Source organism: Elusimicrobiaceae bacterium (genome assembly GCA_017528825.1).
GTDB lineage: Bacteria > Elusimicrobiota > Elusimicrobia > Elusimicrobiales > Elusimicrobiaceae > Avelusimicrobium.
Genome location: JAFXOI010000031.1, coordinates 57672 through 112181, shown reverse-complemented (window position 1 = coordinate 112181; position 54510 = coordinate 57672). Strand labels below are relative to the sequence as shown.

At 45.7% G+C, this 54510-nt stretch carries 47 protein-coding genes and 1 pseudogene (1 of these 48 cut by a window edge); 7 read left to right on the top strand and 41 right to left on the bottom strand.

Annotation, left to right across the window (positions count from 1 at the left end):
• Positions 1 to 706: hypothetical protein (locus IKN49_06035; protein MBR3632597.1), on the top strand; the 706-nt coding region annotated here is incomplete at its 5' end.
• A gap of 17 nt (positions 707 to 723) precedes the next feature.
• On the opposite strand, the gene IKN49_06030 is transcribed toward IKN49_06035, so the two are convergent.
• Entirely contained in the window at positions 724 to 1356 is a 633-nt protein-coding gene (locus IKN49_06030; protein MBR3632596.1) for a redox-sensing transcriptional repressor Rex, read from the bottom strand.
• Positions 1357 to 1535: 179 nt separating this feature from the next.
• Between IKN49_06030 and adhE the strand changes: the two genes are divergently transcribed.
• From adhE to IKN49_06015, 3 genes are all read left to right on the top strand, one after another.
• On the top strand, positions 1536 to 4181 hold the full coding sequence (adhE, locus tag IKN49_06025) for a bifunctional acetaldehyde-CoA/alcohol dehydrogenase (GenBank protein MBR3632595.1): 2646 nt from the start codon (positions 1536 to 1538) through the stop codon (positions 4179 to 4181).
• A 117-nt stretch (positions 4182 to 4298) separates the two neighbouring features.
• The gene (locus tag IKN49_06020; protein MBR3632594.1) at positions 4299 to 4982 is read left to right on the top strand and encodes a hypothetical protein; all 684 of its coding nucleotides are present in this window, start codon (positions 4299 to 4301) and stop codon (positions 4980 to 4982) included.
• A 36-nt stretch (positions 4983 to 5018) separates the two neighbouring features.
• Positions 5019 to 5294, top strand: coding sequence for a hypothetical protein (locus tag IKN49_06015; GenBank protein MBR3632593.1), 276 nt, complete (start codon positions 5019 to 5021; stop codon positions 5292 to 5294).
• A 68-nt stretch (positions 5295 to 5362) separates the two neighbouring features.
• Here IKN49_06015 and IKN49_06010 read toward each other — a convergent pair whose 3' ends face one another.
• The 4 genes from IKN49_06010 to gltA are packed head-to-tail and all read right to left on the bottom strand — an operon-like array spanning position 5363 to position 10008.
• Positions 5363 to 6379 (bottom strand): adenylosuccinate synthetase, encoded by a 1017-nt coding sequence (locus tag IKN49_06010; protein ID MBR3632592.1) that lies wholly within the window; start codon positions 6377 to 6379, stop codon positions 5363 to 5365.
• Positions 6372 to 7760 (bottom strand): adenylosuccinate lyase, encoded by a 1389-nt coding sequence (purB, locus tag IKN49_06005; protein ID MBR3632591.1) that lies wholly within the window; start codon positions 7758 to 7760, stop codon positions 6372 to 6374. The genes IKN49_06010 and purB overlap by 8 nt, the downstream gene beginning before the upstream one ends.
• A 3-nt stretch (positions 7761 to 7763) precedes the next feature.
• On the bottom strand, positions 7764 to 8618 hold the full coding sequence (locus IKN49_06000) for a sulfide/dihydroorotate dehydrogenase-like FAD/NAD-binding protein (protein MBR3632590.1): 855 nt from the start codon (positions 8616 to 8618) through the stop codon (positions 7764 to 7766).
• 1 nt (position 8619) lies between these two features.
• Positions 8620 to 10008: an NADPH-dependent glutamate synthase gene (gene gltA / locus IKN49_05995; GenBank protein MBR3632589.1), complete on the bottom strand. Its 1389-nt coding sequence runs from the start codon at positions 10006 to 10008 to the stop codon at positions 8620 to 8622.
• Positions 10009 to 10129: 121 nt separating this feature from the next.
• Here gltA and IKN49_05990 point away from each other — a divergent pair, with 121 nt between their 5' ends.
• Entirely contained in the window at positions 10130 to 10498 is a 369-nt protein-coding gene (locus IKN49_05990) for a YtxH domain-containing protein (GenBank protein MBR3632588.1), read from the top strand.
• A gap of 609 nt (positions 10499 to 11107) precedes the next feature.
• Here the strand turns inward: IKN49_05990 and IKN49_05985 are convergent.
• The 3 genes and pseudogenes from IKN49_05985 to lipA all read right to left on the bottom strand — a co-directional run bounded on the left by IKN49_05985 (position 11108) and on the right by lipA (position 13275).
• Positions 11108 to 11194: pseudogene (locus tag IKN49_05985) on the bottom strand (prepilin-type N-terminal cleavage/methylation domain-containing protein).
• Positions 11195 to 12047: 853 nt separating this feature from the next.
• Entirely contained in the window at positions 12048 to 12386 is a 339-nt protein-coding gene (locus tag IKN49_05980; protein ID MBR3632587.1) for a hypothetical protein, read from the bottom strand.
• A complete protein-coding gene (gene lipA, locus IKN49_05975) occupies positions 12367 to 13275 on the bottom strand; it encodes a lipoyl synthase (protein ID MBR3632586.1) in 909 nt (302 codons plus the stop codon). The genes IKN49_05980 and lipA overlap by 20 nt, the downstream gene beginning before the upstream one ends.
• Positions 13276 to 13301: 26 nt before the next feature.
• Between lipA and IKN49_05970 the strand changes: the two genes are divergently transcribed.
• A complete protein-coding gene (locus IKN49_05970) occupies positions 13302 to 15383 on the top strand; it encodes a SpoIID/LytB domain-containing protein (protein ID MBR3632585.1) in 2082 nt (693 codons plus the stop codon).
• A 63-nt stretch (positions 15384 to 15446) separates the two neighbouring features.
• On the opposite strand, the gene IKN49_05965 is transcribed toward IKN49_05970, so the two are convergent.
• The 13 genes from IKN49_05965 to IKN49_05905 form a co-directional block, all read right to left on the bottom strand.
• Positions 15447 to 17216, bottom strand: coding sequence for a hypothetical protein (locus IKN49_05965; GenBank protein ID MBR3632584.1), 1770 nt, complete (start codon positions 17214 to 17216; stop codon positions 15447 to 15449).
• A 19-nt stretch (positions 17217 to 17235) separates the two neighbouring features.
• The gene (locus IKN49_05960; protein ID MBR3632583.1) at positions 17236 to 18264 is read right to left on the bottom strand and encodes a hypothetical protein; all 1029 of its coding nucleotides are present in this window, start codon (positions 18262 to 18264) and stop codon (positions 17236 to 17238) included.
• A gap of 129 nt (positions 18265 to 18393) precedes the next feature.
• Entirely contained in the window at positions 18394 to 18825 is a 432-nt protein-coding gene (locus IKN49_05955; protein MBR3632582.1) for a hypothetical protein, read from the bottom strand.
• The gene (locus tag IKN49_05950; protein MBR3632581.1) at positions 18822 to 19901 is read right to left on the bottom strand and encodes a D-alanine--D-alanine ligase; all 1080 of its coding nucleotides are present in this window, start codon (positions 19899 to 19901) and stop codon (positions 18822 to 18824) included. Before IKN49_05950 ends, IKN49_05955 begins: the two co-directional genes overlap by 4 nt.
• Before the next feature lie 29 nt (positions 19902 to 19930).
• Positions 19931 to 21529: a hypothetical protein gene (locus tag IKN49_05945; GenBank protein ID MBR3632580.1), complete on the bottom strand. Its 1599-nt coding sequence runs from the start codon at positions 21527 to 21529 to the stop codon at positions 19931 to 19933.
• A gap of 56 nt (positions 21530 to 21585) precedes the next feature.
• Positions 21586 to 22854 (bottom strand): bifunctional folylpolyglutamate synthase/dihydrofolate synthase, encoded by a 1269-nt coding sequence (locus IKN49_05940; GenBank protein MBR3632579.1) that lies wholly within the window; start codon positions 22852 to 22854, stop codon positions 21586 to 21588.
• Entirely contained in the window at positions 22844 to 24115 is a 1272-nt protein-coding gene (gene murA, locus IKN49_05935) for a UDP-N-acetylglucosamine 1-carboxyvinyltransferase (protein MBR3632578.1), read from the bottom strand. Before murA ends, IKN49_05940 begins: the two co-directional genes overlap by 11 nt.
• Positions 24116 to 24127: 12 nt before the next feature.
• The gene (gene prmC / locus IKN49_05930; GenBank protein MBR3632577.1) at positions 24128 to 24970 is read right to left on the bottom strand and encodes a peptide chain release factor N(5)-glutamine methyltransferase; all 843 of its coding nucleotides are present in this window, start codon (positions 24968 to 24970) and stop codon (positions 24128 to 24130) included.
• Positions 24967 to 25941: a glycosyltransferase family 9 protein gene (locus IKN49_05925; protein ID MBR3632576.1), complete on the bottom strand. Its 975-nt coding sequence runs from the start codon at positions 25939 to 25941 to the stop codon at positions 24967 to 24969. Before IKN49_05925 ends, prmC begins: the two co-directional genes overlap by 4 nt.
• 17 nt (positions 25942 to 25958) lie before the next feature.
• Positions 25959 to 27017, bottom strand: a complete 1059-nt coding sequence (gene prfA, locus IKN49_05920; GenBank protein ID MBR3632575.1) for a peptide chain release factor 1 — start codon at positions 27015 to 27017, stop codon at positions 25959 to 25961.
• Positions 27018 to 27088: 71 nt separating this feature from the next.
• Positions 27089 to 27445 (bottom strand): 50S ribosomal protein L31, encoded by a 357-nt coding sequence (gene rpmE / locus IKN49_05915; GenBank protein ID MBR3632574.1) that lies wholly within the window; start codon positions 27443 to 27445, stop codon positions 27089 to 27091.
• Between the two features lie 107 nt (positions 27446 to 27552).
• The gene (locus IKN49_05910) at positions 27553 to 28923 is read right to left on the bottom strand and encodes an MATE family efflux transporter (GenBank protein ID MBR3632573.1); all 1371 of its coding nucleotides are present in this window, start codon (positions 28921 to 28923) and stop codon (positions 27553 to 27555) included.
• A 64-nt stretch (positions 28924 to 28987) separates the two neighbouring features.
• Complete coding sequence (locus IKN49_05905; protein MBR3632572.1) at positions 28988 to 29191, bottom strand: cold-shock protein; 204 nt, start codon at positions 29189 to 29191, stop codon at positions 28988 to 28990.
• Positions 29192 to 29314: 123 nt separating this feature from the next.
• On the opposite strand from IKN49_05905, the gene ftcD reads away from it, so the two are divergent.
• Positions 29315 to 30289: a glutamate formimidoyltransferase gene (gene ftcD / locus IKN49_05900; GenBank protein ID MBR3632571.1), complete on the top strand. Its 975-nt coding sequence runs from the start codon at positions 29315 to 29317 to the stop codon at positions 30287 to 30289.
• Here ftcD and rsmA read toward each other — a convergent pair.
• The 20 genes from rsmA to IKN49_05800 form a co-directional block, all read right to left on the bottom strand.
• Positions 30273 to 31034 carry a ribosomal RNA small subunit methyltransferase A gene (gene rsmA, locus IKN49_05895; protein ID MBR3632570.1) on the bottom strand — a complete coding sequence of 254 codons (762 nt, stop codon included), beginning with the start codon at positions 31032 to 31034 and terminating at the stop codon, positions 30273 to 30275. The two genes, ftcD and rsmA, sit on opposite strands and share 17 nt — an antisense overlap.
• Positions 31031 to 32713 carry a tetratricopeptide repeat protein gene (locus IKN49_05890; GenBank protein ID MBR3632569.1) on the bottom strand — a complete coding sequence of 561 codons (1683 nt, stop codon included), beginning with the start codon at positions 32711 to 32713 and terminating at the stop codon, positions 31031 to 31033. Before IKN49_05890 ends, rsmA begins: the two co-directional genes overlap by 4 nt.
• A 165-nt stretch (positions 32714 to 32878) precedes the next feature.
• A complete protein-coding gene (locus IKN49_05885) occupies positions 32879 to 36886 on the bottom strand; it encodes a hypothetical protein (protein ID MBR3632568.1) in 4008 nt (1335 codons plus the stop codon).
• 167 nt (positions 36887 to 37053) lie between these two features.
• Positions 37054 to 38517, bottom strand: a complete 1464-nt coding sequence (locus tag IKN49_05880) for a hypothetical protein (GenBank protein ID MBR3632567.1) — start codon at positions 38515 to 38517, stop codon at positions 37054 to 37056.
• A gap of 9 nt (positions 38518 to 38526) precedes the next feature.
• Positions 38527 to 38838 carry a hypothetical protein gene (locus tag IKN49_05875; protein MBR3632566.1) on the bottom strand — a complete coding sequence of 104 codons (312 nt, stop codon included), beginning with the start codon at positions 38836 to 38838 and terminating at the stop codon, positions 38527 to 38529.
• Between the two features lie 12 nt (positions 38839 to 38850).
• Positions 38851 to 40458 carry a hypothetical protein gene (locus tag IKN49_05870; GenBank protein MBR3632565.1) on the bottom strand — a complete coding sequence of 536 codons (1608 nt, stop codon included), beginning with the start codon at positions 40456 to 40458 and terminating at the stop codon, positions 38851 to 38853.
• A 10-nt stretch (positions 40459 to 40468) separates the two neighbouring features.
• Positions 40469 to 41905, bottom strand: coding sequence for a hypothetical protein (locus IKN49_05865; GenBank protein ID MBR3632564.1), 1437 nt, complete (start codon positions 41903 to 41905; stop codon positions 40469 to 40471).
• Positions 41906 to 41933: 28 nt separating this feature from the next.
• Positions 41934 to 43571 carry a hypothetical protein gene (locus IKN49_05860; protein ID MBR3632563.1) on the bottom strand — a complete coding sequence of 546 codons (1638 nt, stop codon included), beginning with the start codon at positions 43569 to 43571 and terminating at the stop codon, positions 41934 to 41936.
• A gap of 186 nt (positions 43572 to 43757) precedes the next feature.
• Positions 43758 to 44288 carry a hypothetical protein gene (locus IKN49_05855; protein MBR3632562.1) on the bottom strand — a complete coding sequence of 177 codons (531 nt, stop codon included), beginning with the start codon at positions 44286 to 44288 and terminating at the stop codon, positions 43758 to 43760.
• On the bottom strand, positions 44285 to 45409 hold the full coding sequence (locus IKN49_05850) for a hypothetical protein (GenBank protein MBR3632561.1): 1125 nt from the start codon (positions 45407 to 45409) through the stop codon (positions 44285 to 44287). The genes IKN49_05855 and IKN49_05850 overlap by 4 nt, the downstream gene beginning before the upstream one ends.
• On the bottom strand, positions 45406 to 45585 hold the full coding sequence (locus IKN49_05845; GenBank protein ID MBR3632560.1) for a hypothetical protein: 180 nt from the start codon (positions 45583 to 45585) through the stop codon (positions 45406 to 45408). The genes IKN49_05850 and IKN49_05845 overlap by 4 nt, the downstream gene beginning before the upstream one ends.
• Positions 45586 to 45594: 9 nt before the next feature.
• The gene (locus IKN49_05840) at positions 45595 to 46281 is read right to left on the bottom strand and encodes a response regulator transcription factor (GenBank protein MBR3632559.1); all 687 of its coding nucleotides are present in this window, start codon (positions 46279 to 46281) and stop codon (positions 45595 to 45597) included.
• 32 nt (positions 46282 to 46313) lie between these two features.
• A complete protein-coding gene (locus IKN49_05835) occupies positions 46314 to 47435 on the bottom strand; it encodes a hybrid sensor histidine kinase/response regulator (protein MBR3632558.1) in 1122 nt (373 codons plus the stop codon).
• Positions 47428 to 49317, bottom strand: a complete 1890-nt coding sequence (locus IKN49_05830) for a hypothetical protein (GenBank protein ID MBR3632557.1) — start codon at positions 49315 to 49317, stop codon at positions 47428 to 47430. Before IKN49_05830 ends, IKN49_05835 begins: the two co-directional genes overlap by 8 nt.
• Positions 49318 to 49385: 68 nt before the next feature.
• Positions 49386 to 50342, bottom strand: a complete 957-nt coding sequence (locus IKN49_05825) for a hypothetical protein (GenBank protein MBR3632556.1) — start codon at positions 50340 to 50342, stop codon at positions 49386 to 49388.
• A gap of 11 nt (positions 50343 to 50353) precedes the next feature.
• Positions 50354 to 50626 carry a hypothetical protein gene (locus IKN49_05820; GenBank protein MBR3632555.1) on the bottom strand — a complete coding sequence of 91 codons (273 nt, stop codon included), beginning with the start codon at positions 50624 to 50626 and terminating at the stop codon, positions 50354 to 50356.
• A 35-nt stretch (positions 50627 to 50661) separates the two neighbouring features.
• Positions 50662 to 51774 carry a hypothetical protein gene (locus IKN49_05815; protein MBR3632554.1) on the bottom strand — a complete coding sequence of 371 codons (1113 nt, stop codon included), beginning with the start codon at positions 51772 to 51774 and terminating at the stop codon, positions 50662 to 50664.
• A 12-nt stretch (positions 51775 to 51786) separates the two neighbouring features.
• Positions 51787 to 53172: a hypothetical protein gene (locus IKN49_05810; protein ID MBR3632553.1), complete on the bottom strand. Its 1386-nt coding sequence runs from the start codon at positions 53170 to 53172 to the stop codon at positions 51787 to 51789.
• Between the two features lie 10 nt (positions 53173 to 53182).
• Positions 53183 to 54067: a type II secretion system F family protein gene (locus tag IKN49_05805; protein MBR3632552.1), complete on the bottom strand. Its 885-nt coding sequence runs from the start codon at positions 54065 to 54067 to the stop codon at positions 53183 to 53185.
• Positions 54068 to 54069: 2 nt separating this feature from the next.
• On the bottom strand, positions 54070 to 54510 hold the end of the coding sequence (locus tag IKN49_05800) for a type II secretion system F family protein (protein ID MBR3632551.1). It continues 1185 nt past the right edge of the window; the window shows 441 of its 1626 coding nt (coding positions 1186-1626); its start codon lies beyond the right edge, outside the window; the stop codon is at positions 54070 to 54072.

Below are 54510 nucleotides of genomic sequence, written 5' to 3'. Positions count from 1 at the left end.
TATGAATAATGCAGATTTAACCTTTGCTTTAGTAACACCTAATAATACGGCCGACCCCAATGTCATCCGGGTTACGAATAGTAAGTTGCCTAATGTACGACTGGCTAGTTATTTAGATGATAACCCGAAATTTGCCGGGCAGTTACATTGTGAGGCCAAAACCGGAGATGAACGGGCGGAAAGACTTTGCGGAAAGCTACTCATGGGCCAAGATTTAACTTCCGCAGATGGCTATACCGGATACCTGTTGGACCAAGAGATTGATAAAGCTACGTGTGATAATGCCAGCCGCTCTTGGAGCACCAGTAGAACAAAATGTTATAAGACTACTGAAGAGCGCTGTACAGATTTAGGAATGGGAGTAATCTCTGGACAGGAAAATCAATGTGGATATGAAAATCTAACTGGAAAAACCATAGGCGCAGAAGGCATACTGATTTGTTCTCAGGGATGGGCCTGCGGAGGAAGTGTTGTCAAAGATGGAGCATCCTGTGTTCCTACTGACCATCATGGTTGTGTAAATGTAATTGTTGAAAATGGAGGAAGTTGTGTAGCTAATGTTTTTGCTGGTTGTGAATTAGCCCGTATTAAAGATGGAGGAAAATGTATAGCCAATTATCCTTCTTTAGCTTGCAATGCTGCATCTTACTCCGGCACCGGTTGTTGTGAGGGAGAGTATTGTCCATCGGATGCACCAAAATGCTAAAATGCTGCAAACGATAGTTACTGCAATTTAGAACACAGTTCGGCTAGCCCGGCGGCAATGTCTTCTTGTTGCACCACCACGCCGGGCGGCACCACCAGTTGCACCGGGGCAAAATTCCAAATCGCTTTAATACCGCAGGCCACCAGCGTATCGGTAATCCCTTGTGCGGCGGTACTGGGCACGGTTAGTACCGCTATTTTAAGTCCTTTCTCTTCAATAAGTGTTTTAAGTTGGGTCGTATGATAAACAGGCACGCCGTGTATTTCCGTGCCTACCCGTTTGGCATTGGTATCAAAAGCAGCTACAATTTCCAGCCCGTGTTGTTTCAGTCCGTCAAACCCCAGCAAAGCTCCCCCCAAGTGTCCGGCCCCTACTAAAAATGCTTTGCTTAAATTATTCCACCCCAAAAATTTTTCAATGGCCTTAATCGTCCCTTGTACCAAAAATCCGGCCCGCCGCTTACTGGGAGCTTGTACCGCTTGTAAATCCTTTTTTACCACAATCACTGGCAAATGAGTCTGCCCCGATAATTCAGTAGAAGAAGCCATTTCGCGTCCATATGTGTGCCATTGCTTTAAAATACGCAAGTATTGCGGCAAGCGGCGAATGGTTTGAACGCTCACCGTTTTCCGTCTGAAAAAAATGCCCATAGATGCCTCTCTACAACTAGATATTTTGATATCTAATATCATATTTATTTCTGTTTTATTTGTCAACTAATTATTTTTTAATCAGACGAAATATTGACACAATCAAAGAAAATATATAAGATATAGATATAAAAATATCTAAAATAGATTTTTTACTACATTTAACAAAGGAGTGTTATATGGCAGAAAAGAAAAAACCAACCCCGGCCGTTGCTACCGCAGCGGAACTGGCCCACTTGGACCAAATTGTAGAAAAAGTGAAAAAGGCCCAACGCCTCTACGCTACTTACAGCCAAGAACAAGTGGATAAGATTTTCCGTGCGGCCGCTATCGCTGCGAATATGCAACGCATTCCATTGGCTCAAATTGCCGTGGAAGAAACCAAGATGGGCGTTATGGAAGATAAGGTAATCAAAAACCAGTTTGCCTCTGAATATATTTACAATCAATACAAAGATACCAAAACCTGTGGGGTATTATCGGATGATGATTCTTTTGGCTACCGCCAAGTGGCAGAGCCGATTGGACTGATTGCCGGGGTTATTCCCACCACTAACCCGACTTCTACCGCTATTTTCAAAAGCTTGCTCGCTTTAAAAACCCGTAACGGTATTATTTTCTCTCCGCATCCGCGCGCCAAAAACTGCACGATTGCCGCGGCTAAAATTGTGTTAGATGCCGCCGTAGCAGCCGGAGCCCCAAAAGACATTATTGGCTGGATTGACAATCCCACCATGCCGCTTTCTAATGCACTCATGCATCACAAAGACATTAGCTTAATTTTGGCCACCGGTGGCCCAGGTATGGTAAAAGCGGCCTATTCTTCCGGTAAACCGGCTATTGGTGTAGGTGCCGGAAATACTCCGGTAGTGATTGATGCCACCGCCGATATTAAAATGGCCGTTAGCTCCATTATTATGAGTAAGACCTTTGATAACGGCACTATCTGCGCCAGCGAACAATCCGTCGTCGTAGAAGATCCTGTATACGAAGAAGTGAAAAAAGAATTTATCGCACGCGGTTGCCATTTTGTTACCGGAAAAGACCGCAAAAAATTGGGTGATACTATCGTTAAAGACGGCAAATTAAACTCCGCCATTGCCGGTCAAAGTGCCGAGAAAATTGCCCAAATGGCCGGTATTAAAGTGCCCGCTAATACCAAGATTTTAATTGCAGAAGCTACCAAGATATCTGATGAAGAGCCCTTTGCGCGTGAAAAACTCTCTCCTGTATTAGCCTTCTATCGTGCCAAAGATTTTGCCCAAGCCGTACAACTGGCAAAGGACTTAATCTTATACGGTGGTGCAGGACACACGTCTGTGTTATACACCAATGAATCAAACGAAGAACACATTGACTTATTTAAAGATATGCCCACCGCGCGTACCTTAATCAATATGCCTTCTTCTCAAGGTGCTATCGGCGATGTGTACAACTTTAAGTTGGCCCCCTCGCTCACATTGGGTTGCGGCTCTTGGGGCGGTAACTCGGTCAGTGAAAATATCGGAGTGAAACATCTTATGAACGTAAAATCCGTCGCGGAACGCCGCGAAAATATGTACTGGTACAAAGTACCGCAAAAGATTTATTTCAAACGCGGTGCCTTACAACAGGCCCTGGCTGAACTGGCCGATAAGCAACGCGCCTACATCATTACCGATAAAACCATGGAACAGCTAGGCCACGTGCGCACTGTAACGAACGTATTAGAAGAACTAGGCATTAAGTTCCGCGTATTTTCCAATGTATTACCCGATCCGAACATTGCCAACGTAACCGATGCCTTAAATATTGCCAATTTCTGGCAACCGGATGTAATTATCGGTTTAGGCGGCGGCTCTGCTATGGACGAAGCCAAAATGGTTTGGTTGATGTATGAAAACCCCAACACCAGCTTTGAAGATATCGCCATGCGCTTTATGGATATCCGCAAACGTATTTATGCCGCTCCTCCCTTGGGTAAAAAGGCCACGATGGTCGCTATCCCGACCACTTCCGGCACCGGTTCTGAAGTAACTCCGTTTACGATTATTACAGACGAAAAAACCGGCACCAAATACGCCATTACGGACTACGCTTTAACTCCGGATATGGCCATTATTGACCCGGAATTTGTGTTACACATGCCCAAATCGCTCACGGCTTTTTCAGGGTTAGATGTATTAACACACGCGATCGAAGCGTATACCTCTATCTTCTCCACCAACTTTACGGAAGGGCAAGCTTTAGAGGCCATGCGCTTGGTGTTCAAATACTTGAAAAATTCTTACGATAAAGGTGCGCAAGACATCAATGCCCGCGAAAAAATGCATTATGCCGCCACGATTGCCGGTATGGCATTTGCCAATGCCTTCTTGGGATTAAATCACTCCATGGCACATAAATTAGGAGCTATGTATCACGTACCACACGGGTTAGCCAATGCTATGTTACTGACCTATGTCATTGATTACAACGCTACGGACAAACCCACCAAACAGGGGCTGTTCCCGCAATATCGCTATCCGTTTGTCAAAGGTCGTTATGCCAAGATTATTGACTACTTATTGCCGCAACATAATTTAGGCGACGATAAAGATGTCAAAGTGCAGAAACTCATTGACATGATACAAGAACTCAAAGATCAACTTAATATTCCTAAATCTATTAAGGAATATGGTATTCCGGAAAAAGAGTTCTTGGATAACTTGGATAAACTGTCCGTCTTAGCGTTTGACGACCAATGCACCGGAGCCAATGCCCGCTATCCGCTGGTGAGCGAAATTAAAGAAATCTTCCTCAAAGCGTATTACGGCGAACCCGTCAAACACAAAAAGAATAAATAAGCAATATTCTTATTCTAAACAGCCCCTGAACTTTCAGGGGCTGTTTTTTAGAAGGAAAAACGAAACAAATCTATTTCCTTTTGCTATAATGAAATTATCTAAACATAGGAGTCTATTATGAAAACCATATGGATCACTTTACTCGCTATAGCCGTTACTACGCCCGCATGGGCCGCCTCGAATTGTGTTTCACGGGTGGATAAAAATCTGAATAAAACAACCCAGGAAAAAATTAATTACTGCTTGGAAGAAGACCAAACACCCGAAGCTCCCGCCGATACTACGGAGATAGTATGGTCTGAAACGTACTCGGTACAATTTCCTAAACAAAAACAAAATGCCAAGGAAAAAGAAGCTCCGCAAACTCAAATCAAAACGGTTCCCAACGATACTCCGGTGTCCAAGGAATATTTAGACCGCAAAACCTATCCGCCGTTCCGCAATGACACGATGCCGCGCATGTCAGCCGAACAAGCCCATGAAACGGCGATGGAGGCTTTGCAACAAAACGCTGCCGATAAAACGGATAAACAACAAAAACCGGCCAAACGAAACAAAAATGCCGGCAAACCGAAACGCCAGGTAAAAGCGGATAACGCTGTTTCCGCAAAAGTAGCCCCTGCGGAAAAACCTGCCGCCGCTCCTTCGGCACAAGTGCAAGAAGCGCAGGCTTTGCAAAATGATCCGCTGGCTACTAATCCGACCGATAACGGTGCCGTGCCGGCTGACTTTTTGGACGATGGCGTAATGGGTCCTTCGGATTTTGGCTATAACGCTACGGATCCCGCTTTTCAACAATAAAGTTGACATTTAACTACAGGAAACATACAATAAACTATGACTATGTTACATTCTCTTTTTATTAAACCTTTTCAAGCAAAGGGATTTTTGTGGGGCAGTATAGATGTGGTAGTAAAACTGCTGACCATAGTGGTATGGACCTATTTGTTGTATATTTTAGGTTCTTTGATGTGGCAGTCTATTCAATTAGATTATAACCGCTTTACACAGTTATGGTGGTTCTCTTATTGTTTCTTGATGTTCTTTGGAGCCTCACTGCTGGCGTACATTTTGCTTTTTGTGCGCGAGTATAACGAAACAGAAGAAGAATAAGAATAAACCATTTTCAAAACCCCTGCCATTTGGCAGGGGTTTTTTCTGTATAAAAATCGTCTTGCGTACTACAAGACCAAGGTGTCTTCCATATCCGGCCCGGTGGAAATAAGGGCGATTTTCGGATGTGGATACACTTCCTTGGAAAGGGCTTTAAGGCTTTCCAAAAATTCCTGGGCTTGAGGCGTGAAATCCGCATAACTTTTAATATGGTCATTTCCTTCAAACATATCAATATGCGTAATGGCAATTTTAGTTGCATTGTTAATCATAATCGCACGCGCCGCCGAAGCTTTTTCAAACTCACCCACACGGCGTAAGCGTTTGCTCACACTGCCGATTTCATGCCCCTTGGTATGATAAATTTCCAAGTCTTTTTCATCGGTCATTTCTTTCTCCACCGGTCCCGGCCCGACGCGCGTAACATACGGCTTAAACACCACATACACATCGCGCACGCTCTTAGGTCCTAAACCTGCTTCCCCCAAAAAGGTAGAAGCCGTGGTATCGCGTGAAGTCACAAACGGATATTCACCGTGCAGTAAAGACAATTTGATTCCCTGCGTTCCTTCTAACAAAATATGTTGTCCTTTATCTAAAGCACCGTTCAACAATTCCGGTACGTCTTGGATAAATTCTTTGAGTAACGGCTCATCTTTGGCAAATTTCACGTCGCGCCGTTCAATGCGGTCTTTCACCGCTTGGCCAAGGCCCGTGCCCACACTGCCGATATGTTTCATAAAGTGTCCCGCACCTTGCTCTGCGGCCGTTTGTTCATCGGTAATCAGCACCGCATGCGGGTCAATAATAAGGCGGTCACGCGTGCCTGTTAGTTCTACTTCTTTAAGTAACCATTCCGTTTTGGTGTACGCCCCGGCGCCCAATACCAATTTGGTATGTGGATTTAAAAATCCGGACGGAATGTTTTTCAACGTATATGATTTACCGTCCATTACCACGGTGTGACCGGCATTAGGACCGCCCACCCGCACACAATAATCATAATCGCCTTTATAAGACAAATAGGCCGAAATTTTACCTTTTCCTTCATCTCCGGCTTGACCACCGCATACAATATCAATCATATTCACCTCGCGCTTGTTTTTGGGCAAGGCCGATGTACTGCCCGGCCGTTAAAGCAAGCAATTTTTGTTTTGTAGTTTTAGGTACCTGTAACTTTTGCACAAACTGCTCCAAATCTTCTTGTGTAACCGAGTGGCCGCGTATTAAATCTTTTACCTGCTCATAGGCATTTGGCACACCGGCCGCCCGTAGTAAAATTTGATAGGCCTCCGCCAATACCTCGGGGTGCGCCGCTAACTCCTCACGTGCCGCCGCCGTATCAAAAGTAATTTTAGCAAGGCCTTTGAGTAAACCTTGATAAGCCACTACTCCATGCCCAAACGCTACCGCTATATTGCGTAGCACCGTGGAATCTGACAAATCCCGCTGCAAACGAGAAAGAGGCAATTTCTCACTAAAAAAAGTAAGCAGGGCATTAGCCAACCCCAAATTCCCCTCGGCATTTTCAAAATCAATAGGATTAATTTTTTGTGGCATTGTCGAGGAACCCACTTCCGTAGATACCGCTTTTTGCTTCACCAGTCCACTGGAAATATACTGCCACATATCACGGCTCAGCCCTAGCAAAATAATATGAATGCGCCGTAAGGTATCAAACAATTCCGCATAGCTATCACGCGGATCAATCTGCGTGGAAATGGGCGAGAGAGAAATCTTAGTCTTGCGCCCTTGGTTTAATTTCTTGACCCAAGATTTAGCCGCACCTGTCCAATTCACCGACGGAAATGCCGCCACGTGAGCATTGTACGCTCCCACGGCACCGCCAAATTTGCAAGAAATTTGCTGAGCTTTTAATTGCGCAAGTTGCCGCGCCAAACGATTTTCAAAGACTCTCAATTCCCGTCCGAAAGTAGTGGGAACTGCAGGCTGACCGTGCGTACGCGCCAGCAAAATCGCTCCGGCATATTTGCGCGCCAGTACGGCTAAATTTTTACGTAACATTTCCAGTTGAGGCAATATCACACCCACAGCATCTGACAACAACTGAGCATAAGCCGCACTGTTAATATCTTCGCTAGTCAGGGCAAAATGTACCCACGATGTATAAGTTTGCAAACGATGTGCGGCCAGCTGATCTGCCACAAAATACTCTACTGCTTTCACGTCATGACGTGTGGCCGGCCGACGAGCAGAACCGACTTTTTCAATAGCGTCTAATGTTTGTAAATCTTTCTCCGTTAAATGCGGCAATTTATCCAGTAGCGTCAAGGCCGCTTTTGGGAGCGGAGCAAAAAGATGTAATTCATTTAGAGTCAGCAGCCACGCCACCTCCGCACGCACCCGCGCGGCGGCAAACGCACGTGCCCCGCACACTTGCGCCAACGCTTCCACTTGCTTTTGATAACGCCCGTCCAACGGGCTCAACACGTCATCGTTATTCATAAATTAGTGCAATCCCAATTTACATTGATGATCTTTTTCAAAATTTTCTACCGCTAATTTTTCACGATCTTTATATTCGCCGGTACGACGAATTAGTTCATCAAAATCAATCGTGCGGGCCGGAAACATCGGCCCTTCCACACACGCAAAACGCACTTTTCCCTCTACCGTGACGCGGCACCCGCCGCACATCCCAGTACCGTCCAGCATAATAGGGTTCAAACTAGCATAGGGCTCCACGCCCAATTCCACCATGAGTTTAGAAGTAAATTTCATCATCGGAATCGGTCCAATGACAAAACCGGCTTGAATGTTTTCCCCACCTTGCACACAAGCACGCAAGGCATCGGTTACCATCCCTTTTTGACCATAGCTGCCATCATCGGTACAACAAATAATTTGGTCAGAAGCCGCTTTCATTTCTTCTTCCAAAATTAGCAAACTTTTGGTGCGCGCCCCCAAGATAGAAATTACTTTATTGCCGGCCGCTTTGAGTGCTTTGGCAATCGGATATACTTCGGCAATGCCTACTCCGCCGCCAATGACCGCCACCGCGCCGTATTTCTTCATTTCTACCGGCGTACCCAGCGGCCCTAAAATGTTCAAGAAACGGTCACCCTTTTGTAGTGAATTAAACATAAATGTCGATTTGCCGATAGATTGAATAATGACCGTAATTGTACCCTGTTTTGGGTCCCAATCCACCAAAGTCACCGGCACCCGTTCCCCCCCTTCTCGGCCGCGCAAAATGACAAATTGTCCCGCCTGAGCGGATGCGGCAATCAGCGGCTTATAAATAACAAATTTCATCACCACTTCATTGAGTTGTTCTTTAACTAAAATTTCGTTCTCTTGCATCTTATTTTCCCTCTAAATACGTGTTGATTTTCCGGGCGGCTTCAATCCCGTCTTTCATCGCCAGTAGCACCGTGGCACCACCCCGGATAATATCCCCACCCGCAAACACACCTGGTAAGGAAGTTTCTCCTTTTTCATTTAACGCAATAACCCCACGCTCGGTAACTTTTAAATCCGGTGTAGTTTTAGAAATAGTGGGGTTGGGGCGTTGTCCGATAGCAACGATAACGGTATCAGCCGGCATCACAAAATCAGAACCGGCAATTTCCACCGGTCTTCGACGGCCTTTTTCATCCGGAGCGCCTAGCTCATTGCGAGTAAAGCGCAAACCGGTTACATGATTATTTTCATCTTTTACCACTTCTTTCGGTGTTACTAAATACTCGAAAATGACACCTTCTTCCTGCGCATGTTCCACCTCGGCCACGCGAGCAGGCATTTCCTCACGGCTGCGGCGGTATGCAATCGTAACTGTTTCGGGTTGCAAGCGCATCGCACAGCGCGCGGCATCCATGGCACTATTACCGCCGCCGAGCACAATTACGTGTTTGCCCACCTTAATAGGAGTATCCGTTTTCGGAAATTTATAGGCTTGCATGAGATTAATACGAGTCAAAAATTCATTAGCACTATATACTCCTACGGCATTTTCTCCCGGTATCCCCAACATCATCGGCAGACCGGCCCCCGAGCCGATATACACCGCGTCATATTGCTTGCGCAATTCTTGCAGAGAAATAGTGGCTCCCACTAATACATCCGTCTTAAAAGAAACGCCCATGGCCTGCACGGTTTCGATTTCTTTATTAATTACTTCACGTGGCAAACGGAAAGACGGAATGCCATAACGCAACACCCCGCCATAGGCATGCAAGGCCTCCAGCACCGTCACTTCATGTCCGGCGCGGCGCAGTTCGGCCGCACACGCCAACGAAGACGGCCCAGACCCGATACACACCACTTTTTTCCCGGTAGCCGCGGCAGGAGTAGGCGGTTGCAAAATACCTTGTGCGCGGGCAGTATCGGCCGTGTAACGCTCCAGTCCGCCGATATTGACCGAGCCAAACTTGGCCTTTAGCACACAATGGCCTTCACAATGTTTCTCTTGCGGGCAGACCCGTCCGCAAATAGCGGGCAGCAGGCTGGTCTTCATAATTTCCGAAGCGGCCTGTTGTACATTGCCTGCTTTAATAGCGGCAATAAAATCCGGAATATGCACGCCCACCGGGCAGGCATTTTGGCACGGATGCGTAGGGCAATGCAAACAGCGGTCTGCCTCAGCTTGTGCTTCATCTTGGGTTAAAATGTGAGCTACTTCCTCAAAATTAGTACGGCGTACGGCGGGGTCTTGCTGCGGGCCATTGTGGCGCGGCGTAGATGGATTAGGCATAGTTTTCTCCTAATTAAAAAAGCAAATTGACAGGGCTACTGCCCCTATTATATTTATTATAGTATATTGAAAAGACTAAAAATTGTTATACAATATATTATTATACGAACAGGAGGAACCTATGTGCAATAAATGTGATTCAATAGCTACTTTTATTTTAGGCATCTTAGTAGGAGCCGTCGCCGGTGTATTGTATGCCCCGGCCAAGGGTGAAACCACCCGCCGCAAACTCAAACGCTGGGCCGAAGATACCTATGAAGAAGGCCGCGAAGAAATTGCCGAGCGCGCTAAAGAGCTCAAAGAGAAAGTAATGGAACACAAGGAAGAGTTAAAAGAAAAATTTGCCGCTCATAGTGCCGCGGCCAAAGAACGCGCCGCCGAACTGAAAGAAAAAATGGCTGAAAAAGCCGAAGTCTTGCGCGAAAAAACAGCGGACGGACTGGAAAAAGCCGCCGAAGGATTAGAAAAAGCCGCTAAGAAATTGAGATAAGTTTCGCAGACAAAAAACAACTCTCCAAAAAGAGAGTTGTTTTTTGTGGGTAAAACCCCAACTACGCCAGAGATCTCTTTTACAGAAATATTTACGTTATCATTACTGGCCCAATGTAACACCTACTGTAGCACATTGTTGACTAAGATATCCACTAGCAGGGTATACACTGAAATTGCTTTTGGCATACTGGCAAGCTAGTTGCATTACTTCCGGACATTGCTCTTTGGTAGCACCCGTTAAAGCATTATCGGCAGCAGCAGGACCATACGTAATCGCTGCCAGGCACCAACCTCTTGTTTCTAGTTGAAATTGTAATCCGCATCGGCCTAACCATCCTTTTTCGCCATATCCAGTTAAACTGAATGCACAATATGTAGTGTCGCACCAGGCTTGAGTTTTCATTCCTAAATCCTCATTATAATCATACCAAGTGTTTTGTTGTGATAACAAAGGAGTACTGATGCCCAAAACCCCAGCACCTTTCGTTCCCGACAAACCCGTATATGCGCTCGGCCAACCGTTTTCCATAAGCCACACATCTATCGCTTGTTTATACGTGCCGAATAAGGCAATGGCTTGCGTCATGCGGGAATTTAACACCGCCTTTTTATATTGCGGCAAGGCAATAGCACTTAATACACCGATAATTAAAACAACTACTAATAACTCAATCAAGGTAAAACCTTTTTTCATACTTTTTCTCCTTTGTTCATTTGAGAGGTCATGCTGAGTCGTCTTTGCTCAGCATCTCCTCCGCTTTCTTTAAAATAAGGTGGAGATCCTGAACTACAACCTTTCAGGATGACCTCATTTTATTTACAACAAACAGCCTCCTTTGTGATTTTTTTAAATGATACAAAAAAAAAAAACGATGTCAAGCTTTTTTTATTTTACCGACGACAAAACGGCCAAAAAATAAACAACACATATCTGTCATTCCCGAGTGTTTTTGTCGGGCATCTCAGCCGCTTTGTTGTTTGTAGTCACACCGAGCGTAACCCCGGGACGACGGCACTTATATAGGTCGGGGGCCATCCCGACATAACCAACAATACCATGCCTTTGAGTGTATCTATTTGTAAGAATTTTTGATTTTCTCCGACGGTAAAAAATTTTTCAAAATACCCCTTGACATTTTTCATAACTGGCTTATACTAAGTATACAGCAGTACAGCCTAGGGTGTAGCGTAGCCGGGACTTAGGCCGCTAAAGAGAAGTGAAAAGAAGGGCGTGGAAGGGTGTGTCGGTTCTGTATTTGGGCGTTGGTTAGGACGCGGGTGCGGAAGCGGGGCATCGTTCAAGTAGTGTCGGGTCGGTAAAGGCGGCAGAGGCCGTCAAGTGCCGGGCGGGGCTGGCCCAGAGAGTGGTAGGAAGTAGTTGGGGCGTGAGCGGCGGTTTTGGCGGCGGGTTGATAAGTTGATTCGGCTCGGTGTGCAGAACAGAGTAGCGGCATAAATCGCTGGACCTGTGTAAAGAGGAAAAAATGAACGAAAGGAAATGACCCTCCGATGGATAATCGGGGGGTCTTTTTTTAGGTGTAATGGAACTAATTGAGCAAGCTAGGTTTAGACAGAGAAAGTTCTTCTGCTTCCTCTTTATCATCAGAAACAGCCGGGGTTTGTTCTTCTTGGGCAGTGGATAAAGGTGCTAATTTCTCTTCTTCATAATTATCTACGGCCGGCGCAATATCTTCTTCTCCCGGAACTTCTTCTTGTTGTTGAGGCACAACTGTCGGGTGTGCTGTTTTCTCAGACACCGATTGCTTGCCGGATGCATTACCGTACATCCCAGACGGATTCCACCAATCCGGTGGATTGCCTGCACAAGCGGCTAGCCCCATGGCTAGTACAGCCAATATACTTAGATTAATGTACTGTTTTTTCATAAATCGCTTTTTGTAAACACGCCGCCTGATACAAGGCTCCAGCGTGATAACTACTGCGCACCAACGGTCCGCAAGCAGCCGCTAAAAACCCAATAGACAGCGCATATTCCTCCCATTTTTTATATTCCTCCGGTTCGGCATAACGCAATACCGGGTGATGGTGTTTGGAAGGGGCTAAATATTGCCCGATCGTCAACAAATCCACACCTACTTTACGCAAATCCTGCAAGGTTTGTTTCACTTGTGTTTCCGTTTCGCCAAGCCCCAACATCAAACCAGACTTCGTCAAAATATGCGGGGCCAACTGTTTACTGTAAGACAGCAAATCTAAGGAACGTTTATAATCTGCTCCCACGCGCACGCCGGCGTATAAAGCAGGCACGGTTTCTATATTGTGTGCCAGCACCGTTGGCTGAGCATCCAATACGGTTTTCAAATCGGCTTTTTTACCTTGAAAATCCGGCACTAAAGGTTCTGTTTTTACCTCGGGCGTGGTAGCCGCTATGGCACGTAGCACGTTAGCATAGTGTTCGGCCCCGCCGTCGGGTAAGTCATCTCTGGTAGGGGAAGTTAAAACGGCATATCGTATGTGCCATTGTTCAATGGTGTGGGCAATTTTGTTCGGCTCTTGCGGATCCGGCGGCAAGGGTTTTTGCTTGGAAACCGCACAAAACTTACAACCGCGCGTACAAAAGCCACCCAAAATCATAAATGTGGCATCGCCGCAATTAAGACATTCCCCCCGATTGGGACATTTGGCCTCCACACACACTGTATGCAATGCCTGTGCATCTAAACCTTGTTGGGCTTGCAGTGCAGTTTGCGTGCGTAAAGCGGCTTTATTTCGGCCAACCATTTCTTTAAGCCAAGTGGGCAGGGAGTTTGTCATATTGCTATAATAAATTATAGTAAATTATGCGTAAACTCCTATTTTCTCTTTTACTGGTGGGCAGTGTGCTTTTAGGTGGGTATCCGGTGTCCTTTTGCCACGCCGTCTCCACCGAAGAAAAGCTGGCTGCTGCGGCTAAATTATATTTTGAAGGCCATCCCCAACAGGCCTTGCAAGCCTATATTGATTTATCTAAAGAAACGCAAAATAAAGATTCCTTTTTGAATGCCACCTTTATTGCCTTGGAACAAGGTAATCCCAAACAAGCGGTGGATATTGTCAGTACAGCTTATATGCTGTATCCTCATGATCCGGAAATTACAGAATTTACGGCAGAGGCTTATTTAGCAGACGGACAATATGAAAACGCAGAAAAATTTTTTTCCTTGCTTGATGGGGGCGGAGAAAAATCCGAATTTTTATTAATTCATGTGGCCCGCGCACAGTTGGGTATGGGCGAAACCGAACTGGCCAAACATAATTTACAACGGGCCGCCACCGGAGAGAATCATCTTTCTCTGTCAAATTATTTACTGGGGCAAATTTACGAGAAAGAAAAAAATTGGGCACAAGCTGCAGACGCTTATGGAAAAGCTATTGACTATGACCATCAATTTGCCGAAGCACGCGCTCGCTATGCCGTTTGCTTAGAACGAAACAAAGATTACAACGACGCCTTTCGCCAATACCGCATTTTGCATGCGGCCAGCCCCAAGAATCAATTATACATTACCGCTTTGCAACGATTACGCCCTAAAATTACCAAGAAAGAAAAAGATTTAGAAAGCCGTAAAGAACAAAAAAAACACACGCTTGTTAAGCCGGTCATTTCTTTGGAAGGGAATTTGCAAACAGTGCGAGTGGCACTGGGTACTACAGCGGGTGGACGTCCTTCTCCGCGCACTCAGCTGATTTTTTCCCCTTCTCATCCTTTTACAGTAACTATCAAAAATACCGGTAAGACTTTGGTGATCGGCAAGGGAAAAGAAATATGGCGCGCTGAATTAACGAATGGAAAAGCCGCTTTATTTTCTCCCACCGGAAAACGATATCCGTTCCAAGGCGCGATTATCGTTACTCCTAAATCAGCCGATGCTATGCAAGGGGCCACCATTTTAATTCAAAAAGTGATGAGTGGGGCCGGTATGACGTGGGCCAGCGTAGATGACAAAGAGTACCGCGGCCAACTGGAAATCATTCATGACAAAAAACATAATACGCTACTGCCGATTAATATCGTTAACATTGAAGAGTATTTAATGGGCGTATTGTCTTCCGAAATGCCCGCCGGATTTCCTATGAATGCTTTACGGGCGCAAGCGGTGCTAGCCCGCACGTATGCGTTGAAACATTTAGGCAAACACAAAGCCTACGGCTATGATTTGTGCGACACCCAAAACTGCCAAGTGTACGGAGGAGTCGGGGCCGAAAGCGAAACCGGAAATGCCGCGGTAGAATCCACCATGGGGCAAGTGTTGTTTTATCAAAATACTCCTATAGAGGGCGTCTTTTCTGCCAACTGCGGCGGATTTACGCAAAGCGCCCAAGAAGCCGGCTGGTATCCCACCGCTTACCTCAATCCGGTATCGGACTATCAGGATTTTAATTTTGACACGTTACAACCCTATCAATTCAAAGATTTACTGCAACACCCACATCAGGCGTATAGCCGCTATAATAAACACGTCAGTCCCGCCGCCTACCGCTGGGCACGTGTGATAGAAGAAGCAGATTTGCGACAGCTCATCCAACGCCAGAAAAAAGATATTGGTCGTATTACTGCCATTATCCCGCAAAAACGCGGACGTTCCGGTTATGTTACTCAAGTATTAGTCAAAGGCACCAAAGGCAACATTACCTTAAGCAAAGAAAACGTAATCCGCAACAACTTAGCTCCGGGTATGTTACGCAGCAGTTATTTTATTGTGGTACCCAACTATGAAGGCCGCAAACTTAAAAACTTTGTGTTTTATGGAGGCGGCTGGGGACATGGAGTGGGCTTTTGCCAAACGGGCTCTGCGGGCCGTGCAGAAGCCGGACAAGATTATCAAACCATTTTACAACACTATTTCCCGCTGACAGAGTTAAAAGACATGCGCGAAGAATAACATCCATCTAAAGCAAAACCGCCCACCAGCAACGTGGGCGGTTTTGTATTTGCTTAAGAAGATCTACTCAGCATTCTGCAAGATTTTCTGCATTCTCTTTTCCATTTCCTGCAATATCTGTTCTTTTTGTTTTTTCCGGTCTTCGTCTTTCATTAATGTATTATCCAGTTCGGCCAATTTCAAATTTCCTTCCTCCCAAATCGGACGCATTTGTCTTTTAACATCTTCCGGCATATTTTGAAAATTTTTTTCATACTGTTTATTATAATTGCCGGCAACGGTCGTATTGTATAGATTTTTTGATTGTTGATTAAATTTATCTACCATTTCCATTTCTTTTTGAGCTAATTTTTTTCTAGTCCATCCTTCTTCTTGAGCCTGTTGATATAACTTTTTGCGGCCTTCTAGCAAACCATTTACCAACTGCTGCGCATCCTGCTTTGCTTTATCCCCTAACTGAGAAAACGTATCTACAATTTCCTGCCCCTCTTTTTTCCACGACGTTTCTCGAGCCTTCTGCCCTTCCTCCGTTTGACGGAAAACAGGAGTGTTATCCGGCCCCGATTTTAAAATCTGCTCACGAGTCGGCCCCTCTAACATGGAGGTAACATCTCCTTTGTAACCTCGTTTATTTAACACGTCTTCCAACTCTTTATGCATCTTGTCTTGCAAATCGGCTTCATTAGCTATGGCTTCAGCTTCACTTTGCGGGGTAGTCCAATTAGCCAAACGCAACGTAGCATACTTATCTAAAATCGGACTTACAATACTTGCCACTTCGCCCCCATAGGTCTGCGTAATTTTACTTAAATATTCTGTATTTTCATTTTTCAGTCGATCTTCCATCTTAGACTTGCCGGCACTCTCGTTCAAATCACGTAATTTTTCATTGTATTTATTGTTTAATTCTTGCGCCTTAATCATTTTTTCTTCCTGAGGAAGCGGACTATTTAACAGAGAAGCCATTTCTTGTTGGAAATCGTTCATAATTTCACTGGCCTGTCCAGCCACCGCATCCCCGTAATTGCGGCGCATTTGGCCGACCACTTGCTGTGCTTGAGTGGCTAGTTGCTGGCTGACTTCAGACGTAGCGGCGGCATTTGCCCCAGCCGAAGAAGCGTTTGTTTCATTATCCTGGCCGTTAGAAGGCATATATTTTTCCAAATTTTGTTCCCGCTTACCTTTTGGGGCCATCGCTTCCAGCAAAGCCCGGTCCACGCCATCACGCATATCTTGTATTTTTTGATTCAAAGCCCTTTGTTGACTGATGGTTTGATACGGAGTATAAGCATCTAAAATTTCTTCCCCTGAGCTGGGTTTTGAGGAATCTTTGGCAGACTTACTTCCGGAGTACGAAGTGGGAATCGTTGCTTTCTCCGGCCCGGTAGCGGAATAAGAACGTGTCGGCCGAGTATTGGATGCCAATAAATTTTTTGAGCTATTTGACGCAGTAACGGACGTATTGGAAGAACCCAAAGTAGGTAACTGAGCAGACGTCCTTACAGGTATCTTCTCAACACGTATTGGTTCCACGCGCAAGGTAACGGGCCTGCCGGTGGGCTGAGTATATTGAGCCACAGGTTGTGTCAAGGGTGCAGTATCTTTTTTTTGTTGCGGTCTTGCCGCTATAGCAGAGGCGGTGTCCTCAGGTAACAGCGTAGTAAAATCATAATCCGGCTTTGCGGGAGCGGAGCGTGTGTTTTCTGGCCGTGAGGATACGCTTTGTGGCACCGCAGCTTGGTGTTTTTGCAAAGAAACAATAAAGGCCATCCCGATAACGGCTACTAATACAAATCCCAATAATGTATAAAGTACAAATCGGTCCCTTGACATATGGCTCCTATCTAAAAAACTAAGCCCCTTCCGATTTGGCCATTTGAGCCAATTCTTTATTCCACTGCTCTTGTAAGTCCAGAAGACTGTCTTTGTAATGTGCGTTAAAACGTTCCAATGTGTTTTTCTTCTGACTTAAACGCATATTTTCGCGCAAAGTATTTCCCGCGTCTTCCAGTAAGCGGTTAAAAGGTTTGCGCGCTTGTAGCACAGCCTCTTTTCCATACAGATATTCAATACGGTTTTCCAATTGTTGATGAGTGGTAATCATTTCAGAACGCAGAGCAGTAATCTCATCTTCAGAGGTGATACCTGCGGGATCCGCTGTTTCTTCTGTCACCTGTTGGATTTGCTGTCTTGTGAACAATAAAATTTGAGCCAACTTATCATTGAGTTCTTTTTCGTTAGCGGCACTAGCCATAGCATATTCAAAATCTTCTATCGCTTTGTCCAACACGGGCCGAACTGCCGCAGCTGTTTCAGGTCCATAGTACAATTCCATTCGGTTAGCGAAATCTTCACAACGATGCTGCAGACGTTGAGCCGCGCGGTCCAAGGATTGTTGATCGGGTTTTAAGCGGTTTGCGGTGTCTGTTTGGTCCATCAACTCTTTAACAGATTTTTCCTGATCGGCCAATGCCTGATTTACTTTTTCCTCCAGTTCCGCCGGTGAAGAAGCATCTTGGATGGCTTGTCGGATTTGATTTCTATATTGGTCGGCCAATTGCTCTAAACGAGTACCGTTGCGTTGGGTGTATTTTTCCTGCAAACGATTTTGCAAAGATTGTCGGTTCCGCTCAAAGGACTCTGTCAAAAAATCAAGATCTACTGTTTGTGTGTTTTTGGTCAAATGAGAAACATCAAGCGGAGCTACGATATCTAACGGTTTTTGGCGTTCTTGATCCATTTGGGAAAGCGTTTTCGCTTTTTTCATATATTTCTCAATATTGGCCTGACGATTAAACTTAGAGGAAGACTCATCCTCCGGTTTGACACAGGCACTCAGTAACATACTTACTACACAGCATAATAACATTAGTTTTTTCATAAAACCTCTTCTAATATAGAACTCCTGTTTATATTATGACTAAAATCTGATTTTTGTGCAAGCCGTTTATAACAAGCCACAAATACGGACGAGAAACTTTCAAACAGAATGTGCTACTATTGGAAATACTCAGCGAGACTTAGCGGGAATCAGCAAGAATATAAACACCGTCTTCAATATTTCCAAACTAAAACAAGCCGACACAAATACGTATTTGTACACTTCCAATTCCTGCACGGTAAAAGAGCCGTGCAACGCATACACAAATGCGCCCACCGCCCGTACAATAGGTACAAAAGTAAAATCTAAATTACTAATAAAAGCTAAAAAGGCTTGTAAAAGCGATAGCATCCACACCAGTCTCTCACCTAGCAAAATAAATACCACTTGTCCGGCATACAACACAAAAAATCCCAAATGCAAACGCAACAGAACTGCTCCGTTATGCATATCCCGTGACAGTGCGATCGTGTTCATAATTAGTCCGCACACACACAGAATCCAAATAATTTTAAGCCATATCGGCAAAGCTACAAAACGCTTCCATACTGCGGTTATCATGCTATATGCTCCATAAACAAACTATTTTTGCGCTGATAAACCTGCAAGGCGAGTTCTATCAACTCTGTCAATATATCAACATAGGCTACACCGGTAGCTGCAAATAATTGCGGGTATAAACTGGTTTCGGACATACCGGGCATCGTATTCATCTCAGAGAACCAGGCTTTTCCTTGTTTATCTACCAAGAAATCCGCTCTGGCCAGTCCGCTTCCGCGCAAGCCCTGAAAAATCAATTCACTTCCGCGACGGATGGCCGCTCTTGTTTGTGCGGGCAAAACCGCCGGCACGCGGGTTTCACATCCTCCTACCGTGATGTATTTGGCCTGATAATCAAAAAATTCACTGGCTAATGATTTGAGCTCTCCACATTCAGAAGAACGGACTCGAGTTCCCTCCCCCAGCAAACCGCAAAACACTTCCTGTGGGGCGTCTAATCCTTTTTCCACCAACACATCCGTATCAAAACGAAACGCCTGCTCAATGGCCTGGTGCAACTGTTCAACAGCCGTTACCTTACTCACTCCGATAGAAGAGCCCAAGCGAACAGGTTTGACAAATATAGGATATCCGGTCTCATGAGCCCATTTTTCCAAGGCTAAATGGTCATATCCGCACGCTTTGTTTAAGCATTGATAGGGAAGCGTCGGCACACCGACAGTTTGAGCTACTTGCTTGGAAATTTCTTTATCCATGCCCATGGCAGAAGCCAACACGCCGCATCCTACATACGGCACTTGTAACGATTCCAAAAGTCCTTGCAAAGTACCGTCTTCTCCATTCGCGCCGTGCAATACCGGAAAAAACACTTCCGGACGTAACCACTTGTTTTGGGAAGGGATATATAAGCTGCCGTTAGCAGATACTACCGGGGTAATGGCTATATCTTGCGGGGTACGCTCGGAACAAGCGGTTTGTAAAAACCAATAACCGTCTTTATCAATAAAAACGTGAAGCACGTGATATCGTGGGTCTGCTTGTAATGTACGGCACACCGTACCGGCACTATGCACAGACACTTCATGCTCGGTAGATTTTCCTCCATACAACACCGCTATTTGCAAAGAATGATTCATACGCAAGATTCCCAATGTGAGTGTATATATTATTTATCTTCCCGGAAAATAGACCACTTCATCCGGCCGATAAAACTATCCGTTTTCTCTAAGAAATCGTCTTCCAATTCCACTTCCGGTTGAGGAATAGGATCTGCCACTTTAATCTCCGGCAAATCAGCGTCCGTTTTCACTTGGGCATGTAATGTGTTTTGCATTTCTACGGGAGCGTTCTCCACTGCAGGAACTGTTGGCTTTGAAGCGGCCGTAGTAGTCGCCGCCTTTTGTACCGGCAGGGAACGCACCGTCACGGGCTGACGCACCGGCGCGGACGGACGAGGGGAAGTAGCAGCGGAGGCTTGACCTTTTTTCAATTCGCGGTTTTCTTCCGTCAACACCGCAATTTTCTCTTTCAAACCGCTAATTACTTCGTCGTTCTTCTCTATTTTCTGTAATAAGGTCTTGAAATTTTGCTCCAGCGTTTGTTTTTCATCGCTTACTAATTTTAAGGCTTGTTGGGCATTGGTTAAACGCTGTGCCAACGTCTCATGTTCCTCTTGCAAGCGTTGCATACGTTGGGTAAAAGCAGCCAAGCGTTTTTGATCCGCTTTTTCTTTCTCAGCGGCCTCGGCACGCAGTTGTACTTGCAACGTTTCCAATTCCCGCGTTTTCGCCTCGTACAAGGCAGCTAATTGTTCTCTTTCTTCCGCTAATTGTTGCAATTTCAAATTTTCCGTTTTGAGCGATTCGATTTCTTCTACCTGTTTCATACAGGTGGTAGACATCTCATGCAATTGTGTTTCCAACTTACTTACTTTTTGCTCGTATTGACGTTTTACGGAAATGATACGTCCCTTAAAATCAAAAGACCGGAAACGCTCCTCTGCAGCGGTCAAAGCATCTCTTAATAGCAAAATTTCTTTTGCCTGATCAGCTGATTTGCGTAGTGCATCCGTTCGCTCTTGTTGTGTCCGTTTAATTTCACGGTCCAAGGCCGTGTTTACTGCTTTTAATTGAGAGGCTTTTTGTTGCAGACTGGAAATGATACGTGCCTTCTCCACAGATTCTGCCTGTGCGGCCGCCAACGCCTGCGAACTGGCATCTCGTTCCTGTTGCCACGCATTTTGCAACGAAGCTAAAGCCTGATCATTTTCACTTGCCATAGCTTGTAATTTAGCTTGCTGGCCGGCCCGATAATTTTCGAACTGATGATAGGCAGATGCCGCGTAATTTTCAGTAGCAGGCGCATCAAACGTCCGCGTAATAGCTGGCGTATTATACACAGGTGTCGTCGGACGTACGTGGGATAAATTTTCGACACTTTGTTTTAAGTTGGCAATGGTGGAAGCGATGTTAGAGAAAAATGCTTCTCTGCTTTGTTGATTTTCAACAACCTGACGGGTACGGGCCAACTCTTGCATCACTGCTTCATTCTGAGCGGTAGAAGCGGCAAATTTCTCTTCCAATTCCTGAATTTTCTCTTCTAATTTTGCAAAAGATTGGTTGTATTTTTCCTGTACGGCAGAAGAAGGTTCTTTCACTTCTTGCATGGGAGTAGGAAATGCAAAATCTGCCGAGTCGGCCGGTTGATTAAATTTTTCTAAAAAACGGGTAATATCGCTTTGCCCGTCCCACTGAGTATTGTCCATTATACGCTCCGCCCAAAAAAGGATATATTAAATTTAATCACAATCTGAGCCGTCTGTCAATCCTTACGCGCGGCGCGCGCGTGCGAAACGTGTTTCTGCAGTGCCCGTTGCAAGTTTGCCACCACGTAAAAAGACCCCGTCACTAAGATATTGGTATGCGTAGAAAGTGCCGCTTTTATTGCTTGCGTAGAAGATGAGAAAGCATACACGGACGTCCGTGCCGGGCACAATTGTTTTAATTGAGCCGCGGCCACCGCACGCGGGTGATTAAGTTCGGTTACGTATACGGTTTGAAAATGTGGAACCAGTTGTGCTAACATACGCTGATAATCTTTATCTTTCATAAACCCGCACACCAATGCGGCGGATTGTTGAAAGGGACTTTTTTGCCAAAAAGCAAGTAATTTTTCTACTGCTTGCGGATTATGCGCCCCGTCTAAAATCACGCGCTTTTTCCCAATTTTTATCATTTCAAATCGGCAGGGCACTTGCACTTGGGCAAACCCTTTTTTGATGGCTGATTCCGGTATGCCTAAAAAACGGCTCACCTGATAAATCAAACAAGCATTTTGGATTTGCTTTTCTCCCAGTACGTTCCATTTCCAAAATTGTTTTTGCTTTTGCAAACGTAGCTGTCCTTTCTGCCAACAAATATCTTTCAAGCGAAAAGGTTGCCCAACACGCACGACAGACAACGGGGCCTGTTTTCTTTGAGCCGCTTGCCTAATTTCTAACGCAGCTTGTACGGGAAGCACCGAACAAAAAACGGGGACTTTTCGTTTGATAATGCCTGCTTTTTCACGGGCGATTTGTGCCAATGAATTTCCCAGTACAGCACAATGATCCAGTCCAATGGAAGTAATCACACATACTACCGGCCGACATATATTGGTTGGATCTTTTCGCCCGCCTAATCCGGTTTCCAACACCACATAAACGGCTTTCTGCTCGGCAAAATACAGAAAAGCCACCGCCGTTAAAATTTCAAAAAAATTCAATTTTTCTTCTTCCGCCGCCAATACTTGTTGGCAAAGTTTCATAAGAGTTTTTTTAGAAATACACCGACCATTGATTTGAATACGCTCGGTAGGGCTATGTAAGTGAGGAGAAATAAATAAACCCGTCCGGTACCCTGCAGAATGCAATACTTGTGCAGTTGCATAGCAGACACTTCCTTTGCCGTTGGTGCCCGCCACATGAATAATTGAATAACGCTCTTGCGGATTTCCCAAACGCTCCAGCAAACGCTTAAAAGCGGTCGGGCCCGCACCATAAACGGGCCCGATCCGGTTGAACAAGTCTGTAAAAAAAGTGTTAAAAGTCATCTTTATCCGGGTTGTACCGTTTCACACGAGCTCCCAAAGCGTTTAGTTTACCTTCCGGATTTTCGTAGCCACGGTCAATATGATATACGCGTTCAATTTCAGTCGTGCCTTGTGCACATAATCCCGCTATTAACAGGGCAAAACCGCCGCGCAAATCCGAAGACATCACCCTTGCCCCGGACAATTGTTTCACACCGGTAATACGGGCAATACTTTTTTCCGTTAGAATTTGTGCTCCCATACGATTAAGTTCGGGTGCGTGCATAAAACGGTTTTCAAAAATATCTTCATCTACTTCAGCAGTTCCGTCTGCTAACGTCATCAAAGCCACCCACGGGGCTTGCAAATCCGTAGCAAACCCTGGATAAGGGGCCGTTTTAATACGCAGCGGTTTTAATGGCGTATCATACGGTTTGACATGCACAAAATTCGGTCCAATTTCCAAGGGAATACCCGCTTCCTGCATACAATCTAGCAGCATAGCATTGTGTTCGGGCACACATCCTTCTACTCGCACGTCTCCTCGCGTAGCGGCCGCAGCCAGCATGTAACTGCCGCTTTCAATACGATCTGCCACAACCGTGTGTTCTGTTCCGTGCAACACGGCCTGTCCGCCAATAACCAGCCTCCCTTTACCGTCATTGTCAACGCTGGCTCCCATTTTACGCAACACACTCGCCAAGTCTTCAATTTCCGGTTCTTTGGCTACGTTTTCTAATATCGTTTCGCCAGGTAGCAAGGCCGCACACATCATCAAATTTTGCGTAGCCCCCACACTGGGAAAACGCAAAGTAATATGTGCCGGATGCAATTCTTTAGCAGACAGCACCACATTTCCGCGTTCGGTAGTACAGTGCGCTCCTAATTTTTCAAATCCTTTCAAGTGAATATCTACCGGTCGAGCCCCCAAGGCACAACCGCCCGGCAAAGGAATTTCGGCCGCTTTGAATCGTGCCAGCAAGGGCCCCGCCACCCAAAAACTGGCCCGCATTTGCTTGACCAACTCATAAGGGAGGGTATTTTTCAAAGGCCCACTAGCTGTAATCGTTACCGTGCCTTTTTCATAAGATACACTTTTGCCAAGCGCTGTTAAAATTTTAAGAGTCGTGCGCACATCACGCAGGTTCGGAACGCGGTGTAGCACAAAAGGATCATCGGTAAGTAACGAAGCCATCAAAATAGGCAAACACGCATTTTTAGATCCGCTAATTTGTACTGTTCCCATTAATTTTGTTCCGCCTTCTACTAAAAATCGATCCATAGTTTTCTCCTATTATCTAAGTCGCGCAAATACAAAACGCTCGATACCTGCAAAATCTTTTTTCACACCACCATCCCAACGTTTACCGTCAAATAAAGCACATACCTTATCTGCCTGTCCGGCGCCGATTTCCAAAGCTAATGTACCGCGTGCATTTAGATAATCGGGCGCTAAACTGATTATTCGCCGGATCATATCCAATCCATCCTCTCCACCGTCTAAGGCCATCCGCGGTTCCTGCTTAACTTCGGCGGATAATTGCGCAATTTCGTCGCTGGCAATATACGGCGGATTGGAAACAATTAAATCAAAACGTCCGCTGACCTGTTCAAACAAATCACTTTGTAACCAGATTACTCTTTCTTGCAACTTAGTCAAACGGGCATTTTCCGATGCCAGTTGCAAGGCTTCTGCGGACAGATCTACCCCCGTTACTTGTGCCTGCGGTAATTTAGCCGCTAAATATAAAGCAATGCAACCACTGCCCGTACACAAATCCAAAATGGCGGGGTCTGCCCCCTTTTCAAATAAACCGGCACAATACTGAGCCAATTCTTCCGTTTCCGGTCTGGGGGCTAAGGCACGCGGGTCGCTACGCAATAACAAACCGCCAAAATCAGCTTCTCCCGTAATATAAGCAACCGGAACCCCCTTTTCCTTCTGTTCAATAAAATGCCAAAATGTTTCGGCTTCTGTAGCAGTAACTTCTTGCTGGCTAAAAGCCAATACGCGTGTACGTGTGGTATGCTGAGCCGCCGCCAATAAAAATTCTGCTTCCGCCTGTGGTTGCGGTGTGCCGGCTTGTGTCAGTTGAGAAATAGCTCTTTGTAGTAAGGCAGCGCGGGTATGGCTCATAACATTTTTTTCACTTGCTCCACAGCTTGCTGTAATTGTTCCAACGAAAACTTATTCACCGTTTCGGGAGCGGTACGCACAATCACGGCTTTGGGGTTGAGAGGGGCATTATATTTGGAGAAACGATTGTAAACCCCCAGCGTAGGGCGATGATATCCTGCCGCCAAATGCACAACGGAAGTATCGGGCGTAACTACCAATTCTGCCCGCCGTACCAGCTCGAATAATTCAAAAATATCCGCTGTTTGCTTGACGTGCACTTGTGGCAAATCAGCAAAAATTTCCACCCACATTGCCCGCTGGGCGGGTACAGTCGGCACTACAAAAGGGCGGTTTAACTCTGTTAACGATTTTACCAAGGTATGTAAAGTTTCTTTGGAAAAACGCCGCGCCGATATGGAACCGGACGGATTAAGCAAAATATACGATTGAATATGAGTACCGGTTAGCCAACTATCTACCTGAGATTGAGTCTGCGGCGGAACAGGCAAATCATAGGAGGCATCCGGATGCTCAATTCCAAGTAATTTTAGGATGGCTTGCTCGTGCTGGCTGGCGTGTTCGGCAAAGGCACCAAAAGGTTGCACGGGACTGGTAAAACAATCCAGCACTTTATCCCCCCCTGTAATCCATTTGAACAGGCGCCAATTCCAAAACTTTTTACGCGAACTATCTAATACTAAATCAAAATGTTTCCGACGTAATTTAAGAGCGGCCCCTATTAAAGAGATCCATCGTTGATTGGGACGTATTAAGGTGCGCACCGGCAGTTTAATCACTTCATCTACGTAAGCATTATATTGAAAATAAGGATAGGACGGGCCAAAACACGCTACCGTAATTTTAATGTGCGGATTGGCCTTTTTAATTTCCCGGTAACAACACGAAGACACAATAGCATCCCCGAGGGATCCTTCGCCGCGGCAGACCAAAATATTTTTTAATTCGTGCACGTTGGGGATTTGCTTCATACACACATTGTACAATACTATAATTGTAAATTTTTCAATTTTTCTTCTACACGCAACTTGCGCAAATCTTCCAAAATTTCAGTAATATTTCCTTCCATAATTTCAGCCAAATTATGGTAGTTTTTATCAACGCGGTGATCGGTCACGCGGCTTTGCGGAAAGTTATAGGTGCGTATTTTTTCACTGCGGTCACCGGTGCCCACTTGGCTTTTGCGCGCGTCGTAAATTTCTTTATTACGCTTTTCTTCTTCTATCTGATAGAGTTTGGCCTTGAGCATAGCCATCGCTTTCTCGCGGTTTTTGCCTTGGCTGCGCTCCTCACGACACGAAACCACCACTCCGGTAGGTTTGTGGATAATACGCACCGCGGTTTCTACTTTGTTAACGTTCTGTCCGCCCGCTCCGCCACTGCGGCAGGTCTCCAGTTCCAAATCTTCCGGCTTAATTTCAATATCAATATCTTCCGCTTCCGGCATAATGGCTACCGTTACGGTAGAGGTATGCACGCGGCCGGAGGTTTCCGTATCGGGCACGCGTTGTACACGGTGTGTGCCGGCTTCATCACGTAGCCACGAGTAGGCCCCTTCCCCCTTGATAAACATGCTGACGTATTTACATCCTTTCAAACCGGTCGGGGTATATTCCAGCAGCTCGGTTTTCCAACCCTTGGCATCGGCAAAATGTTGATACACGCGCAATAATTCCGCGGCAAACAAAGCCGATTCCTCACCTCCCGCACCGGGACGGATTTCTAAATAAATACTTTTGCTGTCATTAGGGTCTGGCGGAATAACAAGAACGCGCAATTCTTGTTGCAAAACCGGCAATTTAGCTTCCAGTTCGGCCAATTCTTCTGCAGCCAGCGCGGCCATTTCTTTATCGGACCCGTCTTTGATAATTTCGCGGTCTCCTTCTATGCTGGAAAGTACCGTATTGATTTCATTTTCTTTTTCAACAATGGGTTTTAAGAATGCATGGCGTTTGGATTTTTCCATGAGTTCTTTAGGTGATAAATTGCCGCTCATCAGCTCTTTTTCCAATGTGTTATATTCTTCTAAATACTTAGCGGTATCCATATATTATCCTCGTGGACTGTAATAAAAAAACAGACCCCCGAAATGAGAGTCTGTTTTTTCAAATTTCGTTGCTATTTAGCAGCTTTTTCAGCTTTTGGGGCTTTTTTCGCCGGAGCTACAGCCTTGGGGGCTTTTTTAGCAGCAGCGGCTTTTTTCATGACAGCCTTGTTAGCTAATTTGGCTTTTGCTTTGACTTCCGTTTTCGGCTTGCGAGTTACGGTTTTGCCGGACGTAGAAGCAAAGCGTTTATTAAATTTCTCTACCATACCTTCCGTATCTAACAATTTCTGCTTACCGGTAAAAAACGGGTGGCAGGCTGCGCAAATATCTAATTTTAAGGTTTTGACGGTAGAACGCGTCATAAATTTGTTGCCGCACGCGCAGACCGCTTCAACAAAATCATATTTCGGATGTATTTTTTCTTTCATATTTCTTCCTCTAAAAAAGTAGGGGCAAAAACGCCTTCCTGATTATTTTAGCATAAATAGCACGCCCCTGAAAAGGATTTTTTATAATTTAATTAAGACAATTAATTCTATTGGCCGGTAATACGAATATGTTTCCACTTGCCTTGCAGGAAACGTGCCAGCATGAGTATTGCCGTGAGTCCCGCATAGAAAGTAAGCCAACTCCACACCGCAAATACACTACTGTGCCACACGTACACCAGCACCCATGTCCCGGGGATTAACAACCCCCATGCACACGTCAGCATCACCAGCATATAAAAGCGCGTATCTCCGGCTCCGCGCAAAGCCTCTGCGAAAATCAAATAGGTAGCATCCATGAGCACAAACGCGCTGATTAGTTTCATCAGCGGTAATGCTTTGGCCACAATCTCTGCGGCATTGGAAGATTGCGGCGTAATAAAAAGCCCTACAAAGAAAGAGGAAAAACAGAAAAATAACAATCCTACGGTTGCGGCGTAACTATAGCCGATTTTGCAGGCATTTTTCACAACCTGTATGCTTAATTCCGGTTTATTTAATCCTTGATATTTACTCACCAAAATTTGAATTCCGATTCCTAATCCTAAAATAACCATAAATACCACCGGTTGTAAAGACATAATAATATTACTGGCCTGCAGAGAAATCACATCGATATTTCCAATCATAAACGTAAATAAGGTAAAAGACATCACATCCATTAAAAAACCAAAGCCGTTGGGCACCCCGTAACGCAAAAGTCTGGAAAAAACCGGTTTATAAAATCCGGCCAATTTGCCCAGCTTATAAGTTTTGCCCGTCCGGCCCGCGAAAATTAATACTCCAAACAACAGCGTCATAAATACACAGCTCCATACCGTCGCCCAGGCTGCTCCGCCCACTCCCATAGCCGGAAAGCCAAATTTGCCAAAAATCAGTACATAGTCCAACAAAATATTCAATAGATTTCCACTTAAAGTGACCCACATCGAGATTTTTGTTTTCCCTCGTCCGCTGAAAAAACTGGCCAGTGCATTGTTCACCACAGCAAATCCGCCAAATAAATTCAAAATCGAAAAATAGGTAATTTCTAATGGGGTTATCATCGCCCCGTGCTTAAACCCACGGATTAACCAATTTCCCACCGGAGTTAATGCCGCCAACACAATGGCAGATAACCCCGCTAACAAAATACCTTGCCACAAAGAAACGCTTACGGAAGCAAATTTTTTGCGTGCCTGATATTGAGAAATAAAAACACCTGTGTAACTGGCCAGCCCCATAAATAAAGAGGCAAATGTCAAAGCCAAAATGCCGGCCGGAACGCACGCGGCCAAAGCCTCGTGACTATACCAAGACAAAAACATGCGGTCCACAAACTGCATGATTACTTGGGCAGCCATGGTAATAATTAAAGGATAAGACAAAAGCCACAATTCTTTTATAGAAGCTGGTGGCACTTTTTTACTGACAGACATTTTCTACTCCACTAAAAAACCCGCCCCTGGGGAGCGGGTCTTGAAAAGTCTAAAAAATAAAAATTTATTTTTTAACGACTTTCACGGCTTTCGGGCCTTTTTCGGATTCAACGATTTCGAATTCTACTTCCTGGCCTTCTGCCAAGGTTTTGAAACCATCGCCCTGAATTTCTTGATAGTGCACAAAGAGATCTTTAGAACCATCTTCGGGCGTGATGAAACCATAACCTTTTTGGTCGTTAAACCATTTTACTTTTCCATTTGCCATTTTACTTTTTACTTCCTTTTTTGATATCAGATATCTAAACTTAATAGATATCTATATTTATTATAGCATAACTTATTATTTTTAGCATATTTTTTTACGGCTCAATTTGTATATAATACAAATATGCCGCTGATAGAAGCTGTGCCAAACATATCGGAAGGGAAAAATACAGCCGTGCTACAAACACTGGCCGCGTATTGGCGCACCTGTCGCGCCGTGCAACTGTTACATATAGACAGTAATCCCTCCGCCAATCGCACCGTTTACACGCTGGTAGCAGAGCCTGCTGCTTTATTGGAAGCATTGTTTGGATTTATTGACAAAACCACACAACTACTGGACATGCGCATGCAACACGGAACACATCCGCGCATAGGCGCGGTGGATGTATGCCCGCTGATTCCCATCAAAGATATTTCGCTCAAACAAACGGCCCAACTGGCCCGGCAATTGGCGCACCGCGTCGGCCAAGAATTACAAATTCCGGTTTATTTATATGAAGCGGCCGCCCGCCAAGAAGAACGAAAAAATTTAGCTTTTATCCGTAGCGGCCAATACGAAAATTTACCTAAAAAATTACGCACCTTACCGCCTGATTTCGGCCCGCAAGAAATTAATGCACATGTACAAAAAACAGGAGCCTGTATCATTGGAGCGCGTAATTTTTTAATTGCGTTTAATATCAATCTGAACACCCGTGATGTCCAAGCGGCGCAAAAAATAGCCGCCCGCATTCGCGAAAGTAACGGTGGGTTGCCCGGCGTAAAAGCAATCGGATGGTACATGGAAAATTTCAAACGGGCGCAAGTATCCTGCAACATTGTAGATTTTCGTCAAACTCCATTACACTTGGTTTATCAAACCTGTCAACGATACGCAACTCAAATGGGATTGCAAGCTACGGGATGTGAACTGGTGGGACTGGTGCCCTTGGAAGCCATGCTGGACAGCGGACATTACTATACTCCGCAAGAAAAAGAGATACAAACTCTCTTGAACGTTGCCGCGCAAAAATTGAATTTATCTGAGGTCAAACCGTTTGATCCTTTCCAACAGATTTTCGAAATTAAAGCAGGACTGGTTACTTTAGAAAAGTAAACAGAGATAAAAAATGTTCCAGCGGCACGTCTTGAGCGCGCACAGTGGCGGGTAGTTGGCTTTGCGTCAAAGCACCTTGCACTTTCTCTTTATCATACCCACACAAAGACAAGGAATTAAATAAAGTTTTACGCCGGTGTTGAAAGGCCGCTTTTATCAAGCGAGCAAAGCGTGCATATTGCTGCGGAGGTACTTGCCAATCTGTTTTTTCAAAAGTCAGTACTGCGCTTTCTACCTTCGGAGGCGGATTAAAACAAGCCTTTCCCACCTTGAGCAGTAAAGCAGGCTTACTGCGCACTTGAGTCAAAATAGATAAGGGGCCGTACCCTGTTTGGCCGGCACGTGCCAAAATGCGGTCTGCCTGTTCCTTCTGAAACATAAAAACAGCTCCCGCAAAATGCTCCCAAGATAGCACTTTGTCCAAAATATCCGCCGCATCTATGTAGGGCAAATTACTCACCACCCAAGTGGGCCGCGCAGGCAATTGTTGCAAATCAAAACGCATAAAATCCGCCCGCACCAATCGGCCTGCGAGTTGCGGAAAATGTGCTTGCAGATAGCTTTCCATTTCGGGGTCAATTTCCACCGCCGTAAAACAAGGGAAATTCTTTTCAAGCAGTTTCTCGGTCAAAGCTCCTCGCCCCGGCCCGATTTCCAGCACATCTGCCACCCCTGCCGGTACTGCTTGAATAATACCGTCAATAATACGCGCATTTACTAAAAAATGTTGCCCGTATTTTTTCATTGATTCTCCAAAATTTTCAGATTGCGCGTGGCCACTTTATGATGAGGTTGCAAAGAGAGCACTTGCCGGTAATACGCCGCGGCTTGCTCGTCGTCTGCCGCAATAACCGCCGCCGTACCTAGGCCTAATAAGGGCAAAACATCCTTCGAATTTTGCGAGGCCGCCTCGGCAAAAATATCCCGTGCCGCTCCGGCTTGTCCGGCAAGCAGGGCCGCCAGTCCCTGTAAAATGGAATATTCCGCGCCGTTCATTTTTTCTTCCTGCAAGTCAGCCGCAATATCTTCCACATACCGTATCCATGTTTTGCCCATGACCCATAGTCCCATATCATTTCCCACAATGCGCGGGTCATACACCGCTTTGGGGGCCACCGTGCGGTTTTGGGTCAAAGCAGACGGGGACGTATAATCCATCGTGCGCCCTTGCAAGGTCATACTTACTTGATATTTATCTCCCCCCATGGTGGCCGCGCGGGTAAGCTCTTGCGTAAAATTTTCCACTTGCGAGGCGCGGGTGTTTTCATCGGTGGCGTTTAATACAAAACTGCGCTGGAAAGACATGGGGGTTGCACCGTCTGCCACAGCGGAGGAGGCACGCAAACTTTGATAGGCCTCTGCAAATTTACTGTTTTTATCGCCGGAAGCGGCGGGGGTAGCTAACGGCTGATAATCCAAATTTACTTGCACATTAATATCTTTTCCGGCCGGCACTTTGAGCAAATTCTGCTTAAACTGATCAATTTGTTTTTGGAAATCGTCGGCGTTCTGTCCGCTAGCGCGGTACACGGCATTAAGAGCCAGCCCGTCTGACTTAAATGGAGCAATAGAAAATGCCTCCTCTAATACGGCCCGCGCTTCTTCGCGTCGCCCCAGACGCGTGAGCAAATAACCGTATCGCAGGCGTGCCACAAAATCTCCGGGTTTGGTTTTCACTGCTTTTTTGTAATACTTCAACGCTTCTTCGGTGTGGTCTTGTTTTTCGTACAGAGCCGCCAGTGCCAGCTGTGCATCTTCATAACGGGAAAAATACTTCAAGGCCTTGTGATAAGATTCTTCGGCCTGGCTGTCTCTGCCCATAAAGTCATACAAAGTGCCCAACTGATAATGATACAAAGGCTCACGCGGCATCAGTTCCACGGCGCGGCGATACTCATCCAATGCCTTTTCCCACTCATGCTGAGCGGCATAGGTAGAACCCAAATTCATGTGGCTGTCTGCTTTAAGCGGGTTTAATTGGGTGGCTTTTAAGAAATTTTCCTGAGCTTGAGCAATATCCCCTTTCCACCCCCAGGCAATACCCATCAGCTGATACCCCATGGCATCGCGCGGCTCTAAGCGCAAGCCCTCGCGGTACTCGCTCATAGCATCATCCACCTTTCCGCTCCAATACAAAGAAGCACCGTACAAGAAATGCGGCAGCGCATCGTTTGGGTTTTTAATAATTGCTTTGGCAAATGAATTAGCCGCCGCCTGATAACTGGCCAAAGACATTTCCCCCATCCCGCGCCGCATATCGGAAACGGACTGATCTAACATAATACGGTCCCAAACGGTTTGGGAATAGTCGGTTTTGATTTCTTTTTTACCGAAGTCAAACGGGAAAAATGCCCACGCGGGCACGGCGGCGGCCCACAGCAGAGCGCTAAACAAGACAAATAGGGTATTTTTCCTAATAGACATATGTATATTGTAGCAATAATTGACGGAAGGAACGAACGGGAAAAAAGGATAAGCAGGAGATTGCCGACAGAACACTCAGAGGAGCCAAAACACAAAAAGCCGCCCCGGTATTTCTACCGGGGCGGGATAAATACGCTTATTGGTATTTGTTATCTGAGCGCTTTGTTAACCGTTCTTGCCTCCGTGCCCAGTAGTACTATGCACTTTTGTCTTTCCAGGCTTCGAGTCCTTCTTGGAGAGCGGTTTATAATCCAAGCCTAACTCAAGCACTTTGCCGATATAATTCAAGGCATCTTGAATACTCATTTCTTGGCTTCCGTATAAATTACATCGGCCAGTATCATGGAATAATATGCTTCCGATCTTGTTATCATATTCATCATATACTTTCTGAGAAACTTCTGGTTTAGACATATCATCCCACCAATGGCCTTTCAAGGGATTCTTTAAGTCATTACTAAACTGCACGTCCTCCAGTAATGCCGCTAAGGGGAATCTTCCATTCACCATCGCGCCTTCTATACCCTTATCATCAGGAACAGGGCTTTGGACACCACTCTTAGTTATACCTTGAAGCCCTCTCTTCATATAACTATTGGCCTGATAAGGTGCTGTGTCAAACCGCTGGTTAGTTCTGGTCTGTTTTACGCCGTCCACTATTTCTTCAACATCTTGGCGCGGCACATAGGCAGAAGACAGACCGGTGTAGATAGCGAAAGAGCCGAATTCATTGCTTAGATCCTGTTTGACTTTGACCGGATCGTAAGAAGACAACCCAACCCCGCGAGCCATCGTACACACAGCAGCTTTGGGAACACTCGTTCGACCTAGTGTGTTCTTCGCAAGGAGCATAGCATCCACAAACTGCGGAATTCTAGGAGCCTCACCTGCTTTCAATGTCACGAAGGCGTATCCCGCTTTCTGCGATTTCAACCGATCATTCACTTCTGATAACACCTCATTGACAAACTCTCTGGCGCTATCAGAGCTTCTGTTGTCAACCGCTCTACCGCTCAGTGCGGTGGCATCCTGATCATGCTTAGGCTGCTGAGTATAGTACATAGGTCCTTGTGCAGGGGCAAAAGTAAAGCCTGCATCTGCACTCTTAGCATGATTCTCCAACACTGTAGGCACTTCCATGATGTGCCCTGCTAAAGAGTACAAACCAATGTCTGAGCTAAAGCTATTCAAACATTCCGGATTTGTCAAGTTGGCCGCTTCGGGATTATATTGACCATTTTCGCAGGGAATCACATACACACATTCTCCGCTGGTAACGGTCACATCTTCCGTACATGACTGCTTAGCCCCACCTTTGATTTTGTTTTTGATCTTGTTGGATAGACATTCGGGGTCCACGGTCACGCTACCGCCCCATTCACCATGTTCGTCACAGGTGATGGTCGCATCACACCCTTCAACAGCACTCGGAATGGTTTTAGTGTCTCCCGGAGTACATTTCTTGATGTTATTAGGGCAGTTCGGATCTTTTGCTTTCTCCGTACTCCACTTGTTATCAACGCATTTTTTGTACAAGGGACAACCATCCTTGTCCACTTCGCCTTCCCAAAGAGTCTGTCCTTCCTCGCAAGGCGACTTCGTTTTTATCGGGATCATCGGCTTTTCAGAACCATACGACGTCTGATCTTTAGACTCTTTCTTTGTCTTAGGATCGGTAGCCGTCCAGTAAGCCGTGATAGATCTCTTCTCTCCGGCCGGAATATTTTTGAAATAATCACGCACCGGTTTCTCATTTTCTAACTTAATAAAACTATTACCATCTTGCCAAGTGAGTTTCTCCGCATCCGTGAGCGTGTGGTTATCAATGACGGTCTTGCCGTCAGCGCCTTTGATGGTCAACGTCACCACCAAATCTTCCCGTTTAGGATAGCGCAACGGATCAAAGGTCAGGTTGGCAGCAATGCTCAACTGGCTTTCTCCGGTTCCCTCTTTCTCCACATACTCAATTTCTCTAGCCGTAATACGGAAGCTATTGAACTCACATTGCTCAGAGCGAATAGCAGTTGCTTTACCGTCATCTGCTAAAGACGTACGAGTAGAGTTGTCCACTCCTTGATATGTATCAGCAAACTTGCGTTTTTTCTGATCACTATAAGGAGCTTGAGACTCGCTCGGTTTAGCGCTGCTGCGGTGCAAGACGTAGAAACTTTCAAAGTCCGCATACGATACAGGCAGGATGGACTGGTCAATCATACCATCGCTGACTTTTTTGTATACATTCGTGCGATGCGTACCGCCACTCTTAGAGCGAACACGTTTTCCTTTAGCTTTTTCCCATTTTCTTGCCAAGGTTTGTTTCATGGCATAGCCTTCAATGAAACGTAAACGCAATTGGGCAAAGGCTTCCTCACCGGAAATACCCGCGTCTTCGGGAATCATTTCATTTAACAGTCCAATCGTTTCAGATTTGAACGTCGGCCATCTGAAATTATCGCCTTTGGCCACATAGATTACACAACCATCGTTGATGTTGTCGCGCACGATGTCAGTAGTATGAGCATCAACGGTTTTGCCGTCTTTATCCTTATACGTATATTTTTGTCCGCTACTGGTATGTCTTCCGGCATTGTGATCTTCGGAATGGCCATTCACGTTTTGCAGAGCGATACGATTCTGTGAGTTGGCACCCGGCATTTCCATGCTGGTGCACAGATAGTGAGATTTATCATCTCCTACCGGGAACGGCACATAATTATCTACTACCACCACGTGGTAATGGTTTTTCCATTTAGCTGCTTGACCGGTGGCTTGTAATTCAAAGTTCTGCGTAGTATTGATAGCTTCGCAGTTATAGCGGTCACGCAGTTCCGTAGCTCCAGAGCCATGCACAACACCACCCAAACATTTCCAACGGGTTTGGAAACCGTTCATCTTGGTGCCATAATTATGACCGGCTTTCCAACCGCTAGGACAATCTTGTTTCCCTTTATCACCTTTACGTGCAGCATCACAAGCGGCTTTAAAATCGTCTGGATACAGTGCAGAAATTGCGGGGAATTGAGCACGGAATCTTTCTTCGTTGACTCCGCAACATTCAGGAGCTTTACTACCCGTTCCATTGGAACCGACAAAAGTATCTGCATCACAATCGGAGTTACCCATTACGATACAGCAAGTAAGGTTCGTACCGATTTTAGCCAATACTTGAGCTAACGCGGCGATGAGCGGCTCTACTAAGCCTTTTCTCCACAAGAAATAGTTCCATTTCCATCTCTCCATTTCTTGTTGTTTCATCATGTCCCACCACCACGGCTCCATACCTTTGAAGTTCATGTTGCGGTCAATTTTGCCCGGACCACCGCCCGAAGCAAAGAAACCATCGGCCAGTCCGCCCACACGTTCGTTTTTCACCGGGGCAAACATAGCGTCGCGTAAGGCTTCTGCTGCGTTAGCTTTACTCAACGCATCACGAGATGCACGAGCTTGTGCCGCACCGCCTTGACCAAAGTAAGAACGAGACGGATTAGCCGCTGAACGCAACGGAGTTAAAGAGCGAGCTTGAGCTCCTCTTCTCGGAGCGCTGGCAGAGCTTTGTCTGGCAGCAGCTTTTAATTGAGCACCACCAAAACGGCTGCCCACACCGCCGCCACCGCGCAAGTTCAAAGAAGCACCGCTCAAGTCTTTAATCTTGGTAGGTGTTCTTTGGAAAGCCGCACGGGTGGCTACCGGAGCAGTCTGCCGATAGTTGGGCGTATCCGGACGCGGAGCCGGAGTATAATCCCGGTCAAACGCATCTCTGGATTCGTATTCCGGTTCTGCCGCTTCTTGCTCTTCTTCCGGGTTGCCCCAGCCTTTAATCAGGCTCAGCGGATCACGACCCGCCAATTGTGCAATCTGGCCGGTGGGATCTTCGTTGCTGGGAGAGAACCCAAAGCGTTCCGGATCAAAAATAGAATCTTCTGACCCTGGCGGTACAATGACGTCATCATTGACGTTACCGCTGTATTTGTACAAAAAGGGCAACATCAGCAAAGCCGCCGCCGCCGCTACCATAAAGGGCGCATCACGACGAGACCGTTCAAACAAGGTCTGTTTGGGCTTGCCATTATTGCCGATTTTAGAAGCACCTTTCTTAGCGAACGGATTAACTGCAGGCTTGCTGTTTTTAATCTTATCGCTAAAGGTGAAAGAATCCTTCTTATTTTCAGCCATAACTTTCTCCTTTTAGTTTTCCCCCACAACTGGGGGTGTACTGCTAGGCCTTAGCGACCGCTCGGGCCCGCTAAGACCGATTACTACACTACAAATCCTACTACTACCATTAAAGAATTATTATTTCAAAATGTCAACCACTTTTTGGGCCCTTTTTCAAAATAGGCCTATTGGGCTTTTTCTTGCGTCAACCATTGGGTGTTATCGGTCTGTGGGAAAAAGTCATTCGTCCCTAACACACCGTCTACCCGCAAGTTAAACGAATTATCCAGCTGCATCTGATCAAACGTCTGCGCCAGTGTATTAATTTGCGCGGTTAGCTCTGATACTTGGCTCTTATCTACCGGCACTTGCGCTTTTGCCGTTGACAGAGCTTCACATTTCTCAGACAACTCGCCCGCATACGCATCCAAATAAACCGTTTCGCAACTGCCCTCCTTAGGTACGTTCATGCCGCAGGCATCTCTCATAGATAAAAATAGTTTTTTGACCGTTTGGCATTGCTCACGCACTTGAATCAAACTGCTTTTCCAGTTACTCAGTTCCGCCCCGCACCCTTGCGGTACCCCCTGACGAATGTGGCGGATGAGCTCACGGGAACGCTCTAGCACCGGGGCCAATTGCTCATTGGTCTGCTTGGCCTGTTGCTGGCATTGTTCCTCGGTCTTTCCGGTCTGTGCTGAAGGAGCCACCTTTTCTGCCCCGCGCAAAGACACACTGGGCGCGCTGACCGCTTCATAGGCTTCTGCAGATACAGTGCCCGCCATGTATCCGGCGGTAACCAATTGGTTCTTAAACCCTTCCGGCGCTTTTTCGGCGATGTTAGTGAGCACGAATACTTGCGCTAAATCCTGTTGGGCTTTTTGGCTCAAATCCGTACCGCTACGGATACTAGTATTGGCAGAGGCTGTGGCGGCAGCGGCCAAAGCTCGCCTCAACGCCGCGTCCGTGGAAGCGGACATGCTATCAGCCACACTGGCCAGCATATCGGAACTTACCGTACCGGCAACAACCGAACGAGCACGCATCTGTGCCGTATCGGCCGAACCCTGACCGGCGGAAGAATCCGCCCGTGCCAGCAAATCTGCATCCGTACCCAAGTAGACATCCACCGCTTTGGCGGATTTTTCGGCCGACGCTTTTGCTTCGTCACTCCAGTCCCCGACAGGGCGGGAGAGAGCGGCTCTATCGTCGCCTTCTTCTGCTTCGTACGCGCCTGCTATCCCATCCGCGCGCAACCCGCGCGCGCGCCGAGAAACATTCACCGCGGCCAAATCAATCAGTCCCGATTTAGTTCCGGTTGTCTGCGCAACTGACTGCTTTCTGTCAAAGAGCGATAACTGCTGGGCTTCTTGCGATTGAAACGGAAACCCTGCGCGGGCCCACGTCCATAGGATACGACCTACACTCCAAGACTGGGCTTGCGGCGCCTCTTCCAACGTGCTAACTACCTTACGCAATCCCGGCCAACTACCTGCCGGTATTACAAATATAATCAAAAACAGGAAAAAAACAAGTCCCCCGATTATTCCCCACTTTTTGTATGGGTTCATCGCGGCCGGACGGTGCTGTCCCTGAGCAGGGTTAAGCGACGGTACAACCGACGAAGAACTTGTCTTTTCCTGTTTCATGCTAAACTCCTATTTCTGGGCTGCTGCCGTATCTGCCGGGGCAGCCGATTGGGCCGGTTGGGTTGGTTGGTTCATATTTACCACGCGGCCTTTGTTATACTCTTGGGTCAGACGGCGCTGTTGTAAGCGTTTTTGATAATCTCGTAAGCGGTCCTGTTGTTCTTGCTTAACCAGTTCCCGCGCCTTGAGATAAATCAGCTCCCGCTCCGCCTGCCGTTGTTGGTATGCAAAATACACTGATAACAACAATCCTGTTATGAAAAGACACACCAACACCGTTACATTAAACACCTTTTTCAATACCATATCTATTTTTGCCATAAGTGGACCTTATTATTTTTTACCGCCACCTGAACCCGAACCGTCACCAGTAGCTAAATTGGGATCCGCTGAGTTGATAATACCCTCAACAGCTTCTTTTCCACCCATAAGTACAGAAGTTCCTCCTCCCAATGCCGCCATTGCGCTTGTTCCAGCACTTGCTCCACTAGCCGCAGTGGCACCGGCTTCTCCAGCTGCCGCGGCACCGGCTTCTGCACCGGCTTCCGCGCCGGCTTCTGCAGCAGATTCTCCAAGAGCTGCTGACGATTCTCCCTCGGCTGCGCTCGCTTGCGATCCGAAATCACCGACCGCAAAAGCGATAACAACTGCCGCTATACACAAGACACCCACTACGATACTTGCAATACTAATTCCGTCAGAACCGAACTTGCTCATATATCTGCCGGCCTGTACGATAAAAGCAATAGACCATGCACATATTCCAGCTAAGAGAATCGCAGCACCTGCTATTCCCCACGGACCCAGTTTTTTAAGAGCAGCAATACCTATCGCGGCTCCCAGGGCGGCAAAAAGCAGAGAGATAAGCTGAGTTTTTAGGTTTCTACGAGCCTCCTCCCGTTCGGCTTCCAACTTCTTCTGCTTATCCATTTCCGTATCGAGATTATCAATAGATGGCTGCTTATGGAATTCAGCACTCGGCAGCTCACCACCACCTACTCCTGTCTGATAACCATCTACATCCATCACTGCCGATAAAGATTTATTGCCCCAAAATGCACGGCTTCCCTCGTTAGCAGATTTGCCTATTGAATCGGCAATCTTAGCAGAATCTTGTGCAATTTGTTTCAAACTGTTTAGTTCTTTTCCCATTTGTTGTCCGCTGTGAGAAGAAGAGAACCGGTTATTGCCTTTATAGGAGGTACTGTGCATGCCGCGATATTGGGCACCGCTGGCAATCAGTCCCGTAGTACCGTCACCCATCGCCCCGGTAATAGACCCTGCACCCCGAGCACTGGGATTAATGCGGCTCGCTCTTTCTTGGCCTACGGAACGTCCTGCTGCGGAGCTATTTGCACCGCTGAGAGAACCTGTCCCGCTACCTAAATTACTGCCGCCTTTAGTGTTGACAGATGCTTTCTGCAATTGTTTGACTTCTTTTTTCGCTTGGCCCGCAACGGCTTCATCCATGCCGTCCGTACTGCCTCTTTGGGCAGCCCCACGGACACTACCGCCGGTACTTTCGGCACCCTTATCCGTATTTAAGCCAAAGCTGTCCTCTCCAGCTCCCAAGGCAGAACCTTGAATATTGCCAATACCTTCGATTGCACCGTTAGACGCTAAATTCAATCCTTCTATTGCTTCAGCAGCTTGATCCCCAGCGCCAAACACTTTATCAGCCATTTGGCCTTCCATTCTGGCTTTTTCTTCCGCAGAAGCGAATTGATTCTTGTCAAAGGCAAAATTCATACTCGGAACAGCCGACGGATTCTCACGCATCAGATCTGCCATAGCACGTACCTTTTTTTCTTGAGCAGCCGGAGAAGATGACATATAATTGGAAATACCAATAAACGCCATTGTACCCGTCATACACAACGCGGCAATCCCCGCCGGCCGTATAGCACCTGTACAATTTTTTAGTAGTTTTAGTATATTCATAAATTCCTCCTTATTTATTCTTCTCTTTGGTCGGATCCGGATTCTCCTCTCCCTCTTCTTCGGCAGCTTCGGGCCAATATTGAGCTGCGTATGCATTGTAACTACCTATTACGCCGACTACAGACCCTTCCAAACCAGCTACAAACCCCACTACACCAAACACACTCATTGCAGTACTCATCCACGATAACCCATACATTTGGTCAGCACAGTTTTTGAGATGATCTGCCAAAGAGCCTTGCGTATTTTCAGTTTCCATCACACTAGCCCCCCAACTCTCTTTAAACTCTTTTACCTGTTTCAGATAATTTAAATAGGGAATGAGTGCAAAAAGCGGCCCAATCAACGGAATAGAAGCTAAACCCGCTAGTTTTGTACGTAAGTCATATATACCGTCAAGCAATCGTTGCTTTGCCTGTCCATAAGTTTCCCCACCTATACCTTCGCCTGTAATACCCAGCGCACGCACGGCATCGTCCAAAAGATCCAATGATTCACCACCGCCTAATCCTAGACTGCCATCGTTGGCTACTTTAATACCGCCGCTTTGTTGTGCACCGGACATATATAGATCAGAAGCCATTTGGTTCACGGCCATTTTTTTGCTTCTTGCATCAGAGGCATATTTGGCCATAGAGCCCAAGTCATTGCCTACTTTACCATGATAACCGCCAAAATTGGCATTATTGGGACCTTGCATTTGGCCGGATCTTCCCATAGCTAAACGATCGGTTTCAGCGCTAGGGCTAATGCGCCCGCCTTTTTCGGCTATTCTGGTGGAACCGCCAAAAGCGTTCGTGCTATAACTGTTACCGCTACGGGCTATGCCGGAAGCCATGTCATATTTGCCACCGCTTTTATTCAAACCGGCTGCTTTAGCGGCTGCCGCTACTACATCTCCGCCTTCCGCACCGGCCGCTGCAGCTGCCGCTTCAGCTTCTTCTTTCTTTTGGTTAGCCAGGGCACTAATAGCGGCAATTTGATCTTGCACTTGGCTGTTTCCGCCTTCCATTGTGCCGCTACCCATTTCTTGTGCGCCGACACCCACGCCTAAGCCTTCGCTAGCCCCGTTCATTTTATGGGCAGAAATGGCTTGTTCATCCCGCTCCATTTGGCTGGAAGATGGGTTTTGTCCACGCAATTTTTCCTGTTCAAAATCTCTTTCCATGAGCCGTTGGCTGGAGGATTTGGATACATTAATATGGCTTTGCAATTCTCCGCCTTCGCCATATCCAACGCCGCTGTAGGAGCCACCGGCCCCGCCGGCCACATAGACTACGTCCGGGTCTTGAGAGGAAAATGCCGTATCCTGATTAGGACCCGAAGAAGACAACATTTGCCACGCGGCGATACCTGCCACGCCTACCACTGCGGCCGTCCCTATAGCTTGCGCTGTAGAAAGAGCGAATTTACCGCTGCGATTTTTAATCCAATTTATGATTTTCATAATTTACGCTCCTTACAAATAAAATTAATTACTGCCCTTTACCGTCCCATGTATCCAGGGTACCACCACCATCTATATGGAATTTACCATCTTTGCCAACGCGTCCCCAATACGACACACCGTTATACGTTACATTTTGTCCGGAGGAAGTTCCTAAAGTACTTGTCCTTGACGTATTACCGTAATAGTCCGATTTTGTTTGCGCAAAACTTTGCTTTTTGAACTTCTTCACAGGATCACTGTTATTGTACGTTTTTAGCGCAGATTTATTATACGCATTGGCCTGTTTCTTGGTTACCGTGGGAGCTTTTTGCCCATCTGCATAGGAATAATCATACGCTCCAGGTATCACGTTCCCGTCGTTATCCTTTTTAGGGGTTCTGTTGACAGTCACAGTCTGCCCATCACTTGATGTCCAAGTCTGTGAATCAGAAGTATTGCTGAACCCTTGTCCTTCGGCCACGCTCCAACCTGCTCCTTTCAACCCAGCTTGCACATTAGCATCCCCATTTCCAAGCATATCTGCTGTCAGAGACGATCCATCACTAAGCTTTGTCGGAGGAGGATCCAATTTTCCTTCCATCTGCGCATTGGCTAAATCCACCTGATAGTTAGCCACCTGCTGTTGATGCACTTTAATGGCATCCTGTACCGCACCTTCTGCTAACTGCAAACCGAAATCTATTGCCTTTTTCAAGAATTCTATTGCGAATTCTTCCCACTCATTTTTCTCATCATCGTTATCGCTTCCGTCCTTTTGTCCCTTATCTTTGGCATCATTCAATCCTTGATCTAAGCCACTAAGGTCGGCGCTGCTGGTAGGAGCATTGGTGTCTAAATCCAAACCGGCGGCTTCGCCTAAGTTAACAGCACCGCTATCATCCATAAAAGCTTTACTACCTTCTACATTGCCACCCATCAAAGCTTTTTTGGCATTTAACATTTTGTCGTTTTTCAGCCCAGCAGCTGCCCGGCTGGCCATGGCTGTTTGTCGTAATGCCGTGCGGGCATCACCACCGTGGAGGCGACCGGGTGCTCTGTCACTACCTTTATTTTGACTGCGGAAATTAGAAAAATCTCCGCTCGGGCCGAATTTGCTGCTCAAGCCGGACCCACTAGCCCCTTTTATGCTGGCGCTGCCCAAACTGCCTACTTGCGTGCGCGCACCTGTGCCGCGTCCGCTACCGCCACCGCCATAATAGCGCCCCGGCACATATTCGGAAGCTGAAGACGAGGCAGACGTATCCAGTTCGGCTTGCTCTGCATCTTCCTCTTGGCGGGCCTCTTTTTCTTCTGCACTATAGAGACCCATCCCTTTATTACCCTCTTCCATATCCGGATATTTAGAAGCTAACAGGTATTGCTCCGCTTCATCGGAAGAAAAGGGCATGTTTGCCAAGTCATAACCGCGGGTTTCAAAATCCGAAAAATCATCTTTCTCACCAGAGGCTGCCGAAGCTAAAATCAGTAGCCCGATGACCCCTACCAGTATCACAGCGCCCCATGTATAGGCCTGTTTGCGGTCCATGGAATTTAATTTCTTCCATGTTTTGCCAAACGCGGCCAACGGCGCTTCTTTCTTTTTTTGCTGAGTCTGCGCGTTGGCATCGGCTTGGGTTTGTTTACCTTCCTTCACCTTCGATTTTTTCTGGAACAGTTTTAACATATTCCACCTCGCCATAATATAAAAATTCACTCTTGCTGACCCGCGGGGATGTCCCGCGCTCAAACACAGAGTTTACTGATACATCTATTTCTACTATAGTATAAACTGATTTTTTCGGTTTGTCAAGCGTTTTTTTAATACTTGCCAAATCACTCGATAAACCGAGAAATCTTTTACAAATTCTTACTACGATTCCGGTCGCACAAACGGCAAGGGCCGCTCATTAGGACTGACGTATTTGATGATTTGGATTTGCCCCCCCGTTTCGCACAGGAAAGCATATCCGTGCAAACAGGAAATATCATTTTCGCAAATTTGCAACTTATCGTAATTACACAAAAACTTAATTTGCGGCGGCCGCGTGGAAACGGTCATAGTTACCTTTGTCCAAGTACCCTTGGTATTGATATCCAATTTCAAGCTCTTCAAACTCAAAAAACGCACCATCCCCGGGTTATTAAAACCAAGGTACTCTTCTACTTTCTTTTTAATATCTTTTTGTAAGAAACGGCGGTCCCAACGAGTTAAAACATCCGCCGTATGGCTCTGCAACTGATAGCGACGGGCCGCATAAAAACCAGCAATTTCCATCTTTTGGGTCAAAACTAAGAGGCCAAAAATTTTGATAATAAATAGAATAAAAATAACCATCACCGGCAACAGAAGAACCGTTTCGGTTGTGGCTTGACCGTGGCGGGAAAAATTATATTTTCTCATACGCCCACCTTCACACTGTATTTAGGCAACGGATTGGGCCATACGCAGTTATTGCCGCTGCGTGGACATGTCACCGATACCGTATTTTTTACGTACGGTTTGTAGCGGGCAGTGATATTGATATTAAAACGGTTCTCCGGCACTACATATTTTTGTTTCAACGTGATGCCTCTGGCCAGTTGTTTCAAACGGGAACGGCTGGAGGCATCCAAATAGCCAAATTGAAATAATTTCGTTTTAATAATTTTATTGAAATCCAAATCAAGCGGATATGCACCGGAATGGGCCGTAGACCCTACATAGTCTGCTGTTAAATAAAAGCGGCCTCTTTCAATTTCAAACGGAACTGTGTTTAGTTCAAAACGGTCTAGAACAGCCGCCCCTTGCTGGCCGCACTCTGATTTACGACAATCCTTCGTGTTTAGAAAGATTGCTTCGCGAAACATACGGCTCTTTTTAATGGTATCCTTGTATGCATAATTCTGGGAAGCATAAATAGAACCTGTACGAATAAAAATAACTATATAATCTTTAACCCTATCCAAGGCGCCGTTGGTAGAAGTAAAGAAATAATTGTCGACTATTTCTTTATCCGCTAAAACTAAGTATTTGCCACCATCATCTTTTTTCTCTTCCATATCTTCGTTGGCATCGGAAGGTTCTTCCTTTATCCAGTTTTTCCGCTTATCACCGTAATACTGAAAATCCCAGTTAGTAGATGCAGCAGCCGGGATCGGGTTTGAAATGGCTTGGTCGGCATGGTTAGGTCCAATAGACAGAAATGCGCCTGCGCGGTAAAACACATCAAACACAGTAAAATTACCTTTCAACTCAGAAGTTTTTTTTGGTTTGAGCGTTTGGCTCATCGTTCGCATAACGCGGTAGGGAATCCCGTTCACCATCGCAGTTGCATTTAAGTAAGTGCTGGCAGTAGACATCTGGGCATAGGCGGCATTGTCCAAGGCGAATTGCTGGCGCACCTTAGTCATGGATAGTTTGGAGGTTTCAAATAACAAGTAAATAACCAAAATGAAAATAGGCGCCAACATTACTGCCGGCAACAAAATTTGTGCTTGCCGGCTATGCAGGGTGTGCTGACAGGTACGTAAAAATGTTTTCATTTGGCCAATAATTGCCCGATAAACATAAAAAACCATTTCACAATATCTTTGTGAAAAGCCGAAATAAAAGCCGACAAGATTACCAATATGCTGCTAAGCATCAGCACATATTCGATGGTAGCTTGGCCGCGGCGACTTCTACGCGCCAGGCGCAGCAATGCTTTTATTCGGCGCATAAACAACGTCTACTCCTCGTCCGGGAATGTATTTCCTTCTGAGGAAATAAGTCCTTTTTCAATAGCCTTCACGACTGCTTCCGTACGGCTACTGACTCCCAATTTATGAAAAGCACTATTGAGATGATTTTTAATCGTTTTCACACTGCAATCAAGTGCTTTGGCTAACTCTTTATTACTCAGCCCTTTTCCTAACAAATCCATGACCTTAATTTCCGTCTTGGTCAAAGTGGCCTGACTGGGAGCATTGCCGGGCCCCATATTGCGCAGTCCGCTAAGTAACTTACCCATCAACTGTTGCGGAATCATCAATCCTTCTGTGGTAAATGTTTTGATCGCGTTAACAAGTTCGGCTGCCGGCAACATTTTAGACAAATATCCATTGGCTCCGGCTTGAATAGCATCCAATACGTGCGCCTCATCTTCAAAGGACGAAAGCATGAGTACGTTCACTTCCGGCACTGCTTCACGAATTTTACGCGTAGCGGCAATGCCGTCCAGTTTAGGCAGCTTAATATCCATGAGCACTACATCTGGTTTAAGTTTTTTGGCTTGCGCTACCACTTCCAATCCGTCAGCAGCTTCTCCAATGACCTCTATCCATTTTTCGGAATTCAATACATCTCGGATTCCTTCGCGAAATAAAGTTTGATCATCTGCGATTAACACTTTCACTTTTTTCTTTTTCGTGGTCATATTATTTTGCTCCCGTTCAAAATTCACCTAGCTTATAGTCCGCTGATGGGCAACGTAAAATTGAAGGTGGCCCCCAAGCCCAACCCATCACTCTGCGCCCAAATTCGACCGCCGTGATTGACAATAATATCCTTGGCAATCGACAGACCCAGTCCTAAACGACCTACCCGGCTTTTATCTCCCAGTTGCATGAAACTGGTAAACAACTCCGGCGCCTTTTCCGGATCAATACCATCCCCGGAATCCTTTATCGACACTTTAGCATTTTTTTCATCCAGTTTGCTTACGGTTACGGCAATCTGTCCGCCATCAGGCGTATGACGCACCGCATTTTCCAGAATGTTGGAAATCACTTGGCGAATGCGTTTTTCGTCGGCAAACACATTCATTTCTCCCACACTTTCAAAGGTGACCGTGATGGAACGTTTACTGGCTTTGTCCTTAAAAATCTCTGCTGTTTTCTTCAAACTGGACGTTAATTCAAAATTAGTTTTTTCAATACGCAGTTTACCTTTTTCAATAGCCGCCCAGTCCACTAAATCTTTGATTAAATGTTCAATCTGCCCCAACGATTCATCCATGTAGGACATTTTTTTGGCTTGGTCTTCGTCGGGATTTAGACGTTTTTTGAGCATATCAAAACTCATTTTTAAGGTCATCAAAGAGTTGGACAAATCGTGAGACACGATAGAAAAGAATTTGGATTTCATATTGTTCAAACGATCCAAATCTGCATTGCGCGCCTTTAATTGAGCCAATAAGTCTTTGTTGCTCTGTTCCAAAAAGTATTTATCCAAGGCACGATTAATCGTACGTTTTAAATAATCAAAATCGACCGGCTTGATCAAAAAATCATAGACTGATTCCTTCATTGCTTCCATGATGGAATTGAGAGAGGCATAGGCGGTAATCATTACAATCTGAGTCTCTTGGTTAAACCCGCGGATTTTGCGAATTAAATCTAATCCGGTTTCATCCGGTAAGTTATAATCCATCAAAATCAAATTAAAAAATTCTGAGGAAATTAAATCAACGCACTCCTGCCCATTGCCGGCTTGATAGACTTTATAGCCTTCTATTTCCAGCAAATCAGCTAAGGTTTCCCGCAAATTATTATCATCATCAACTACTAAAATTTTGACCTGTTTATCCATAGCGAGTATCTCCCTGCTTCTTATAAATTCGTAAATAAATTTCAAAAATGGCTCCTTTGTCGGGTAAATTATGCACAAATAATTTACCTTTATGCCGCGTGACTGCTTTGCGCACTACGGCTAACCCCAACCCTGTACCGCGGGCCTTAGTGGTAAAGAACGGAGAAAATATCTTCTCCTTCAACTCTTCCGGAACGCCCGGTCCTTCATCGCCTATATAAATACAAACAACCTGTTTTCCTACTTGGGTCCCCACCGTTAAACGGCCGCCTTCTTGCATAGCTTCACACGCATTGGCCAAGATATTGCGCAAGGCTTGTTTTATTTCTTCACTGTCCACTTTTAATCGTACGCTTTCCGGGTCAAGCTCTTCTTGTAAACGCACATGAGCCGGCCAGGGGAAAGAAACCAGCAAGTCATGCAGATAGCTATTCAAATCAACCGTACTCAAAATCATATCACGGCTGCGGGCAAACCCCAAGACCTCATTGATAATACTATTAGCTTGGCGAATTTCCGCTTCAATAATAGAAAACTGTTTGATCAGTTTTGGATCCGTGGGCGGTTGAATAATTTTGATTAAGCGGGTGGCATTGCTGATTACCGCCAACGGATTGCGAATCTCGTGGCTGATAATGGAAGCCATCTGACCAATGGCTGCCAACCGTTCCGCCTTCACTAATTCGCTGGTGGCTTTGTGCAATTCTACGGTACGTTGTTCTACCCGCTGTTCCAAAGCTTTATTCATGGCGGACAATTCTTTTTGGGCAGAAAGCAAAGCATTTTTGCGCACTTGCAATACGACCGTCATTTGTAAAAATACACGAGCCAACTCTCCAATTTCATTATTCGGAATAATTAAATCTGCTTCTGTGGGAATATAATCTTCTTCTTGTTCCAGTTTAACAGCTGCTTCCTGCAAGCGTTGTACCGGCTGAACGATGGGTCTTAACACCACATAGGTTACGCCTACTACAAACACCGCCACCGCCAACAAAATGACCACCAGATTCCACACGGAATGAACGGTGCTTTCCAGTAGCAATGTCCAAACGGTATGATCGGGTTGATAGACTAAAACCGTCCAATTTAGTCCAGACACCGGTGTCTGACTGGCTAACCAATTTCCCCCTGTTTGAAGATGTACACGACCGTCGCTTTTCTCCTCTAAGGCCTGTTTCATCGCCTGTAGTTGAGAAAGAAGCGGCAATTCTTCATCTGATACCAGTCCTCCTGATACGCCGGAATAAGAAATCAATTCCCCTTCATCTGTTAAAACAGCCACTTGCATATTATCGGAATATATTTTTTCCAGTGCCTTTCCCAATCCTTCCAAATCAATCTCTGCCACCAATACCTGACCGTTGCGGGAGGAATTAGCGGCTTGTAACGGATATGCCATGAGCACATACATATGCCCGTTATGACGCTGGATAGAACCCACATATTCCTGCCCTTCTTGAATACACGTCTTCAAAATAGGGGCAAGTTCTGCCTTGTAATTTAAGAAATGTCCCGAGGTTCCCGAGTGAAATAATTGATTTCCGCGACGGTCTAAAATCAGTAAATGCACAATGTCCGGGTTGCGCTTGCGTAAATACTCCAAATCCTCTTGGTCAATGGAAGTTAAATGGTCTGACAGTACGGAATGTAAATCGCTAAAGATAGAAATAAATTGAGATTGCCGGCTGACGGACTCGGAAATTAAAAAGGAAATCCGGTGGGCCATGGTGCGTTGCTTATCTAAAATTTCACTTTGCAACAACTTATTGTTAATGCGCAACACATACCATCCAATCAGCAAAATAGGCACGATTGTCACAAAACTAAGTGCAATTACCGCTTTACGAAATAAACTGCCTGTTTGCTTTCCCTTCACCATAACAACACCTTTAAAATTGGGGGCTCAGATTGCTCTTAAGCCCCCAATCTATTTGGTTGAAAAACAACTTAGCAACTACCGGTGGGTGCGGCGGGTGCATTGGGCTGCGTACGCGCCGGATTTAGAAACTCAAATCCGGGTTTTTGTGCTACGCTGCCAAAGTCCAATATTTCTTTGCCTTCCCACAAGAATGTCGGAGATGCATTGATATTATATTCTTTGCCATAGGCCGCCTCGGCTTTGAGCAATTCTATGCCTTCTTTATCAAATTTCTTGGTAATTTTGCTCACGCTGATACCGGCTTCTTCCATGGCTTTATCCCAACGGCTGGAACGATAATCTTTGTTACGAATTTCCAAATATTTCCATAGTTTGGCGGGATAGTATTTGGCAATCAACAATTGGCGAACGTCTTCTTCCCATTCGGCCGTGCCATGCAAGCTTTGGAATTCTCCGGTCTGCTCGTTGTAGTTAACAATGTAACGCAATTTGACCGTTTTATCCAACGGGAATTTGCCTTCTTTTTTGGCTTGGATAACCATATTTTCCGCCATAGCTCCATACGGGCACTGAGACATTACAAAAATTTCCAATACGCCCGGGTTCGCTGTTTTATCTGTATAAACACCGGTGCGAGTTAAGCGCGGGAAAATCAGATACGTATCATTTTGTTGTACGTAACCGGCCGCAATTTGCTGCTCTAATTTCTTTTGCAATTTCGGTGTTTTCTTTACTAAATAAAGCGGCAAGAAACTATAATCCAAGTTAGCCAATGCCGGGTCTTGTTTAGCAGTTACTACAGACATCGCCGTCACTTGCGGCACCCCTTCTAAAAAGGTGGCCAATCCGTTGGTGACACGGGGATCTTGTTTACCGGAAGCATACTCTTCTGCTTCGATGACGGTAAATTCAATCGGTTGTTTAGAAGTGGCTTTAGCATTTTTACTGCTTTTAGCCGCTTTGTCGGCTGCATAGACGGAAGAAGCCAACACACAGGCTACTACAAAAATAATAAGTCTTTTCATTCAATCTCCTCTTATTCCTTATCTTCTAATTCAATGGATACTGCACGAATGCCGATTCCACTGAGTAAATTGTATACCCACAAAAATACTACCGTGAATACCAAGAACAACAACGTATTCAAAATGGCTTGCATAATCATGTTCACCAAGAAAGCCAGATTAAAGGACATATCCGGGCTGAACAGTCCCATAATACCGTTAATCAACATGACTATAAACACAGCCACGGGAAATACGGAAAAGATCACATCTAATACACCTATCTTTTTAATTGCTACTTTCATTGTATATTCTCCCAAGGGATAAGCCCCTTTTTTTATTATAAAGTTTTTTCCGGTTCCAGCACAAGTACAATCCGGTTTTTGCCGGCATCATCGGGTAGTTGAACCGCTTTAACAATACACGGAACATTTTGGTTCTCCACCTTGCCGCGCAATACTTTGCCCGGATGTTCCATGGCTTCTCCTACCACTTGAATAATACTCTGTTGACGCCCGTCAAAAACATCTAACAAATGGATGGTACCCGTTTTCTTTAGATTCATTTCGAAATTGGTATATAAAATGTTATTGTTTTCGTCGACGACTAAAGCTCTCGATCCGCGCGGCACCGTAACTGCCAAAATAGTTTTCCACCATTTTTGCTCCTTTTCCAGAGACATGATTTCAACATTCTCTAAGCCTTTCATTTCTTCTTTAATTCTGGCCAGTAACGATGTAATAGCTGCCGCCACACTGCCAATTTCATCCGAACGTTCCGGATAAATTAGGTCCAGCCGGTTCAAAGAGACAGCATCCACTCCGTCTTTCAAAGCCTCCAAAGGACGGATAATTTTGAGCAACAAGAACAGGTACAACACACCGCCGATAAGCAGGATCATGATAAATGCTCCCACCGCATAACGCACCATAGATTGGCGGATTAGTGCTTTGGCACTGGCCCGGGAAACAGTAAGGTTAACGACGCCTGCCACCGCATCTTTGGCCATTAGCGGAATAGCCATATCATAATAATCCCCCTCGTCAAACATAATCGCCTTAGGGGTCCGTTCCCGAATAGCCTGCGGGACAACAGGGGTGTCAAATACCACTTCATTGTTATAGTCTGAATAAGACATTTTGACAAATTGCGTATTTTCATGCCAGCGAATGGATCCATCGTCATTCAAATACACCAACGTTTTAATGCGGTCATCGTTGCGTTTCCATTCTTTCATCAGCTCTGCTTCACGGAACGTGGCTTCACTACGAGGACGAGCCGCCAAACTTTGCACCAAAAGGGGCGCGCGGAAACGTACCATTTCCACCATTTCATTTTGCAGTTTTTTGTCAAACACAAATTTGAACAAGTTATAATAAAACAGACCGCCGATAATGGCAGCATACAACGATACCAATACAAACCACAAGGTCCACTTAGATGTCAGTTTCATATTCTCTCCTGCTTAGCGAATGCCGATTAATTCTTCCACTTTACGCAAACCGGAATCAGCATCTGTATTGCCTGGGTCCAACCTTTTGGCCACAATCCAGGCTTGGCGTGCCCGTTCGTAGTCGTCTTGGTTAAATGCATCCAACCCTTCCAGATATTTCTGTTTAGAGGCTTCTCTGGCTTCTTCCGACACGCGGCCAGTCGCTCCGCCAATGCCGTCTGTGGTTGTATTACTATCCGGACCCAAAGAAGGAGCTGTTCCCGGAGTAAGCGGTGTTAAACCGCCGGTATTACCTTCCACCGGCACGGTTTCAATCGGTTCTTCCTCCTCCGGTCCTTTAGCCTCTTCCTCTATCTTCTTTTTCGCGTCTTCCGCAGCTTTAGCGGCGGCTTCTTGTTTGCGGCGCAAGGCATTCTCTTTGGCATTGCGAGCGCGTTTGATCAACTGGTCCATTTGATTAGCATCAGCCCCCCACTTTTTAGCATTGGTATAGTAGGTGACTGCGCTGTCATATTTTTGCATTCCATAAGACTTATTTCCAGCATCGTAATAACTGGTGGCAATCTCGTCTTTTAACTGGCTCATGTATTTCTGTACCCGTTGATCTCCGGGTTGGATTTTAGTAATCCGTTCAAAAGTAGAGTAAGATTCCAAGTATTGCCCTTTGTTGTAGTAATCCATTGCTTTTTCCATGGCATCTTTTACTTGTTGTTGGCGCAATTGATTTTCCGTTTGGGCAATTTTATTGACTAAATTCGGATCATCTTTACGAATGAGCAAAGCGTTATACCAATTATCCAACGCTTCTTTGTAATCTTTTTTGTCGTAGGCCACATTACCGCGACGGGCATATTCTTGGGCAATATCACGATCGATACGATGTTTCCAAGATAATGCTTTTGAATTGTGCGGTTGCAGGGTTAAAATCTCATCTAATTTTTCATTAGCTTCTACCAAGCGCCCGGAATCATACATCCGGTTGGCTTCCTGAAATTTAGCATCGATAACTTCGGCTTCCGAAGTCGTACCATAGGCCCCCATATTACCGGCTTGTTTGGCTAGCGTAGAGGCCTGCGTATAATTGGGGTCAATACTCAAAATGGTTTGCGCCATTTCCTGTGCCCGTTGATAATCCCCGCGGCGGTACAGGGTATAAGCATCTTCATACACCTGATGCAACATGTAGTTTTGGATACGCTGTTTCTCCAGTTGTACGGTGGAAAGATATTGTTTCTTTTCTTCCACATCATTGAGCGTACCCAGCGTAATTTTATTCAAGTCCAACATCATCCCCTCTTCTTTTCCGTGTTGACGAATGGGATTGGGCTGGCGGAACGGAGCCGCCGCTGAGGTAAGAGAAACAGACAAGATACATAAAAATAATAAAGATTTTTTCATAAATATCCTCTTAAAAACTTAATCCTTGCGACAACAGACCTTTAATCATCGGCGACAAAATCAGAATAAAGATTGTCGGGAAAATAAATACAAATAACGGAAACAACATTTTTGTAGAAGCCTGTGCGGCCAGTTTTTCGGCACGGCTCATACGACGACTTCGCAAATCGGAGGAGAAGTTACGCAACAAATCCACCAAACTGGTACCCAACTCATCGGATTGAATAATCAAGCCGACCAAAGAGCGCACTTCCTGTACGCCGGTACGGTTTGCAAAGCGTTCCAACGCTTCACGGCGGGAATAACCCAACTTAATTTCATTGAGGGTTTTTTCCAGTTCTTCTTCCAATACCGTCTTCACCTTTGCAATACTGATAATACGTTCAAAAGCGGTTAAGTAATCCAAACCAGATTCAATAATCAGAGCGGCCAAATCTACGGTAGTAGAAAAGTTCCCCAAAATTTCGGCTTGTCGTTTTTGGATCTTACTTTTCAACATCATATCCGGCAAATAAAAACCTACCGGTACAAAAAGTATTCCAAAAACGGTTTGGAACATAATCATGATGGCCAGCGGCACCCCAATCGCACAGGCTACTTTCCAATACAGAATATTCACCGGTTGCGGATAGTCCGGGCTACCTAACTGCATATGAATTTCTTCCAACGGTTTTTCCAGATGGAAGGTATTTAAGCAGAATACAGCAACCCGGTCCCAAAACTTAGTTTCGGGTTGCAAACTGGCAAAACTGGAAGAAGACTTAAAACGTTGGGCAGCGACGTCTACAATCTGACCGCCTTCCTCTTTTGGGGCGAAAATGGCCAGCACCGCAAAAAATAAAGACACGGCTCCAAACAGTAAAATGAGATTGAGAATTAGTGATAACATGTCCATACTTATACCCTCACCTCGCCCAATTTTTGGATGAGTTTCATACCAATCATAATCCACACAAAGCAGAAGAACAGCACAAAAATGCCTACAGGAGTGGTGTAAAAGCCAATCATCTCATCGGGGCGGAACAAGAACATAACCCCTAGCATAATGACCGGCATAATACTGACCACAATGGACTGAATTTTTTGTTGGGCAGTCATAGCTTCCAATTTTTCTTCCAACTTACTTTCTTCACGAATATTTTCCACCAAGCGTGAGAAAATAACCGTCAAGTTTCCACCCACCTGTCGTTGAATGATAATGGCTTTAATCGTATAAGAAAGCATACGGCTTTCCACCCGTTCGTCCAGGCCTTCCAAGGCCTTTTCAAACGGCGTACCTAATTGATAATTCTTAATCACCAGGCCAAATTCATCGGCAATCTGCGGACGCATATCGTG

Coding starts and splice junctions, on each gene's coding strand:
- IKN49_06030 (MBR3632596.1), bottom strand. CDS start 1,356: ATGGGCATTTTTTTCAGACGGAAAACGGTGAGCGTTCAAACCATTCGC.
- adhE (MBR3632595.1), top strand. CDS start 1,536: ATGGCAGAAAAGAAAAAACCAACCCCGGCCGTTGCTACCGCAGCGGAA.
- IKN49_06020 (MBR3632594.1), top strand. CDS start 4,299: ATGAAAACCATATGGATCACTTTACTCGCTATAGCCGTTACTACGCCC.
- IKN49_06015 (MBR3632593.1), top strand. CDS start 5,019: ATGACTATGTTACATTCTCTTTTTATTAAACCTTTTCAAGCAAAGGGA.
- IKN49_06010 (MBR3632592.1), bottom strand. CDS start 6,379: ATGATTGATATTGTATGCGGTGGTCAAGCCGGAGATGAAGGAAAAGGT.
- purB (MBR3632591.1), bottom strand. CDS start 7,760: ATGAATAACGATGACGTGTTGAGCCCGTTGGACGGGCGTTATCAAAAG.
- IKN49_06000 (MBR3632590.1), bottom strand. CDS start 8,618: ATGCAAGAGAACGAAATTTTAGTTAAAGAACAACTCAATGAAGTGGTG.
- gltA (MBR3632589.1), bottom strand. CDS start 10,008: ATGCCTAATCCATCTACGCCGCGCCACAATGGCCCGCAGCAAGACCCC.
- IKN49_05990 (MBR3632588.1), top strand. CDS start 10,130: ATGTGCAATAAATGTGATTCAATAGCTACTTTTATTTTAGGCATCTTA.
- IKN49_05980 (MBR3632587.1), bottom strand. CDS start 12,386: ATGAAAAAACAGTACATTAATCTAAGTATATTGGCTGTACTAGCCATG.
- lipA (MBR3632586.1), bottom strand. CDS start 13,275: ATGACAAACTCCCTGCCCACTTGGCTTAAAGAAATGGTTGGCCGAAAT.
- IKN49_05970 (MBR3632585.1), top strand. CDS start 13,302: ATGCGTAAACTCCTATTTTCTCTTTTACTGGTGGGCAGTGTGCTTTTA.
- IKN49_05965 (MBR3632584.1), bottom strand. CDS start 17,216: ATGTCAAGGGACCGATTTGTACTTTATACATTATTGGGATTTGTATTA.
- IKN49_05960 (MBR3632583.1), bottom strand. CDS start 18,264: ATGAAAAAACTAATGTTATTATGCTGTGTAGTAAGTATGTTACTGAGT.
- IKN49_05955 (MBR3632582.1), bottom strand. CDS start 18,825: ATGATAACCGCAGTATGGAAGCGTTTTGTAGCTTTGCCGATATGGCTT.
- IKN49_05950 (MBR3632581.1), bottom strand. CDS start 19,901: ATGAATCATTCTTTGCAAATAGCGGTGTTGTATGGAGGAAAATCTACC.
- IKN49_05945 (MBR3632580.1), bottom strand. CDS start 21,529: ATGGACAATACTCAGTGGGACGGGCAAAGCGATATTACCCGTTTTTTA.
- IKN49_05940 (MBR3632579.1), bottom strand. CDS start 22,854: ATGACTTTTAACACTTTTTTTACAGACTTGTTCAACCGGATCGGGCCC.
- murA (MBR3632578.1), bottom strand. CDS start 24,115: ATGGATCGATTTTTAGTAGAAGGCGGAACAAAATTAATGGGAACAGTA.
- prmC (MBR3632577.1), bottom strand. CDS start 24,970: ATGAGCCATACCCGCGCTGCCTTACTACAAAGAGCTATTTCTCAACTG.
- IKN49_05925 (MBR3632576.1), bottom strand. CDS start 25,941: ATGAAGCAAATCCCCAACGTGCACGAATTAAAAAATATTTTGGTCTGC.
- prfA (MBR3632575.1), bottom strand. CDS start 27,017: ATGGATACCGCTAAGTATTTAGAAGAATATAACACATTGGAAAAAGAG.
- rpmE (MBR3632574.1), bottom strand. CDS start 27,445: ATGAAAGAAAAAATACATCCGAAATATGATTTTGTTGAAGCGGTCTGC.
- IKN49_05910 (MBR3632573.1), bottom strand. CDS start 28,923: ATGTCTGTCAGTAAAAAAGTGCCACCAGCTTCTATAAAAGAATTGTGG.
- IKN49_05905 (MBR3632572.1), bottom strand. CDS start 29,191: ATGGCAAATGGAAAAGTAAAATGGTTTAACGACCAAAAAGGTTATGGT.
- ftcD (MBR3632571.1), top strand. CDS start 29,315: ATGCCGCTGATAGAAGCTGTGCCAAACATATCGGAAGGGAAAAATACA.
- rsmA (MBR3632570.1), bottom strand. CDS start 31,034: ATGAAAAAATACGGGCAACATTTTTTAGTAAATGCGCGTATTATTGAC.
- IKN49_05890 (MBR3632569.1), bottom strand. CDS start 32,713: ATGTCTATTAGGAAAAATACCCTATTTGTCTTGTTTAGCGCTCTGCTG.
- IKN49_05885 (MBR3632568.1), bottom strand. CDS start 36,886: ATGGCTGAAAATAAGAAGGATTCTTTCACCTTTAGCGATAAGATTAAA.
- IKN49_05880 (MBR3632567.1), bottom strand. CDS start 38,517: ATGAAACAGGAAAAGACAAGTTCTTCGTCGGTTGTACCGTCGCTTAAC.
- IKN49_05875 (MBR3632566.1), bottom strand. CDS start 38,838: ATGGCAAAAATAGATATGGTATTGAAAAAGGTGTTTAATGTAACGGTG.
- IKN49_05870 (MBR3632565.1), bottom strand. CDS start 40,458: ATGAATATACTAAAACTACTAAAAAATTGTACAGGTGCTATACGGCCG.
- IKN49_05865 (MBR3632564.1), bottom strand. CDS start 41,905: ATGAAAATCATAAATTGGATTAAAAATCGCAGCGGTAAATTCGCTCTT.
- IKN49_05860 (MBR3632563.1), bottom strand. CDS start 43,571: ATGTTAAAACTGTTCCAGAAAAAATCGAAGGTGAAGGAAGGTAAACAA.
- IKN49_05855 (MBR3632562.1), bottom strand. CDS start 44,288: ATGAGAAAATATAATTTTTCCCGCCACGGTCAAGCCACAACCGAAACG.
- IKN49_05850 (MBR3632561.1), bottom strand. CDS start 45,409: ATGAAAACATTTTTACGTACCTGTCAGCACACCCTGCATAGCCGGCAA.
- IKN49_05845 (MBR3632560.1), bottom strand. CDS start 45,585: ATGCGCCGAATAAAAGCATTGCTGCGCCTGGCGCGTAGAAGTCGCCGC.
- IKN49_05840 (MBR3632559.1), bottom strand. CDS start 46,281: ATGACCACGAAAAAGAAAAAAGTGAAAGTGTTAATCGCAGATGATCAA.
- IKN49_05835 (MBR3632558.1), bottom strand. CDS start 47,435: ATGGATAAACAGGTCAAAATTTTAGTAGTTGATGATGATAATAATTTG.
- IKN49_05830 (MBR3632557.1), bottom strand. CDS start 49,317: ATGGTGAAGGGAAAGCAAACAGGCAGTTTATTTCGTAAAGCGGTAATT.
- IKN49_05825 (MBR3632556.1), bottom strand. CDS start 50,342: ATGAAAAGACTTATTATTTTTGTAGTAGCCTGTGTGTTGGCTTCTTCC.
- IKN49_05820 (MBR3632555.1), bottom strand. CDS start 50,626: ATGAAAGTAGCAATTAAAAAGATAGGTGTATTAGATGTGATCTTTTCC.
- IKN49_05815 (MBR3632554.1), bottom strand. CDS start 51,774: ATGAAACTGACATCTAAGTGGACCTTGTGGTTTGTATTGGTATCGTTG.
- IKN49_05810 (MBR3632553.1), bottom strand. CDS start 53,172: ATGAAAAAATCTTTATTATTTTTATGTATCTTGTCTGTTTCTCTTACC.
- IKN49_05805 (MBR3632552.1), bottom strand. CDS start 54,067: ATGGACATGTTATCACTAATTCTCAATCTCATTTTACTGTTTGGAGCC.